The following is a 57,671-nucleotide window of genomic DNA, read 5'->3' on the forward strand; positions in this document are numbered from 1 at the left end:
TGATGTATGAGCCATAAATAATCATCACACTTGTACCCAAAGACAGTGAGAAAAATGCTTGTCCAAGTGCGCTAACCAAAAGTTGCGGATCTAATAAAGAGTTAAAATCTGGTACTAAATAAGCTTTTAAGCCTTCCATTGCGCCTTCTTGAGTCATTACATAGATAATGAGTAGTCCTAAAATACTCAGTAGGGCTGGCATTAGACGCTTTGACCACTTTTCAATACCGTTTTCAACGCCTTTACTGATGATGGCAATGGTTAGGATAATGAATAAGCTAGTAAATATAAGGTCGCGTGGAAATGACTGAGTGTTAAGCCAAGTTGATGTACTTTCTAGGCCTGTCACTGCAGCAATTGGCTCTGCGGTAGCACTGAACATCCAGCCTGCAACAATGGCGTAGAAGCTCAGGATCAAACCCGCACAAATAATACCGCCAAAACCGACGATGAACGCGAATTTTTTCTGCAATGGGGAGTTAGCTAACTTCTGTAGAGAAGACACGGCGTTCGCTTGGCCATGACGGCCAATAACAAGTTCGGCCATTAAAGCTGGGTATGCTAAGCAAAAGGCCAAAATAAGATATACAAGAACGAATGCAGCACCACCGTTGGAGGCGGTTTGAGTTGGAAAGCCCCAAATGTTTCCTAGTCCAACAGCCGATCCTGCGGCAGCCATAATAAAGCCAAAGCGAGAACTGAACTCGCCTCTAATACTACTCATATGTTGTTATTCTTTTATATTCTAAGGGATGGCTGACAATCTACTGCAAATGATGAAAAATAAAAAGCCCTTGTCTGAAATCAATACATCTTAAATGATGATCAGTTAGATTTTTTTGGCAGTTGAAGGGTGAATTTAGCACCACCTAAGCTCTCAGACTGAGAAACAGAGACTTTCCCATGGTGCCAATCTACCACTTTACTGACGATTGCAAGCCCAAGCCCATAGCTTTTCCCAGCTCGATTTCGGTGGTTTTCTTCCTGAAAGAACGGACTAAATACTTTGTGCCAGTTTTCTGGTGCGATCCCCGGACCATCGTCTTCTATTTCTATATATATGTATTGTGAGTCATAGTAACTAGAAATTTGAATGTGTTTGGTTGCAAAATCACAAGCATTACTGAGTAAGTTAGTAATGGCACGGGCTAACCAATGTAAGTCTGCGGTTATTTCGAATTTGGCATTTAATTCCTTAAGTAACGACAATTCAGCTTTTTGTAATTTAGGCTGTATTTGCAAGCTTACATCATGTAAATAATGAGAGGCTTGTGTTGTTTCAAAATTTAATAAATGAGATTTTTGCTCGAGCGTTGCAAAGGATAAATATGACTTTAGCATGTCTTCCATTTGATCTAAGTCTTTTTCCATTCTAAGCAGAATTTCATTCACCTTTTTATTGTCAGGCTCGTCTATGGCTGCATCTAAAGCGAAACGCATACAGGCAACAGGTGTTCTAATGTCATGAGATAAACTTGAAGCCATAAGTTTGTTTTCTGCCATCAGCTTTTCAATTTTGCTCGCCATGCCATTAAATGTAAGCTCTACGTCTTTAATATAAGTAAAATGGTTTGGCTCAATACGTGCGGAAAAATCACCGGCTGCAAACTGTTTCGCTTTACTCGTTAATACGTTTAACCTTTTTGCAAGCGGTGACAATATGAACCACATAAAAGTACAAACGCCGGAATAAAATAACAAGGTCAGTAATACATCACTGTTTTGCTCTTGTTCTGGTTTGGTTAAACGCAACTCGACATAATCTGGCATAAGATTTTTGGATGACTTAAGCAGGTAAAAGCCTATCTCGTCTTCAAGCAATAAACCTTGTGGGGTAAACATTTCGTCTTTTAACTCAGAGGGCAGAGCAAGACTTTGCCCATCTCTATAACTTACATCTAGTGAAAACTCTTGACTGATGGTGTTAGCAAATGAAGCTCGTAGCTTAGCAGGCTGTCTTTCTAACTGTTTGATAAACCCACCCGTGATATTACGTTGCCACATGAAGTTATCATCTGGTGAGAAAGCTTGCTGATTAAACGTATCGATTAACCATCCAAGAACCACAATAGACAATAGCGCACTAGCAAGTAAATAAAGGTAAAGTTTTTTCAAATTGGCAACACCAAATTATAGATAGAAAAAACCAACATGATTAAGCATGTTGGTTATAATGAATGCGGAAGAATTACCAAGCCGTAGGGACCATCAAGTAGCCTTTTCCCCAGACAGTTTTGAATTTTTCTGGATGCTGAGGGTCGTCATTAAACTTCTTCCTAAGTGCAGATATAAGAACATCGACACTTCTGTCTAAGCCATCATATTCTCGACCTTTAGTGGCTTTAAATACCGCATCTCGAGAAACGACTTCCCCCGCATTACTTGCTAAAAAGTGCAGCAATAAGTATTCAGCGCTAGAAATTGCAACTTCAGTTCCGTCAATCGTTACTTTTCGTGCGAGTGTATCTATGTGTAATGCACCTACTTGAATGTTGTCATCATCGACCTCAGTTGTGGAAGATGATTGTTCTGCAACTCTGAGTAGAGATTTGATCCTTGCAAGCAGCGCACGAGGTCTAACAGGTTTGATAACATAATCACTTGCACCTACTTCTAACCCAATGACTTCGTCCATCTCTTCATCTTTTGCGGTCATCATAACGATAGGTTTATTGTAGAATTGACGCAGATCACGACAAACGCTTATGCCATCTTGCCCTGGAAGCATAATATCAAGCAGTACAATATCTGGCGAGACGTCTTTTACCATAGCAACAGCTTTGTCGCCTCTGTGGCAAATATGTGTTGTATAGCCTTGGTTATCTAGGTATTCAGCAACCCATTGGGCCAAAGATTCATCATCTTCAACAAGTAAAATAGTGGCGTAGTTTTCCATGTTTCCCTCACTAAAACCAATCACTTAAAGATGTAGTATACATCTACAGTGAAGGTATTCAGGCAATTTTATTGTGGCTTAATTATAAGAATTATAAGCAATAAAACCGCTTGAATACTGTAAAAAAATGTTTAGCGCACTTTTAACTTGCCCATTAACTCGGCAATGAGGCGTGCTTCAATGTCATTTGTCACCGATGAAACCTCTTGATTCGTGCATAAACCAGACACTCTAGTTAAAGGAGAAGTTTGATACGCGACTTTGTAATTAGGCACAGAGACTTTTTGCTCAAACCGCTGTTTACGTGCAGCTTCCGTGTTGTGCAAGTTGATAAAATCGACAACGGCCTGTTCATTTGTAACTACCTGTTGCTGAGTAAACTTGTATATTACAGGCTTATTAATAAATGCATGGCTGGATATACTCGCTTGTGCAATCCAAACTACATCAGCACTTTGCTTGTGATTTAAGCGAAAGCTTACTTTGACTTCATAGTTGCTGCATTGTTTTGATTGATTACTTTCTATAACTGGTGCAGTGTGAGACATAATCTTTTTATTTGTTTCAAGCTGTAAGTCTATGTCATTGGTTCTCTCTACTGAAAGTTGCTGCACGTTTAAAATGTAATCGGCATCTTTACTATCGGCTACTACTAATCCAAGCTCAGATAGCTGATTTACTACAAGTTGGTATTGTAACTGCGTTAATTGAAGAGACTTAGGGTCAACCCAAACACGGTTGTTTTTGTAAATAGGGTGTGCTGGAAGCTGCACTGACTTAATTTTTACAGGGTTTTGTTTTGCGTTGTAGGTTAGGAAAACAACTTCTTTTTTTAATAAAGGCTTTTTAGGTAAAGTAAGTTCTGGCGCCAACTGAGGGGTAAAACTACATGCAGAACTAAGTAATAAACCAACTCCAAGTATCGATAACTTACGCATTAAAATTCCTCAGATTAATAATTTATGCCCAAACACAAGACAACAAACGACAAAATGTTAGAATGCCGTTATGAAAACAGGAGCAATTTTTATGAAGACCCTGATTTACGCAGTTATGGGGCTCTTCACCGTTGAATGTTTGGCATTAAATAAAAACAACAACGCCGAGCAACAACAGTGGCAGCAATTTGTAAATCGCTATTCTAAGCAAGTCGAAACAAAACTAAAAGAAAAATCCATTCCTGGTGCGGCATTAAGTATCGTTCAAGGTGATGATAGTTATTTTCAAAAAGGATTTGGTCGAACAAAAGTCAAAAAAGGCAGAAAAGTTGATGCGCATACACGATTTCGTTTGGCGTCAGTATCAAAGACGTTTGCAGGTTCGCTGACCGCTAAATTAGCTACTGAAGGGAAAATAGACCTAGACCGTGAAATCAGTCATTACCTACCACAAGCGCGTGATTCAAGGTTTGAAAATTTAAAAGTCTACAATTTATTAAGTCATTCTAGCGGCATAGTGCCTAATGCCTACGATAATCTGGTTGAATCTAGAATGAGTTACATCGATATCACAGATAAGCTTTTTGATATTCAACCAATATGTAAACCCAGTGTCTGTTACGGTTATCAAAATGTAATGTTTAGTCTTATAGATAGGGTAATACAAACCAAAACAGGGTTAGATTACAAAACCTGGGTTGAAGAATTTTTATTTGCGCCTTTAGGTATGCGTGATGGCGGTGTTGGTTTAAAAAATTTAACAAAAGATAAAAATTTTGCCGCGCCTCACGTTTTAGGCAGAAAACGTTGGCATACAGCTAGGTTAAAGAGCAATTATTACAAAGTACTGCCTGCTGCAGGGGTGAATGCGAGCGCGGCAGATATGGTCTTTTGGCTAAAAGCGCAACTGGGGCATTTTCCAGAAGTACTGTCATTGGATGCATTGACTGTGCAATCTCGGCCTTATGTACAAACTAAAAGAGAACTTAAAAGAAGAATTTGGCGTAAACATGTAAAAGAAGCACATTATGGCTTAGGTTGGCGCATATATGACTTTGAAGGCACATTGTTGTTCTATCATAGTGGCTGGGTTCAGGGTTACCGCACTGATATTGTGGTCATTCCTTCAATGAACATAGGCTATAGTATGCTACTTAATGCTGAAAGTGGTTTGATAAATGAATTAACAGTTGAGTTTATCAAGCAGGCGATTGAGTGGAAGAAGACGTCAACAGCAAATGCTGTTGACGAGGAAGCTTAGCGAGGCAGTTGAATTTTCTTATCTTCGCTTTGGCGATATAACACGATAACGTGACCAATAACTTGTACTTTATGTGCTTTTGTTTCTCTTACAATTGCGTCAAAAATGAGTTGTTTCGTTTCTCTGTCATTCGTCGGTACTTTCACTTTGATTAATTCGTGAATGTCTAAAGAATGATCAATTTCTAACATTACGCCTTCAGTTAGCCCATTTGCACCAAGTAAAACAACTGGTTTTAGTGGGTGAGCTAGACCTTTTAGGTACTGTTTCTGTTTATTTGATAATGTCATATTGGTAATATTTACTAATCTTAGGCTTGAATTATCGCTATTCTAACGCCATCTACAGAATATTACTAATGAGTTGCAGTTAATATGGCAAATAAAAAGCACTCAGCGAGCTCAAAACGCTGGTTAAAAGAACATGTTGATGACCCTTATGTTCATGAAGCACAAAAACGTGGTTTCCGTTCACGTGCGATTTTCAAATTAGAAGAAATACAGCAAAAAGATAAATTGCTCAGACCTGGTATGACTGTAGTGGATCTGGGAGCTGCACCTGGAAGTTGGTCGCAATATTTAGCTGAAGAAGTGAGTGATAAAGGGCAGGTTATTGCATGTGATATCTTACCAATGGACTCACTGGCAGGCGTAGACTTTTTACAAGGTGACTTTAGAGAAGAATCTGTACTCGATGCATTATTAGACCGTATTAACGGTAAAAATGTTGATGTTGTCTTTTCTGATATGGCACCGAATATGAGTGGCAACATGAGCACAGACCAAGCTGGCAGTATGTATTTAGTTGAGCTAGCGTTAGATATGTGCCATCAGGTCTTAAAAGCAAATGGTGCATTTGCAGTAAAAGTTTTCCAAGGTGAAGGTTTTGATCAATTTGTACAAGAAGTACGTAATTGTTTTAAAGTAGTCAAAATTCGTAAACCTAAAGCATCGCGTCCACGATCTAGGGAAGTATATATAGTGGCGACAGGCTACAAACTGTAGTACAGTTGAAGTGCATTATAGTTGAATTTAAATAATTTTTAGATACAAGAGGTTAACTCCTTGAGCGACATGGCAAAGAACTTAATACTCTGGTTGGTTATCGCAGTAGTGCTGATGACAGTGTTCCAGAGCTTCAATGGAAACGATCAAATCGATCGTCAAACGAGTTACACGCAGTTTGTAAAAGAAGTGCGTAGCGGTGCAATACGTGATGTCAATATCGACAGAAGTACTGGCACTATCTCAGGTGTAAAAGGAAACGGTGAACGCTTCCAGACGATCATGCCTATGTATGATGAGGATTTAATTAACGATTTGCTTAAAAACGATGTAAACGTAAAAGGCGTTGCACCTGAAGAGCAGTCATTCTTAGCAAACATCTTTATCTCATGGTTCCCAATGTTACTGCTTATTGGTGTGTGGATTTTCTTCATGCGTCAAATGCAAGGCGGTGGCGGCAAAGGCGCTATGTCATTTGGTAAGAGCAAGGCTCGTCTAATGGGCGAAGACCAAGTTAAGACCACATTTGCTGATGTTGCTGGCTGTGACGAAGCAAAAGAAGACGTCACTGAGCTTGTAGACTTCTTACGTGACCCTTCTAAGTTCCAAAAATTAGGTGGTAGCATTCCTAAGGGCGTATTGATGGTAGGTCCTCCAGGTACTGGTAAAACACTACTTGCAAAAGCCGTTGCTGGTGAAGCAAAAGTACCTTTCTTCACAATTTCTGGTTCTGATTTTGTGGAAATGTTCGTAGGTGTGGGTGCATCACGTGTTCGTGATATGTTCGAACAAGCGAAAAAAGCCGCTCCTTGTATTATCTTTATCGATGAAATCGATGCTGTTGGTCGTAAGCGTGGCGCTGGCATGGGTGGTGGTCATGATGAACGTGAGCAAACACTTAACCAAATGCTAGTTGAAATGGATGGTTTTGAGGGCAATGAAGGCATTATCGTGATTGCTGCGACTAACCGCCCAGACGTACTTGACCCTGCGCTACTTCGTCCTGGTCGTTTTGACCGCCAAGTTGTGGTTGGTCTACCAGACATCAGAGGCCGTGAGCAAATCCTTAATGTTCACATGCGCAAAGTACCTCTTGATGAGAATGTACAAGCATCAGTGATTGCACGTGGTACACCTGGTTTCTCAGGTGCAGACCTTGCAAACCTTGTGAATGAAGCTGCATTATTTGCTGCTCGTGGTAACAAGCGAAAAGTGAGCATGGCTGAGTTTGATGCAGCCAAAGATAAGATCATGATGGGTGCTGAGCGTAAGTCTATGGTGATGAGCGAGCACGAGAAAGAAATGACTGCTTATCACGAAGCAGGTCACGCCATTGTGGGTCGTCTAGTGCCAGAGCATGACCCAGTTTACAAAGTATCAATCATCCCTCGTGGCCGCGCACTGGGTGTGACAATGTACTTACCTGAGCAAGACCGTGTCAGCCACTCTAAAGAGCATTTAGAGTCAATGCTTTCAAGTTTATATGGTGGTCGAATTGCTGAAGCGCTTATTTATGGTGATGACAAAGTAACGACGGGTGCAAGTAATGATATCGAGCGTGCGACAGACATCGCAAAGAAAATGGTTACTCAGTGGGGCTTGAGTTCTAAACTTGGCCCTCAGATGTACTTAGAAGAGCAAGGCGAAATGTATATGGGCGGCGGCTCTCACCGCATGTCAGGCATGTCAGATGAAACAGCTAAATTGATTGACTCTGAAATCAAAGACTTTGTTACTCGCAACTACGATCGTGCTGAGCAAATCTTAAAAGATAACATGGATATCCTGCACACCATGAAAGATGCGTTGATGAAGTACGAAACCATCGATGCGGGTCAAATTGATGACTTGATGGAACGTAAAGAGGTTCGTCCTCCTCGTGATGCGCATGATCAAAAACCAGAGCCTAAAGCTAAGGTTGATACTAAGTCTGAGATTAAAGCTGAAACTGAATCAAATGATTCAGAACAGACATCGAGACCAACAAATGAGCTTGATGATAGCAAAGAGTAATTAATCTCAATAAGAGCCCCGATTTATCGGGGCTTTTTATTTTAATTTCTTCACTTACCATATAGAATTGCGTTTAGTAATTTTTACCTTTTATTTCGAAACTTATTTTGCGAATTAGGTGAAATAAATACGTTAAAGGACGCTTCTAAACCACATGACCCAATTATCTCTTCCAAGAAACAGAATACTTGATTTAAACAAACCGATTATCATGGGTATTGTTAATGTTACTCCTGATTCATTTTCAGATGGTGGCAATTACAATTCTGTTGAAGATGCGTTTAAACAAGCTATGCGTTTAATTGAGGAAGGTGCAGGAATTTTAGATATTGGTGGTGAGTCTACCCGACCAGGCGCACCAGACGTAGCCCTTCAAGAGGAGCTTCTACGTGTTATACCTGTAATCAAACGCATTCGAGAAGCCTCTGATTGTGTGATTTCAATAGATACCAGTAAAGCTGCTGTCATGGAAGCGGCCATTGAAGCCGGTGCAGACATTATTAATGATGTAAGAGCACTTCAAGAGCCGGGTGCATTACAAGTTGCAGCAAAATACTCCGATGTACCCGTTTGTTTTATGCATATGCAAGGTCAACCTCGCACGATGCAAACAAACCCAACGTATGAAAACCTTATTTCAGATATAAATCAGTTTTTTGAAGAGCGAGTTTTAACGTGCAGTAAAGCTGGCATTAATCAAAATAGGATCATACTAGATCCCGGTTTTGGTTTCGGTAAAACACTGAGTCATAACTTTGAAATCTTAGAAAAATTCAATGCATTCTCGACACTAGGCCTGCCACTGTTAGCAGGCTTATCTCGAAAATCTATGTTTGGACAACTTTTGAATAGAGAAACAAGTGAACGTGTTGCAGCCAGTTTAGCTGGTGCATTGTTATGTGCTCAAAAAGGCGCACATATAATCCGCGTTCATGATGTGAAAGAAACGGCTGATGTCATTGGTGTATGGCAGGCAGCAAGAAATGGAGTAACACCCTTATGACAACAAGAAAGTATTTCGGCACTGATGGTGTTCGAGGTCTAGTCGGCGAATTTCCAATTACGCCCGAGTTCGCACTTAAATTAGGCTGGGCCGCAGGTAAGGTTTTATCTAAATCTGGTACTAAAAAAGTAATTATTGGTAAAGATACCCGAATCTCAGGTTATCTTCTTGAAACATCTCTAGAAGCAGGGTTAATTGCTGCAGGCATTGATGTTGTTTTACTTGGCCCTATGCCAACGCCGGCTGTTGCGTATTTAACGCAAACATTTCGTGCCGAAGCGGGGATTGTGATCAGTGCATCTCACAACCCATACCATGACAATGGTATTAAGTTTTTCAATGGTAAAGGCTTAAAGCTTGGCGATGAAGTTGAGCTTGAAATCGAGGCTATGCTGGATGAAGAAATGACTTGTGTACCTTCTGAAAAGCTAGGTAAAGCCCGTCGTCTGGACAACGCAGATGGTCGTTATATCGAATTTTGTAAGGGTTTATTCCCAAATGAACTGTCTTTAGAGGGCTTAAAAGTCGTTCTTGATTGCGCAAACGGTGCAACTTACCACATCGCCCCTGATGTAATGCGTGAATTAGGCGCAGAAGTCATTTGTCATGCCTGTGAGCCAAACGGCACAAACATCAATCTAGAGTGCGGTGCAACGCATGTTGATAGTTTAAAGCAAAAAGTGTTAGAGCATAAAGCGGATGTTGGTATTGCATACGATGGTGATGGTGACCGTGTAATGATGGTTGACCACAATGGCCGAGTATTCGATGGTGATGACATCGTGTATATCATCGCTTGTCAGGCACACCAAGAAAATAACTTAGGCGGTGGTGTTGTTGGTACTGTGATGTCAAATATGGGCCTTGAAAATGCACTGAAAGCCAAAGGTATTGATTTTGAACGAAGTAAAGTTGGTGACCGTTACGTTATCGAACTTCTAAAAGAAAAAGGCTGGAAAATTGGTGGCGAGAGTTCAGGTCACGTTTTGAATCTCGACCTTATTTCTACTGGTGACGGTATTGTCTCAAGTTTGCAAGTATTGACAGCCATGGTCTCGCAAAACAAGACATTGAAAGACTTAGGTGCGGGTTTCCAGAAATATCCAATGAAAATGATCAATGTAAAGTATCAAGCTGGCACTGATCCAACACAAGCCGACGAAGTAAAAGCCGCAGTGAAAGAAGTAGAAACTGAGCTTGCTGGTAAAGGTCGAGTTCTTCTTCGAAAATCTGGTACAGAGCCTGTTGTACGCGTCATGGTTGAGGCGGAACAAGAGAAGCAAGTACTAGACTTCGCTCAAAAAATTGCCGAAGTTGTTGAAACTGTGAGCAATTAAACAAAATTTCAATTTTATTTCTTGTAACTTTGGGTGAGGCGAGTTAGTATCTCACCCGCTTTTGATGCGGAGTATCGTATGTCGCAACGTAAGCCAATTGTCGCTGGTAATTGGAAAATGAATGGTTCTGTAGAACTAGTCGAAGAGATTTCTTCAAAGGTACTAGGCCAAGTAGAAGAAAAAGCATCTCTTATTGTTTTTCCTCCAGCAATGCTTTTAAGCTCGGCAATTGAAAAAGGTTTTGTAACTGGTACGCAAACAGTATCTGAAAATAACTCAGGTGCGTTTACAGGCGAAACTAGTGCAGAACTAGCAAAGCAACTTGGTGCAGAGTTTACTCTTGTAGGACACTCAGAAAGACGTAGCCTTTTTGGTGAGTCAAACGAAGTTGTAGCAAAAAAATTTAGCAAAGCACAAGAAAATGCCTTAACACCGATTCTATGTGTAGGCGAAACAGAGTCTCAAAGAGAATCTGGAGAAACAGAACAAGTTGTTGCTGAGCAAATTAAAGCTGTAATTGAGCATTCAGGTATAGCATCACTGTCAAACTCTGTGATAGCATACGAGCCCGTTTGGGCAATTGGTACTGGTAAAACAGCATCACCTGAACAAGCGCAAGCAGTGCACAAATTTATTCGAGATATGATTGCCGAATATGATGGTCATATCGCAAATGAGCTTCGTATCCTTTATGGTGGAAGCGTTAATGATTCTAACAGTGATTTGTTATTTGCACAGCCAGATATAGATGGTGGCCTAATTGGTGGCGCTAGTCTTAAGGCAGATGCTTTTTTAAGTATTTACAAAAGTGCATTAGGGAACGTATAAAATGTACGAGATATTATTGGTTGTTTACCTAATTATTTCTTTATCTTTAGTTGGTATGATTTTAATCCAACAAGGTAAAGGCGCAGATATGGGCTCTTCATTCGGAGCTGGTGCTTCTGCAACAGTTTTCGGCTCATCGGGTGCAGGAAACTTCATGACGAAGACAACAACAATCCTAGCGACTGTCTTCTTCGTACTGAGCATCATTTTAGGTAACTTAACAGCTGGTCAAATTAAAAAGACTGATGAGTGGGAGAACCTTTCAGCACCTGTAGCAACAGAAGCTGCACCTACTGATTCAGACGTACCAGTTTCGAACGATAATAACTCGGACGTACCTAACTAAAGAATTTGCGGATGTGGTGGAATTGGTAGACACGCCATCTTGAGGGGGTGGTGGCTTCGGCCGTGGGGGTTCAAGTCCCCCCATCCGCACCAATTATTAAAACCAGCTTTTAGCTGGTTTTTTTATGCCTGAAATTTACTAATGCTGGAATCAATAAAAATACTTTGATTATTCAATAGCCTTGATTAACATAAGTCATCATTTTGTTCATTGAACTGTTATCTTGATCTTCCAAAACACAGCTGTATCACTTAGAAATAAGCTCAAGGCGATTGAGTTAAATGAAAGCCAACTTATTTTACAATTACATAACGATACGCTTGCTTACTCATGGCAGGCGTTACAGTGTGCGCCTCAATTACATAAAACTCCTTTTAGCCATGTGATTGAAATACAGCTCAATGCTGATGACACTCCTTACAAGCACCGTTTTGCAGCGCATGATGATTGCCAAAGTCAGCTAGACACCTTTTGGTGTAATGCCAATAAAACGGATTTAGTTAATGCAATTTTTAAAATTGAAGCACTGTTAAAGCAGTCATTTTTGTCACACCGAAAATGGTTAGCGATAAAAGATAAAGTCAAAGCCTTGGCTGTAAACTGGCTTTCTCGAGATCTAAAGTGCCATTTAACGCGTGATATACAAAAAGCACTGGCATCTTTAAAAGAACTACAGGGCTGGACAGAAACAGATATTGCAGAGTTTAAAAACAGCTTTATCAATTACAAAATGCGAGAGTATAAATCATTCTTTGATATGCTTGAGCAACACCCGCTGACTGAAGCACAGCAGCGAGCATGTATCATTCAAGATGATAGACAGTTGTTGTTGGCGGGCGCTGGGACAGGAAAAACCAGTGTGATTACAGCGAAATTTAAATACTTACTCTACACGAAACAAGCCAAAGCAGCAGACCTATTAGTATTAGCCTATGGCAGTGATGCCAGTGAAGAATTGCAAGCGAGACTTGAAGAAAAAGATCAAGTGATGACTTTTCATAGTTTGGGCAAGCAAATCATAGCCGATGTAGAAGGTAGCATGCCTAAGGTTTCTGAATTATCTACCAATTTACAGGCTAAAACTGCGTTTATACTCGATACTTTACAAGCGCTATCTTCTGACGACTCATTTAAGCAGCTGTTGGTTTCATTTTTACGAAATAACTTTGCCTACAAATTTGATGGTGAGCTAAGCTCATTTTTAAACTCCCCATTGAAAAACAAGTTTGTACAAACAATTTTCACGCTGATAAGTCTGTATAAACAAGCACATGCACTTGGCAAAATCTTAGAGCTAGAGACGACGTTTTCAGATGATTTAACCCTACTGAGACATTTTTTAGCTGAATATAATCTCTATTTATCAAATGAAAATAGCATCGATTTTGATGACATGATCATTCGTGCCAGACAATATACTCAAAGTGGTCAATATACCCCGCAATGGAAGTTTATTCTTGTTGATGAGTTTCAAGATGTTTCACCAATTCGTGCTGAATTGGTGAAAGACTTATTGGCTAATAAGTCCGGTAGCCAGCTATTTGCAGTGGGTGACGATTGGCAATCAATCTACCGATTTAATGGCGGCGATATTCGTTATACCACAGAGTTTGCAAAACACTTTGGCCATGCAACGACCACCCAGCTAGACAAAACATTTCGTTATTCGCAGTCCCTACTCGATTTATCTGCTGAGTTTGTCTGTGCTAACCCACAACAAATTACCAAATCAATACAAGCTTTCTCATCAAGCTCATTACCTGCTGTGAAAGAAGTGATTCACACAGATCAAATGCAAGGCATCTCAGAAGCTCTAGGGTTCATTGCAAATCAAGCCCCCACTAATGCCAGTGTTTTAATCTTAGCGAGAAGTCATGCTGCGCTACTTGATAAATCAACTTTACAAGCGATTGAGAGCCACTATCAGCAACTTTCTATAAAACAGATGACCTTCCATGCTGCAAAAGGAAAAGAGGCCGATTACGCGGTTTTAATTGGGTTAGACAATAAATCATTGCCTTCAAGAGTGAAATCAGCACCTTTAGTTGAAGCTTTACTGCCTCAAGTCGAGAGATTCAAAGATGCAGAAGAGAGAAGACTGTTCTATGTCGCATTAACACGCGCCAAAAAGCAATTGGTTTTGGTTGTACCTGAACAGTCTCCAAGTGAGTTTGTCGCTGAACTAAACTACTAATTACAAGTACTATAAATTGCTGATCTTTTTGTCGAGTTGATAGCCTTCATCCGTGACGATTTTTTCAAGTGTTTCAACACGGCTTTTTAGGGCAGCGAGTTCTTTACGCATTTGTTCGGAGTCACCCGAGTGCTTAAGTGCTTTTTCTTTGAATGCGAGATAGCGTTTTACCCACTCTCCAACCATCCCTAATCCGACACAAATGAAAACGATCATCACGATCATCGTTGTTCCTGACATAACTGACTCCTACTAATAATTCTAATCTTAGAATAGCAGTCTTATTGATTTCAGTTAGTGACAAAAGTCAGAGAAGGGAAGATGAGACTAAAATAAGGCTAACGGATTGTGCAACTGCAATAGGTGATTGCAATTGCACATGAACAAATTAGGCTTCGTAAGGAAGTGGGTCACTTGCATTATTTAATGAAAACGCCTCTAGACGCTCTTGGCATGCACCACATTTACCACAGGCTTTTTCACGACCGTTATAGCAAGTCCATGTGTTGCTATAATCTAAGCCCATTTTTAGACCATCTGTTAAAATTTCAATCTTTGAATTGTTTAAATATGGACAAACAATTTCAACTTCTTCGTAGTTAGCGATACGACATACGTCACTCATCTTTTCAACGAACTCAGGGCGGCAGTCAGGGTAAATGGCATGATCACCTGAGTGTGCGCCATAAAATACTTTGTTAGCTTTAAGTGATACCGCATAGCCAACAGCCAAAGACAGTAAGATCATATTACGGTTAGGCACAACCGTACTTTTCATGCTTTCTTCTTCGTAATGGCCTTCTGGCACTTCAATATCATCAGTAAGCGATGAGCCACCAATAAGCTGATTGATTGCAGAAATATCAACAACCTTATGGTGTACATTTAAATCAGCACAGACACTCGCAGCGACTTCTAGCTCTTTAACATGGCGCTGGCCATAGTTGAACGATAACGCATACACGTCAAAGCCTGATTTAATTGCTTTGTTTAACACTGTGTAAGAGTCCATTCCACCAGAATAGATTACGACGACTTTTTCACTCATAAGATTATTGCCTCGAATTTGATAGAGGTTTGCTTCAGGGCGCGATATACTACACGGCCGCTGAAAAAATAACAATTTTCACGGCCGATTTTTTGAGTTTGCTATGTTGTATTGGAGCTGCTTTGTACAAAGTTAATGAGATTTTTGAAACCATCCAGGGTGAAGCGAGTTTTACTGGTGTGCCGTCGATATTTTTGCGTTTGCAGGGCTGCCCAGTGGGTTGTGCTTGGTGTGATACCAAACAAACGTGGGAAACCAACGACACATATCTTGTAACTTTAGGCGAAACAGTCGAAAAGAAAGCGGATTCAGAAAAGTGGGCAAATGCGAGTATTGACGACATTATTAATTTGTTCAAAGAACGCGGCTATTTAGCAAAGCATGTGGTTATCACTGGTGGCGAACCCTGTATGTACGATTTAGTGCCTCTTTGCGAGCAACTTCATGAGGCCGGTTACACCACACAAATAGAAACCAGTGGCACCTTTGAAATATTAGCACCTGAATCAACCTGGGTAACTGTATCGCCAAAAATCAACATGCGCGGCGGCTATGATGTACTGACGTCAGCCATGCAAAGAGCAAATGAAATCAAACACCCAATCGCGATGCAAAAGCACGTTGATGAACTTGAAGCGCTATTCGAGCAAACAGGTGTGAGACCAGAACTGATTTACTTACAGCCAATCAGCCAAAAAGCCAAAGCAACTAAATTGGCTATTGAAACTTGTTTAAAGAAAAACTGGCGTTTATCGGTGCAAGTACACAAATACATTGGCATAAATTAATTATTATTTTTCTTAATGCTCAAAAAGAGAAAGCCCGTTTTTAACGGGCTTTTTTGTGTAAGATTTAAATTGAGTAAGCGCTTAGAGGCTTTGAGCATACATGTACAAAGATTTTAATATGCTCATTTTCTTTTCATTACCATCATGCTGATGCAATAAATTCTCCAGCGTTAACATAAAGTCTTCAGCGCCGATAGAAGGGTTATCTTCACCATGCATCAACTTGTTCTGACAATATTTACGCCATACATCTAATTCATGTGGTGTGAGCGTGTGCGGCCAGTTACGGGCTCTGTATCTAAATAACATAGTCGTAAATTTGACGTCATCAAACTCTAAATCAAATGAACCCAGTGACTCAGGTGCGGCGTCTCTGATCATCGCAAACTTGGCTTTATCTGCTTTTGACGTAAAGCCATTATAAAGCTGGTAATCAGGGTTAGTTGTGCTGCTAAAGTCAGCTTTATCGTTAAACACTTCTGCTACTTTGTCTCTTAATTCTGGGTGTGCTTTTAGCACTTTTAAATTCTCAAGACACTTTTCTCTGTCTATACCTAAACGTGCTGCATTTTCAGGAAGCAGAGTTTTAGCAGGCGCCAAAATAGGGCATTTGTTTAAATGCACCAACTTAAGACCAACTGGTAATTCATCTTCGCCTAAATCAGCATGCTTTGTATAAAGACGCTCACGTAATTGCTCAACGTCTAAATCAAGCAGCACTTGTGGGTCTTCAGTTAAGTTAAAACACACCACAGCATTTTTATTCACTGGGTGAAAGCTCATTGGTGCGATCCAGCTAGTACAGCCTTGAGTCGCAGGAATGCGCGAAGAGGTATGTACCAGTGGTTGCATGTTATAGACATCAACAAGATCAGCTAACGCCTTCTTGTTTCTTAACCCAAAGAAGAAGTTGAATAGTTTTGGCTGTTTTTCTTTGATTAACTTAGCCAGTGCAATCGTCGCGGTTACATCGCTCAGCGCGTCGTGCGCAGCGGCGTGTTCTATGCCATTGGCAACGGTTAGCTCTTCGAGTTTAAAACTTGGCGAACCATCTTCTTTTAATGGCCATTCAATACCCTCAGGTCTTAATGCGTAACAGGCACGCACTAAATCAATAATATCCCAGCGGCTGTTACCATTTTGCCATTCTCGCTCGTAGGGGTCATAAAAGTTTCTATACAATGAGTAACGCGTAACTTCATCATCAAAGCGAATACTGTTGTAGCCAGCCACACAGGTATTAGGGCGGCTAAATTCAGCATGGATCTTCGCCATAAATTCAGCTTCAACCAGGCCATGTTTAAGTGCATGTTGCGGTGTAATGCCAGTGATCAAACATGCTTCAGGGTGAGGTAAATAATCAGGGGCAGGTTTACAGTATTCTATTAAAGGCTCACCGATAATATTTAAGTTGTAATCGGTGCGAATACCTGCAAATTGACTCGGGCGGTCTTTTTGCGGGCTAGCCCCCCAAGTTTCATAGTCGTGCCAATAGATAGTAGGGATATCTTCAACGTTTTCTTGTGTGTGTAATTGATTGTTTTCTTGCATAAATCTTTAGCTATCTATGGTGCTTAATTGTTGGATTTTAACAAAAGCATAGTAACACATATGAAAAATAGCTTCGATTCTAAATGAGCCTGCCTTCTTGCATTAAACACAGCTTGTATTAAAGCAAATAGAGTAAAAGTGACTAGGCGGAAAATACCAAACTTTTTACCAAATAAGCTCGGGCCAGTTTATTGTTTTTGGCCCCAAGCCGAAATTAAAGAATAAAAAGCAAATACGGAGCATTTGGTGTATTCGCCGCCTAAAAACAAGCCGATGCTGAGCGGTACAAGGCACAACAAACAGCAAAAGCGAATTGGGACGTACTCACGGCAGAGCAAGAAAAAGCAATGCATGAGCATGGCCATGTGCTAGTTGAACGCCGGGTGTACCACATACAAGACGGCAAACTGACTTCGTTAAAAAAAGTTGAGTTTAACGACTTGGAACAATTTATAACAAATGAACCTACCAAAGCGCATTGGTCACACGCCAGAGAAGTGATAGAGTTAGCTTTTTCCTTTGCAGAACAAGAACAAAGGGAATCACCGATTAGTAATAAATTGAATAAAAACTTACTTCTCATTGGTGATCTTGAACTGGCTGAGTTGGTGCTACAAGGTAGAGCTTCAGCAATAGTCCAAGACGACTGGTGGGATGTGGGGATGATGGCTTGAGAGTATTATATTTCTACAAGCCACATTTTGTTTTAAAAATCTTCGAAAGCATCAATTAAAATGTCTTCATATGATGATTGAAGTTTTTTTAGTTTGTCTATTTCTTTCAAATGTTTATGAAATATTCCCAACAAAGCACTATCCAGAAACTGTGATAATTCAGGAGAAAGTTTAATTAAATTGATAACTGACACAATGTCTCGAGTTCCTTCATTACTAGGAACTAAACTTTTGTGATTGCTCCTTACCAATGATTCGGCTTCGCTTGCGGTCAACTTTTGAAGTTTATTCTTGTTTATTTTATTTAAATTAGCATCTAAATCAAAAGTTTTTATACCTATTAAAAAACCCGTTATTAATTTTTCTAACTTATCCGATAAGCTTTCCACTTTATATCCAGAGCCGAAAACAAAATCACTACGAAATATAATTGTACCGAATATTTCATTATTTTCGTTAATATGTAAAAAGAAGTTTAAAAAGATTTTTGAATAATTAAATGAGTCATGACTATCCATATTTTCTTGTAAAAAAGCTATATCTGATTCAAGAAGAGGGATTAAATAATGACTATTAAAATGAGTGTCATCAATATGGCTAAGATACTTTAATTGTTCATGAAAAAAATGGTTAGTTCTCTGATTTTTAAGGACTCTATTGTAGAGTCTTTCTTTGAAAGTAGTAGAGGATTCGTTTATGAATGCTGCCGAAAAGTACTCCATAATACTTTTATGAATGAAATGTATTTCTCCACTTTCTTCAAGCAGTAAACACGTATTATTTTTACAATCACTTAAAAATTTATATGAATCTACTGGTCTTATATTAAGATTATTGGAAACTTTATTTATATTTGATATTGCTTGATCAAGGGGAATACTTTTACCATTCACTTGTGCACACATAAATGAGTAAGCTTTAAAGAGCTTCTCAAGTTGATGAACATTTAGACCTGATTGGTATTTCCTAGTGAAGCCTGGTTTAGTAAAGTCATGTTCTTCAACTAGAACTGAAAATAGCCTTTTATAGAATTCATGAATCGAAGTTGGCAACTTAGGATAAGAATTATATGTAATACAAAGAAGGGTTAATAAAAGAGGCGTATCGATAAATTGATAGCTTTTTTTCTTTGAGACTAATGCTTTTTTTAATTGATTTGGTATTTCACTAGATAGGTCATCATCAATTGTTGAATATAGCTTGTCTATTACCTTGGGAAACTCATTTGCTTTTAACTTTGCAATTTGTACGACTTTAAATGAGTTCAAAAATTTTAGATTGTTAGAGGGGCGAGTAGTGATTATGATCTTTATATTAGGAAACTCATCAGCTAATTCAGCGATATAGTCGATAGTTTCAGCCATCTTACTTTCATGCACTTCGTCAAATGCATCAAGTAATAAAGTAAATTTTCCTGTTGATAGTAGCTCATTTAGATTAGCTTCAGAGGCACAAATTCCGTACTTACAAAGACTAGTTATAAGTAAACTTTTCAGGTTAGTATTAGATTTTACTTTCATTAGCTCGATAAAGATTGGAATCGTTATAGCTTCACGAAGGGCAGAACTCGCTAACTTTCTTAACATTATCGATTTACCCTGGCCAACTGTTCCTTCTATAATTAAGTGCTTAATTGAGCTAATATCTTTCAAGCTTGTTACAGGGACAGACTCAATTCCAGTATTAATTTTTGATGGGTAATAAAATTCAAGAAAGGAAATAGATGAGTGAGAGCGCCAAATAGTTTTTACCTTCTCCACCTTAAAAGCTTCATTAATGGCTATAGAAGCACTGACATTTATTTTTGTTATGTTTTGACTCTTTATTTGATTGAATGCTTCTTCAAAAAGTTTCGTTGTTATACTAGTTAATATAGGTTCAAGCATTATTGGATTTCCTTACTTTTATTTAAAAGTAAAAATAACATTTTAAGTATCATATACCTATTAATTTTCTATCAAATCAAACTGTTCATGCTTAGGCAGGGCTTTAACTAATGATATCGCAATTTTTGCTGTATCTTTTCTTGGTGGGTTTAAGAAATGTTTGAAAGCAATTGTAGTAACAAATGTTGCCCCACATTCTTTACTATTAGTACACGAACAATATAAATCAGCAACGCCCGTTGATTGATTCTCTCTCGATGTAATGATTGCTTTGCTTTCACAGTTAGGGCAATTCACTCTCATAACTCTGCACCAAATACCTAAATAAAGAACTGTGATTATATACAGTGGTTGGTGTGCTGGCAAACAACCGTCAGAACATCTAACAAGATACCAAAGTGCCAAAAAATTCACTCCTCCTCGCCTTCCGCTTTCGCACAAAAAATGCGTCAAATTGACAAAGCTAGTGACAGCCATATTAAAGCTAACCCAAGTAAATAAAGGATCTAGGTAATTGTTGAATAGGATCTGATTGTCAAAGTTGTGACACGCTTTGACATGAAAGTGACAACAAAACCCTAAAATTCATTGTAAAAATTGAAAATCTAAATATGCTTAAATAATTATTACTTAACTCATAACTATTTTATGAAATACTTATTTAAAGGAATGCAAACCCAAGAACGTTTTGAACTGCTTTTATCGTTAACTCGAATACAAAGTGAGAGTTTGATCAATGCGCTTAACGATTACTTAGTCAGAGGTATGGATAAAAAAGCGGCGGCACTTGCAAATGGTGTTGAAATGCCAAACTTCTCAGCGGCACTTAAAAAGTTAGAAGAAAAAGCACAAATTATCGAAAAAATAAAGGAACTTGATGCTTTTCAATAGATTAACAATCATTCTTAGGGTAGCTTTAATAAAGTTGTAACTATCTAAAACAAGGAATAGTAATGGAAGCAAGTGATAGAAAACTAAAATTCATGCTTTTTTGTTCTGCAGTAGCTCTAATTTTTACTGTGTTGAACCCAATTGAAGAAATGTTCTATTTACAACTAGCATGTTTTGTTATTCCTCTTACGTTACCGAAAGATTGGTTTGAGCCTTCCTATGAATTTGATGAACCAATAAAAGTTAAGAAAGAAATTACTCTAGAATATTATGATGAAGTCATAAGCATTTATGGCATTATTCCTGAGGATAGCTGGATAAAGCTTTTAAAATATCTCGATGAAGAAGAGTATAATGATTTTGATTACTACGACTTAATGTGTTTAATCGACTTCGAAATAATAGATAACTTTCAAAATGCTTATGAAGAAAGTACTTCTGATATAGATGATTTAAGTGAGGAAGGGTATCTGTATACAGAAAACCTAAGAAAAATTTGTGGGGAGCATTCTCTATTTAATATGCGCGATATAGTTTATAGATTAGAAAATGAATCACTTGAACGAGAAAGTTTGAATTGATTTGGTGAAAACTCCGAACATTTTTTTTCTCAAAAATGCACGAAACAACCTCATAAGCCCAAGTGTTGATACTGCAATACCAACTATCACAAACTCAAAGTACCAGTGCGCACCGTTATAGCCCATTGCTTTCCAGTCAGCAGCCATATATGGCTGCATTGGCTTAATCAGGTGGCAAAAAACAAAGTTAAAAAGAACAAAATAATAATCTCATCAATAAAAGTTTTGTCTCGGTTCTTTAGTGTCAGTAACTCATAATCAGCGTCGTTTTGTTCTGCTTGCTCACATCGATTGTCTTTGCATTAAATTGGGCAATCTTGAAATTTTTTTCTGCTTTGGAAGTTTCATCCGAAATGTGTGTTCTCCCTCAAGAGTCTCAAGATAATATTTATGTGCAGTTCCTTTTTTGGATAAAAATATGTTGACTGCATTAATTTTTTTCAATAAGAATAGATGTGGCGGCAACATTGTGAAGAAAACTAATGTTTCAAGGTTGGTTTTATCATTTGTTTACTTCTGCATGCAGTTTTGCTGTTTTTTTATTAAAGATATTAATAACAGGAAATTAATAATGTCACTAAAAATCAAATTAAATACTAAAACTCTTAAAAATTTATCAAGAGATTCTCGAGCTATACCTGGTGATTTAACCCCTCAAGTAGTAGGTGGAGGTCTTACTCCTAATACTACAAACTTTCAAACTTATTGGGGTTGTGGTGGAACTGGTACCGGTGGCGGCGGTGGTGGTGGTGACGCGACAAGACGCTGTATTTCTATGGAAGTTCCAAACTGTAAACATAAAGGTCATTAAACAAAGCGCTTTTTATGTTTTAACACTTTGATGAATTTCAATCATTAATTGTGGATGAATAATAGACATTAATAATCAAAATTAATGTCTATCTATAAAAAATTAATTTACTTACTCACGCCCTTCAGTTTCTCTACTGTACGCAACCCAGCAAGGCCGAGCATTGCAAGCGTAAGCTCAAGCATTACTGCAAGAGGTATTCCGGGCTTGCCCATGTCAGGAAAGAGCCAAGTGAGAAGGGGATTGTTCACAAAGGCAAATAAAAAGCCTAAGCCACACACCAACATTAAGAAAGGTCGAGCACCCGCAACAAAAATGCTGCGGTGTGCTGCCTGTACTTCATTCACTTTGGTTTGAGCCAGTTGTGGCCTTTGCGCTAGTCGTTGTTTTACTGTCTCAAGAGTTAACTCTTCTTCTTTTGAGGTAAACAATTCGTCGAGTACATCGCCAACTGCTTTAACAGGTTCTGCGGTACCAACATTAAATACTTTTGATAACCAGCCCATCACTTACCCCTAAATTTATTAATCATATTCATAGGATCTTTACTAAACCTTTGCCCCAAATTATTCAGGCCATTGAACAAGTGCGGGGCCAAATATGCCCCCACACCAATAAAGCCAGATCGGGCGCTTTCGGCTACTTGCCAAAAGTCACAAAAGCTAGATACCAAATAAGCCGCAAGTAATGCCATGAGCGCATTAAAAAAGTAACGGCCAAAAGTAAACGCATGGGGCGATAAGTAGAGCTGAACCGCAGCAGCGGCCATGCTGATAACAACAAACTGCACAATCTGTTTAAGGTGTATAAGGTCCATTATTCTGCGTCCTTGCTTGGGTTTAAGTCGGAATATTCAGGTACTGCAAAATCAATGTGCAACTAGCTTAGCAAGTAACGGTTAATACCTTGCATAGTTTTTTTCGCCAATTTTTTCAATTCAATCTTATCGTGAAGTAAATATCGACGCCCATCATTTTTCTGATGGGCTATTTAGGGGAGTCTTCTGTAAATAATTAGATTAATGACTCAGTAAAAAACGATTTAAGTTAGAAGAATGAACACTAGAACTAGTCTTTTTATATCTAAGATTAAGTTGATCAGATGCAATTTCCTCGTCTCCGATCACAATACTGAAATTACATTTTTTCTTGAATGCATCTCTAACTCGATAGCCAATGCTATTATTTGAGTCATCGATAAAGCAGGAAATATTGGCACACTTCAATTGAGATTTTAGTTGCTGACAATAATCAATATGTTCTTTTGAAACAGGCAACAGTACAATTGAATAAGGGTTTAAAGCTACAGGCAGACGACCATGGTAGTGTTCAAGCAAGACTGCGATAAAACGCTCAAGTGATCCCAGCACTGCTCTATGTAAAATAACAGGGTGCTCCTTTTCACCTGCTTCGTTAATAAATGCACAGTCGAATTTTTCTGCGAGAAAGTAGTCAAGTTGAAATGTTCCACATTGCCAGTCTCTCCCCAGTGAGTCTTTAAGAATAAATTCTATTTTTGCACCGTAAAAAGCACCTTCGCCTTCTACAAGTTCAAAAACAATATCTTGTTCAGCCAACCCTTCTTGTAAGAGCATTTCAGAACGATCCCATAATTTATCAGACCCTAGCTTATTATCGGGCCGTAATGAAACTTTAACTTTAATCAACTCTCTACTAAATCCGAAGAATTGGTACATCTCGAAAAGTAACTGGCAGTAGAGCTTTAATTCATTCTTAATCTGTGCTTCACGACAAAATATATGTCCATCATCTTGGTTAAATGCTCTGAGCCTAAAAAGACCGTTTAATGCACCTGAGGGTTCATTTCTGTGGCAAAGACCAAACTCAGCAACACGAAAAGGTAGCTCTTTGTAGGAGTGAACCATGTCGTTGAATATATTAATGTGAAAGGGGCAACTCATCGGTTTAACAGAAAGGTTATTTTGCGAGAGATGGAACATGTTGTCACTATACTTCTCACTATGTCCCGAGTTTTGCCAAAGAGAATCGTTTGCAAGGACTGGACTTTTTACTTCTCTGTACTCATATCTATCTAACATTGAGCGTATATAGCCCTCAATACGCCTATACAATTCATGTCCTTTAGGATACCAGTCAACCATACCTGCGGAGTTTTCGGAAATGTTGAAAAGCTGAAGCTGTTTACCAAGTTTGCGGTGCTCATTAATCATTGTTGTCTCACTTTAAGTTTCGTTAATGTGTGACATGAACTGAACATACTAAAAAGGCTGACAATTCATGTCAGCCTTTTTTAATCAAACAAGTGCTAACACGACAATTAGGTGGTTGTCGTGGTGGTTGTGTTTTTAAAAATTGAAAAGCTTGATTTCACAAAAATACACTATGTTTTGATATAACATATCAAGGTTATTTAAGAGTTGGTTTTAAGTCAATACTGAATCAAATCTTTTTATAAAAATGGCTGCTTACTGCTTCAATTTATCTGTTCAGACCAAGTAAGTGTTCTGAATCAAAGCTGTCTTGATCTTCTTTCTATTACAGCGTTTTAACCTAGCTTCCAAATTTGAGAGGTAAAAGTACATTTTTTTAGGTGTTCTTATAAATGAAATCTAATTTACATATTGAAAGGGACTTTTGCTCTATAAAGTTACAAAGTTATATAAAACAATGTGTTATTGGTTTTATCAAATAGTTTTGTAAAAAATAGCAGGGATGCAATTAACGACATTTTATATGTAACTGATTATTTTTAGCTGATTAATTTTATTTTTCTACTGCGTCATACACTAAAAAATGTCAAACCTAACTAATAATTTCGATTTTTATAATTTTTTTAGGTAGGCAGCCGAACCGAGAATTGAGGTTTTTATAATTGAATGCAAAAAATAAGTTGCTATGTTTTGCATCCACACATTTAGCAGAGAATTGTTATTTGATTATCTCGATATCTCTTTGATGATGTAGTGTGATTTGAAGTTCACCTCTGACTTCTTCTACAACACCTGAAGCACAGATAGTTTGCCCTTGTGTGTTTTTAAAGCCTTCCCACTTTTTTTGAAGCTTTTTAGCGATATTTGAATTAAAGGAAAAGCTAATATTAGAGTTTGGGTATTTTCCATCTACATCGAGTTTGATATTTGCTCTTAATTTTCTGACATCACTTAATTGTCCGCATACAGTGACAAGTGAATTTAGATGATTGTAAGCTTCATGAGAAGCAATTTTATCAGGAGATGAGAATGCAGAAAAAGAAATCAAAGATATGCAAATTAGAGTTAGCTTGTTCATTATAAATCCTTTATTTATATTGCCTTACAAAAATAAGTTTAGAGCTTACATTTTAAATTTCAAGCTGGTTTATTTTCAAACTACTAAAGTGTTCATGTAAATACATCTTCAAGTGTCAAATTTAATTTTTACGTAAAATTAGCAACTAGCATTTAGACACAAAAAAAGCGCCATTCGGCGCTTTGTACTTTAACTTACATTACTTTGGGATAATGGGTAAATCAAATCTCTGTGTGATGAAGTAGGGTATCTACAATGTCACTGAATTTATTTGCGCGCTTCACTGTGTACAAATTTAAGCCAACCACTTTTGCTAAATCAATCACCCCAAAATAGCCGATAAAATTTGTTTGTGTGTCATCAGTCACAAGCAAGAACTCTGAGCCAGTTTGTTCCATGGTTTTGGTTATACTGCCAACGGTTGACTGCTCAACTTGCTTCAGATTAGTTTGTTGTAGCGTATTGATTGGTAGCATAACATCGCCAATTGTAAGCTCTTTACGATGGCAATTTAATCTGTCTGCGGTCGCTAATATATGACGGCTACCTAGTCTGGCATTTGAAATTAGGCCAACTATTTTATCTTTGGTATCAATAACAAAACTCATTTTATGATGTGTTTTGTTAAGTATTAGCTCTACCTCATCAAGACGCGTATCTATTTCAATATGCTGAATTGGGTTAAGCACAAGGTTATGCATTAGCTGTAAAGCTGGTTCATTTTCATCAATTAATTGATTATATGTGTTAGCAAATTTAACAGGAGCAAAAGTTAAGTTAGATGCAGTTTGTGTTTCTAATGGTGTAAATGCGTTCATGAGTCACCTCTTTAAAAAATTAATAAGCACGAAAGTTCGATATTAATTTTTGATAGGTGGTGCTCTTATTGGTGAAAACTCAATTTGTACTGTAGTAGCAGAAATTGAAAGAACAAACTCAGAGTGGTTTATCGGGCCTTTGATTATATCTGCTGAAGAAATAATGGTGTCGTCTAGATCGTCGATGACATTAACATTATCTTGATCTATCGCTACAGAATTTACAGACAAAAGAGTGTCGTGCTCGGCAGCTTGCGCGGTCGAGACATTAACTAAGCTGAAAACGCAAAAAAGCGTAAATATCTTAATTATGTTCATACTTCACCGTATTTAACACTCTAATAAACCCATAACTTCAATTTATGGGTGACCCAAATAAAAAACAAGACTTAATATGTAACAACGTATAAATCTTAGGTGAGTATGATACGCCGTGAATCTGAACTGGTTATGAATCGAACAGGTTGTGAATTAAAAAAGGTTTTTGGTGGGGGTTATAAATTAAAAGGCAGTTGCTTGCCCAAAGGAGCTAAAAGCCCCAGCAATTAAAATACTGGGGCTTGCGAGGCTTAATCTAGTTTTTCTAAATTCTTAGCAGCGTTTGGGTCATTGAAAACATGTGTATCGAACTCGTTTTCAGACTTGGCAACAACACACGTTACCATACAGTCGCCCGTTACATTTACAGCTGTTCGTGTCATATCAAGCAGTCGGTCAACGCCCATAATGATAGCAATACCTTCAACTGGCAGACCTACTTGATTAAGTACCATTGCAAGCATGATAAGACCCACACCAGGCACACCAGCAGTGCCCACAGAAGCAAGTGTAGCGGTTAGAATAACCATTAGGTAATCACTAATTGTTAAATCAACAGCGAAAACTTGCGCGATAAATACAGTCGCAACACCTTGCATGATGGCAGTACCATCCATGTTAATTGTCGCCCCAAGAGGCACGGTGAAAGACGCAACAGAGTTGTGTGCACCAAGCTTTTTAGTGGCTGTTTCGAGGGTTACTGGCATAGTCGCACTTGAGCTTGATGTACTGAATGCGAACATACATGCGTCTTTCATTTTAGTTAGGAAGGTAACAGGGCTTAAACCCGTTAGAACTTTTAAAAGTGCAGAGTAGTTGATGAGTGCATGAATAAATAGAGCGGCCAATACAGTAAAGAAGTATTTTGCTAAACCTAGGATCAAACCCATTTCAATGGTTGTAAATAACTTAGCCATTAAACAGAAAACACCAATTGGCGCTAAGTTCATTAAAATAGTCACAAGTTTAAGCACAACCGTGTTCAAATCATCAAACACTTTTGCAATACGTTTACCCGGCTCACCACTCAGTGCCATTGCAATACCAAATAAAAGCGCAAATACGATAACTTGTAACATGTTACCTTCAGCCATCGCATTGATTGGGTTAGTAGGGAACATGTTGATGATAACTTGAGTCAGGGTTGGTGCTTGTTTGGCGTCAAATGCTGCTTCTGTAGGTACGTCATATCCCACACCTGGGCTAACTAATAATGCAAGTGAGATTGCGACGGTAATGGCCACTGCTGTTGTGGTTAAGTAAAGTGCGATTGATTTACCACCTAAACGACCTAACTTTTTTGGGTCGCTTAAGCTACATGTACCACATACCAAAGAAATAAAAACTAAAGGCACAACCAGCATTCTTAAGCTGGCAATGAAAATTTGCCCACCTATGTGAAATAAGCCGTCTACAAAAAAGCCTTTTAAAGCTAAATCGAATAGTCCTAGAGGGATAAAAACGTCTTCTTTTTCACCAAGAATAAATTGAAAAAGCAGGCCTAGAAAAACACCCGCAACCATGCCCAGCATGATGCGAGTGGTTAAACTCATCTTATTATTTTGTGTCATATCGATTGTTAGATTTTTTTAAATTCGTAATAGCCTACCAGCATGGTGCCCTGAGACCAAAAAAAAACGTTAAATAGTTAAGAAAAAGTTGTGATTTTTAATCACTTTATAAGGTAACATGAAGAGATAATAATTTTAATTCAGCTAGGGAGAGGGGGTAATGCCTTTGATGCGCTGGTTTAGCATTTTGTTGTTTTCCTTATTAGTCACAGCTTGTGGCGGCGGCGGAACAATAGATAAAACGAACAATAATACTGGAGATGGTGGTTCTTCAAGCGATTATCAACTTACGTTATCGATTTTAGAACAAACGACAGAGCTTTCTCTGCAAACCCCCCTCACAATTGAAGCCACACTGAATAATGACGGAGCGGCTGTAGCCAATACCCGTATTAATTTCACGGCTGACGAATATGCCCGTTTTGATGGTCCGGCATCAGTGTTGACCAATAGTGAAGGTAAAGCTACGGTCAAGCTACTACCAACAAATCAGGAAGGTGCTGGTGAAATAACAGCTTCTGCATCGGTGTCTGAAATTACAGTAGAACAAAGCATTGATTATTCAGGTATGGGCGATGGCGGGCTGCAGCTGACAACAGATATTGTTGATCTTTCAGGGAATCTAATAAGCGCGGAAAATCCGCTAAGCCAATCGAAAAGCGCTTTAGTGCGTACCACACTATTATTCGACGGCAATCCTCGAGTAGGCGAGACGATAGATTTTCAATTAGACTCACTTGCCTCTACAAATAGTAACGCTAAAGTTGAAACTAACTCTCAGGGTATTGCTGTTTTAGCAATACATGCAACGAAAGAAGTTGGAGTCGGTGAGGTTATCGCCACCTATCAAGAAGCGCAATCAGTGGCTAATTTTACGACTTCAGGAAATCCGTTTTTTGGTGAAGAAGTTTATGCAATCACTTTGAATGGTATAAATGCTTTGACGGGTGAATCTCTCTCTAATTTGAGTGTTGCAACCCCCATCACGTTAGAAGCAACGCTTTTATTAAACGGCCAAGCCTTAAGTAACCAAACAATAGAATTTTCGGGTGATAACACTTCTGAGTTGCAAAGAACATCTGGGCTAACAGATGCTGACGGAAAAACATCAACAGTTTTAAAAGCAAATACGGTTAAAGGCTCTGGTATTGTTAACGTTACTTTCACTCCTCAATCTGGCACACAGGTAACTGAAAGCTTTAATTTCACATCTTTAGGCGATGGCGGCATTCAAATGAGCCTTACAGTGCTTGACAGTGAAGGTAATGAGATTAATGAAACAAATCCTCTCAGTGTTGCAAAACCAGCGATTGTAACTGTTAAAGTAGTTGAAGATCAGGTTGAAAAGCCTGGTGCTATTGTGGAGGTGGATGCAGGAACTCAAGCTTCGTTAGATTTCTCAAGCCGATTAACGCAAACCAATGGCGAAGCTATGTTTATTCTCAAGCCCAATACAGAAAAAGGGCTTGGAGTTATTACTGCGACTTATAAAGGCACAAGTCAATCACCTTCTACAGACAATATTAATGTGCAAAACACGTACTTTTCAATGGGTTTTAGTACAGATAGTATTGCGATTGATATTACGATTACTGACTCAACCGGTAATTTAATAACAGATACGAATAGAATTGGTGAAAATAAAGATGCATTTGTAACTATTACTCTAACTGAAGGTAACACGCCACTTGCCAACAAATTCATTACTGTTGATGTAGGTCAAAAAGGTGTTACCGTCCCAAGTGATGGTCGAGTTGTGACCGACACAAATGGACAGGCCAGACTAGTATTACAAGCCAACACCCAAACTGGTGCAGAAGCACTAACCGCTACATACACGCATAATGATGATTCAGATGTTGTTGGTGTTGAACCGTATTATACTGATGGTAATCCTAAGTTTGATATTGACCCTTACAAATTTGTATTCGTAGCGAAAAACGAAAGTGACTCGAATGTTTCTAATCAGTTATCAGGTACTAACCCGCTAATTTTAGAAGCTCAGCTTCTCTTCAATAACTCACCAGTAGCAAATAGTCGAGTGAGATTCGCGGTTGATGAATTTGCAACGCTGGATCACAAATCAGGCTCAATTTTGACCGACAGCCAAGGTATAGCATCAGTTCGTTTACTTGATAATGACCTCGAGGGGGCAGGTCGAGCAACTGTGACTTTCGAAAAAGAAGATGGTGATTTGGAGGCAAGGCTTGATTTCAACAGTGCTGGCACTGGTGGTATTACATTAACTGTCGGGCAAGTATTAGACGAAAATGGGCAACCAATTACGTCTGAAAACCCAGTTTCAGCCATTACTAATGGTTATGTTACAGTCAGTCTGACAGAAAACAACCAGCCTATAAATAATGCACTAATCCTAGTTCAAGGTGATGCTATTGCAACTACCCGTCCAAGTAACGGTAAAATTGCAACTGACTCAAATGGTCAGGCAACCTTTGAGCTTATACCAACAACTGAAGCCGGGTTAGGTGAATTCACTGTAACCTATCAGCAAACCGAAAATCTTAGTTTTACAGAAGAAGCATTTTTTCATTCTTCTGGTAACCCAAGGGATGAAACCAGCACTTACGACATAGATATTAGAATATTGACTGGGTGTAATGACGATTGGGATGCAAATCGTGAAACAGCAGAGCTGGACCCAAATGACGTAAATACTGGCTGTACTGACTCTAGTCGTATTAGTTCAAATGAATTGGCAGAAGTTTTTGTTAAGCTATCATCTAAGCAAAGTGGTACAGCTTTAACTCGTGAAATTGTCAATGTATCAACAACCATTGGTCAGATTTTACCAAGTAGTGGTACAGCATTGACTGATGAATTTGGTGTTGCCTTATTAAAGCTTCAGCCAGGTGATAGTGGTGGTGCAGGTACTGTGTCTGCAACTTATGATGGAGAGACAAATACCAGTAACTTCTCAGTTGGTGTTGTTGATCTAGAGATCAGCCTTGATAATGGCCTAGATGAGGGCGTTACTGAACTCAAAGCGGGTGGTAGTACAGTTATTACAGCAACGCTTCGTGATGAAGAGGGTAATTTATATCTAACACCTGCCGACGTAAACTTCTCTTCAGTGTGTGCTGCGAATGAAGAAGCACAACTTGATGCGCAAGTTAAATCATCCAATGGAGAGGCCACAGCAACTTACCGAGCGAATGGTTGTAGTATTACAGATACAATTACAGCAACTGTTGAAGCGGGCGGTAATAACTTTGTTAACTCTATCGAATTGACAGTCAGCGAGTCGCCAGCACAAGCTCTCAAGTTTTTAACAACCAATGAAAATTTTGAGCAGTTTATTGCACTACCACCTGGTGAAGGTGGCGCGCCCACATTATCCGTTGTTGAATTTCAACTTTTAGACGAAGACACAAATCCGATCAAACAAAAGCGTATCGACTTCAGACTTACTGATGGAATTGGTGCAGCAAGTTTAACCCAATCATCTAGCAGTACTGATAACGAGGGTAAGGCACAAACCACAGTGACTTCAGGTATAGTACCAAGTCCTCTAGTAGTTGAAGCATGTTATGTTCCAGACGACTTAATTGAGCAAGTTGAGAACACTGATAAACAGGTAACCTGTTGGCCAGATGACTTTGACCGCTGTAATGTTGACCCTCGCCCTGATGATTGCCCTGCCGGAGGTTATGTACTTGTACCAATTTCTGAGCAAATCACAGGTGTGTCATCACGTATTCTTTTGAGTTCTGGTGTAACTGATCAAGATAGCTTTGATGCTGAGTTAGTAACAAAAAATATTAATGCGTTAGATTATGTGGGCGCGACTGTGGACATTAATATTTTCTTTGGTGATCAATTTAATCAACTCAGTGGTGATGGAGTTACTGCAACTGTAGAAGCAAACTCAGGAGTAGTTGGAACCTTTGATGGAGAAGAGTTCACGCCTCTGTATAACTGTTCTAGTGTTGATGCAACTTGTACGTTGACATGGAGAAGGCAAGGTGATGTTCCTTTCTCTGACAGCGCTTGGGGCAACCAAATCGGTGAGGTATGTGATACATATTTTGGAAAATCAGCGCCATGTATTGGTGCTTACCCAACTACTGATGGCAGTGTTACAGACGATGATGGCAATATCATCAACAATATTGTACAAGGTGGGAGAGTTAACTTTTTAGTTGTTGCTAAAGGACAAGAAAGTTTTATTGACAGGCCAAGTTCAGACGGAATTGATAGACGAAATGGCCGTTTTGATGAAGGTGAATTTTATTATAGTTTTGATAGACCCGAAGCATTTATAGATTTTAATGGAAATGGTCAATTTGATGGTGCAAATCTTTGCTCTCAAAGCTCTGAAGATGATGTTGACCCAAATACTGATGCGTGTGAACCTAAACAATCTGACGGTGGGGTATTTGAAACCTTTAGAGACTTAAATAATGATGGTTTATATACAGATGCCAATGGTGTATATGACGGTTTACTTTGCGGAGAAGTAGCCCAAGCGTCTGGAAAGTGTAATAAAGGTCTTATTGAGGTAAGGCGAAATTTAGAGCTTATTCTTTCTGACGATGAACCGTTTGTTCGTTTTGCCGTACCATCTACGTATGGTGGTGTTAATTGCGCGTCTCAAAACGGCCTTACTCTTGAAACTTCTGATAACTCAACTTACTGTGATATCTCTTCTGTTACATTGGGCGACGCTGGTGTTGAAAGTGTGCCGATTTATATATTTTATTCAGATGTTAATGGCAATCCATTGCCCGCAGGTACTGAAATCGAGGTAACAACCACCAATGGTAAACTTGATTTATTCGCTGGTGATGCTGTTGTTCCAAATAAGCTAAGTAATGAAACAAGTTTTTCAATTGCAAACTTGAGCCGTGAAGTAGAGTCAAACGGTCAAGAAGTAGGTCTTCTGTCTATTCAGTTTACCTTCACTAAACCTGATGGCAATAACGAGGTAATATCCTACTCACTAAGCGTGGATGACGCCAATCCATAACCCTACTTGAAAAAATGCCAACCTAACGGTTGGCATTTTTGCATTGTTTCCATTATATTGCGCAGCTTACTTATTGCTTGATACATTTTTGCTTAAAATTGCAACAAAAACTGTGTAATTAATCATTAATCAGCTAAAACTTTGTATTAAAAGCTTGTAACAATAGGTGTTTGTAGATATACCTATAAATATTCACGCCCGATGGGCATACACCAAGATGAGTCAGAATAGGCAGCTATGGGCAAATCGTTAGTAATTGTAGAGTCACCTGCAAAGGCGAAAACAATTAATAAATACTTAGGCAAAGACTACATTGTTAAATCAAGTGTAGGTCATGTGCGCGACCTTCCGACCTCAGGTGCGGGTAAAACAAAAGGGCTAGCGACCAAATCTCCGGCAGAAGTAAGAAAAATGTCGCCGGAAGAAAAAGCCACATATAAGAAGAACAAAGATTACGCAAATCTAGTCGCTCGTATGGGGATCGATCCTGAAAAAGGGTGGGAGCCACATTACGAAGTACTTCCAGGCAAAGAAAAAGTCGTACAAGAACTTAAAAAACTCGCAGAAAATGCTGACCACATCTATCTAGCAACCGATTTAGATAGAGAGGGAGAGGCAATTGCTTGGCACCTTGAAGAAATCATTGGTGGTGAGCCAGAAAAGTATAAGCGCGTTGTTTTCAACGAAATCACCAAAAATGCGATTCAGCAAGCATTCGAAGCGCCAGGTCAATTAAATACTGATATGGTTTACGCGCAACAGGCGCGCCGTTTCTTGGACCGTGTTGTTGGCTTCATGGTTTCGCCTTTATTGTGGCAGAAAGTCGCTCGTGGTTTGTCCGCGGGTCGTGTACAGTCAGTTGCAGTAAGACTGCTGGTAGAACGTGAACGTGAAATCAAAGCGTTTATTCCTGAAGAGTATTGGGATATTCACGCAGACACAAAAACCAAAGCTGAAGATGTTCGCTTTGCGGTCACCAAGTTCCAAGGCCAAGCGTTTAAGCCTGTGAACGAAGCTCAAGCTATGGCGGCGGTTAATACTATTGAGTCTTCTTCATTAAGCGTTGTTAAAGTAGAAGAAAAGCCAAGTAAGAGTAAGCCAAGCGCCCCATTCATCACATCGACGATGCAGCAGGCTGCAAGCACTCGCTTGGGTTATGGTGTTAAGAAGACCATGATGTTGGCTCAGCGTCTTTATGAAGCTGGTTACATTACGTATATGCGTACTGACTCAACCAACCTTTCGAATGACGCGGTTGCAATGTGTCGTGACTACATTACAGATAACTTTGGTAATAAGTATTTGCCAGAGAATCCGATTAAATACAGTGCAAAAGGCAATGCGCAAGAGGCGCACGAAGCAATTCGTCCATCTGATGTAAACGTATTATCAGGCCATGTAGAAGGCGTTGATGCTGATGCTAAAAAGCTATATGAGCTTATTTGGCGTCAATTCGTTGCGTGTCAAATGACACCGGCAGAATACGACTTAACAACCATTACGGTTGGTGCGGGTGATTACACGCTAAAAGCCCGTGGTCGAGTACTACGTTTTGATGGTTGGACTAAAGTACAGCCTTCAGTTCGTAAGAAAAATGAAGAAGACCAATCACTACCAGCGGTAGCGGTGGGCGATATTGTTGACCTAGTGGCTTTAGACCCTAAGCAGCACTTTACTAAGCCACCTGCACGTTACTCTGAAGCCAGTTTAGTAAAAGAACTTGAAAAGCGTGGTATCGGTCGTCCTTCAACATACGCAGCAATTATTTCAACCATTCAAGACCGTGGTTATGTACGGGTTGAAAACCGTCGCTTCTTTGCTGAAAAAATGGGTGAGATCGTTACTGACCGATTAGTAGAGAACTTCAACGATCTAATGAACTTCGACTTCACCGCGAAGATGGAAGGGCGCTTAGATGACATCGCTGAAGGCGAGCGTATTTGGACTCAGGTACTTGATAAATTTTACGCTGATTTCAAAGAGCAGTTAGAAGTTGCTGGTGGTGATGAAGAAAATGGCGGTATGCGTCAGAACGTCATGGTTGAGACGGATATTGATTGTCCGACCTGTAATCGCAAGATGGGTATTCGCACGGCTTCTACAGGGGTTTTCTTAGGCTGCACAGGTTATAATTTACCGCCGAAAGAGCGCTGTACGACAACGATGAACTTAGTTTCTGGTGATGAAGCGGTTGCTGCAGATGTAGAAGACGTTGAAACTGAAACCCTGATGCAGATGAAACGTTGCCCAATTTGTGAAACGGCTATGGACTCTTATCTAATTGATGAAACCCGTAAGCTTCATGTTTGTGGTAACAACCCAGGTTGTAGCGGTTATATCGTTGAACAAGGCACGTTTAAGATCAAAGGCTATGACGGTCCAGTTATTGACTGTGATAAGTGTGGTTCAGAGATGCAGCTTAAATCCGGTCGATTTGGCAAGTATTTCGGTTGTACCAACGAAGACTGTAAAAACACGCGTAAACTTCTAAAGAGCGGTGAGCCAGCGCCACCGAAAGAAGATCCCGTGCATTTACCAGAATTACCTTGTGAAAAGTCTGAAGCGTATTTTGTATTACGTGATGGTGCCTCGGGTATCTTCTTAGCGGCACACACATTCCCTAAATCTAGGGAGACACGTGCGCCTAAAGTTGCAGAGCTAAAACAGTTCAGAGATAGAATTTCACCTAAGTTCTATTACCTTGCGGATGCACCTGAAAAAGATTCAGATGGTAATTTAGCCGTTGTACGCTACTCGCGCAAAACTAAGACTCAGTATGTAATGACTGAAGTCGAAGGTAAAGCGACAGGCTGGAAAGCAACGTATGAAAACGGTAAATGGGTTGAAGAAGATAAGCCAAAAAAGAAAAAGGCTGCTAAGTAATACTCTTTAGCTTTTTATTGTGAAAACCCGAGCTCAGCTCGGGTTTTTTATATGTGTTTTTTAATTCATTTTATTTTTTAAGCGGAAATACGAAAATTACTGTAGTGATCTAGTCGAATACTCGACAAAAAGCGTATGTTTCTACATGTATATCAATGTCCTAAAGTTGCTGGAGTTTGAAAAGCTTGTTTATTTATGAATCTTGTTCTGAAGCGATAAGTAAGCGCTCATATAGAGCGCTTACTTAAAAGAAAAATATAGTTTAGAGGTTGGTATATAGTTGTTTAGACGAATTGCGATTGGCAAAACAGGCAACGATAAAATAGCAGCAAGCTAAAGCAAGACTCCCTGTTGAGACCTCTTCTGTCTCAACAACAACACCAGTAATTGCCAGTACAAAGCCCAATGTAAAGACCAGAGCAATACTAAAGAAAGCTGTCTTTTTACAATAGTTACCCACTGAAAAACATAAGAGTACGCCTGCGGTATTTACCAATGCATAAGCAGCAGTAAATCTGAAATTCGGCTCATCGAATCTGAGAAACTCTATGGTTCCAGCCAGTGACAAAGAGCAAACCAGTATACAAAGCGCATACTTTTCACATGCTTTTGCATAGGCTGTTTTCGCTTCATTGACACTGCTGTAAATGGGTAAAGTGATCAATGTTCCCCATGCTTGTTGCCTCTGTATTCTTGTCCATAAGATCATAAAAGCAAGAATGCACACAAGATTAGAAAATATAAACAAGCTAGGTCTGCCCGCTACATAAAAGTAATTTAAGGTAAGTAAGGCAACAAATATTATTAGCAAGAGTACAGTGTATTGTATGAGCGAGCGGCCCATAAAATAGCTCAATGGGAAAAAGAATTTATTTAATCCTTGTCCATATCCCTTTAAAAAACCTTTAGGGATAGGAGACCAACCAGACTGAAGTGCATGTTTATAATCAACTAGCGCTTGAGCTTGCCATTTGAACGCTGTACCAAAGTGCTTTCTAAACAGCACTAAATTAATGTTTAAGATCACAGCTAAAGCGGCTACCCAAGTAGGTACTTCTTTGAAAACAATAGTAAACCCGATAATTGCAAAGAAAAAATAGGCACTTGAGTTAAACATTTTGCTAGTAACTCGGCATTTTAAATAAAACAAAGTGCCTATTAAAACTGAGACACTGAGCAATTTAAGTACGTCATATTGTTCAAAAATAATAGCACTTGTGATCAAAATCACATGTGGTGCAACAATAATGATGTTGCCTTGTTTGACTATGTGCTCTGTGTAACCTGGTACCAAACTATGCCACTCTGTGGCTTGCAGACGAATGCTTTGCCAAGAGACTGAAGCGAAAGCACAAATACTGGTAAAACAGATTGTAAATGGCAGCGCCTCGCTTACCCCTTTCGCCATAACAAGAACACTGATAATGACAAAAATAAACATGGGTAGCAGGTAGTTTAAGCTGCCGCACTCTTTGAACCAATAGGCATAAAATCCTTTATGCCAAGTGCGGTTTAGCGTATTACTCATGCGTGTAACTCCACAAATAATTGCTCAAGAGATAATGTCGAAACATGATTTACACCAGCAATATCTTGGTCTAGGTAACCCGAGATGATTGCTGCGTTATTCTGTTTGTTAAGAATATCAAAGTCACTTAAATTGACCGACGTTTCGTTGGTGAAGCTGATTTTCCGCACTGATGTCTTGAGTTCATCTAATTCGTTAAAGAGTTTGATTTCACCGTCTTTAACAAGTGCAACATGGGTCGCGACTCGTTCAATATCTGAAGTGATATGTGTTGAGAAGATAACTCCAGAGCCTGATTCGAGCGATAGGTCAAAAAGATCAAGCATAAACTCTCGACGCGCGATAGGGTCTAAGCTGGCCACAGGTTCATCTAAAATAAGTAGTTTAGGCCGATATGCCATGGCCATGATTAAAGCAAGTGCTTGCCGTTGGCCAATTGATAGGTTTTCAACCATATCATCAGGATTTAATTCAAAACGTTTTAGCCAATCTAGCTCGAGTGTATTATCCCACTCGCTATAAAAACTTGAGTGTAAATCTAATGCTTCTCTAATCGAAAAACCTTCATATCCAAAAGCTTGTTGGGGCACATAGCCAACTTGTGACTTTAATTCCGTATTTAATTGAGTCGGGTTTTCCCCGAGTGTAAATACTTCGCCCGTATCTACCTCAATGAGGCCAAGGGCACTGCGCAAAAGGGTGGTTTTACCAGCGCCATTTTTACCAAGTAAACCCACAACCATGCCAGGCTCTATGATTAGATCGATATTTTTTAACACCATCTTTTGATTAAATATCTTGTGTACGTTTTTATATTCTAAAAGGGCGGTTGTCATTATTATTGCTCCCATCTTTGTGAGATTATGTCATTTAGTTCGTTCACTGTTACACCAAGCTGTTTTGCCTGCTGTATTAGTTGATCTACCCCTTCATAAAGAAGTGTTTGACCTTGTTCTGTTGATTGAGGTTGCTGCTCTGCAACTCGTGTAGGTTGGCCTCTTCGCCTTTCTAACCAACCTTGATCTACAAGCATGCCAATAGCCCGCGATACAGTCATCGGGTTCACGGTGAAATATTCAGCAATTTTTCTAACGGATGGCAACTCTTCTCCAGCTTGTATTTGACCACCAACAATTAAACGCACGATTTGTTCGTGTAACTGCTTATAAATTGGATCGCCACTACTGGGGTTGACATTAATAAATTCTAGCATTAATCTAAACTCACTGTATTAATACAATAATACACCAATACACTAAGTTAAAAGTATCATAGTGTGTGTAAAAAGCAACAAGGAACTCAATGATGAGCAGAAGTAACATGACAAAAACAGGTCTTTTTAAGTTAGCGGCTCTGCCGTTAATGATGGGGCTTTCATCTTCAGCTATTGCAGAGCAAGATAACAAAGTAAAACCAGAACTTACTCCATGTTATGCAAAGGGTTTAGATGACAGATTATTATGCGGCAGCATTAAGCAGCCAGTTTCAGACAACCCTGCGGACGGTGAAATAGATATTCATTTTGCAATCATTCCTGCAATCAAGCCGAGTAAACCTGATGAAGCCGTACTTGGTTTTGCTGGTGGTCCAGGCCAATCAGCCACAGAGTTAGCGGCTATTTTTGATAGAAACTTGCGTTTTGCACGTGAATCTAGAGATATATTATTAGTTGATCAACGTGGCACAGGTAAATCTAATAAACTGCAATGCGATGGAGCAGACTTAATATCTCAATTTGAGTTTAATGATTTAACCGAAGATATGGTTGCTTTTGGTAAAGAAGACACACAAAAGTGTAAAGACAAACTGAATACTGATTTATCTCATTATTCAACTGTTGCGGCGGCAAAAGACTTCGAAGCAGTTAAAGAAGCGTTAGGTTATAAAGGCCTTCATCTATACGGCGTGTCGTATGGTACACGTATAGCGCAAGAATACACTCGTCAATTCCCGGGTTCAGTGCTTACCAGTACGCTAGATGGGGTTGTGCCTATGCAGCAAAGCCTAACAGCAATAGGTAAGGCGATTGATGATTCGATGAATGCTTTACTTGATAGATGTGAAGCAGATGCAAATTGCTCAAAAAGTTACCCGAATCTTAAAGCGAACTTCTACAAGTTACTTGATAAATTAGATGAACAAGCCATTGAAACAACCGTTCGTCATCCAAGAACACATAAGAAGATAAACTTAGTACTGACCAAAATGAAGGTATTTAGCACTGTCCGTATGGCCTTATATAGTCACACCACGCGTGCATTAGTACCTTTAGCAATTAGTGAAGCCTTGAATGGTGATTATTCACCGATTGTTGGGTTACTTTCATCAACAGATATGATGGATAGTATGGCGATGGGCATGCACAGTGCAATAGTTTGCTCTGAAGATTGGCCAAGCTTAACCGATGCATCTCGCGCAGATCATGGTCAAGCCTATACGGGACGAATGATGATTGAAGGGTTTGATTTAGCTTGTCCTATTTGGGATGCCAAACCGGTAGATAAATCTTTCTATGAACCAGTTAAAACAGATATTCCTACGCTCTTATTATCAGGTGGTTTAGATCCGGCTACACCGGTAAGTTGGGCTGAAATGGCAATGGTTGAAATGAGTAATGCTAAACACCTGATTGCTGAGAGCGCAACTCACGGTGTGGTATCACAAACCTGTGCTGCGAGTATCGTCGGTAAATTCATTGACTCGAATGGGACTGAAGAATTAGACGCGACTTGTTTAGAAAAAGACAATCGCAAACAGTTTTTTATGAACTTAAATGGTGTTGCATTTCATGCAGACAGTGATTCTGAATCGAATGAAAAGGAGTAAGAGATGATTTCTGTAAATAACCTAGAAAAGAAAATCGGTTCAGTAAAAGCCATGAATAACCTGAGCTTTACTGCACAAAATGGCAAAATTACAGGCTTGCTGGGACCAAATGGTGCAGGCAAAACCACCTGTTTACGTACCGTATTTGGTTTATTAAAAGCTGACAGTGGCAATGCGGAGATTGACGGCATTGATGTCGCAAAAGAGCCGATGGCTGCAAAACAAAAATTGGGCTTGTTTCCAGATCCATGTGGTTTATACGAGCGTTTAACACCGCGCGAGTACATTCAATTCTATGCTGAACTAAGTGGCATGGAAACGGGTGTTGCAAAAGCTGCAACCCAAGATGTTTTAAGTAAATTAAAAATGGACGACATTGCTGACAGACGTTGCCAAGGCTTTTCACAAGGTCAGCATATGAAAACGGCGCTGGCACAAGCAATCGTACATAAACCAACCAATATTATTCTTGATGAGCCAACTCGAGGTCTTGACGTAATGAGCACGCGTATTCTTCGTGAGTTATTACTAATGCTGAAAGAGCAGGGGCACTGCGTGCTGTTTTCAAGCCATGTAATGCAAGAAGTGGCAGCACTGTGTGATCATGTTGTGGTAATGGCTAAAGGGCAAGTTGTGGCTGAAGGCTCGCCAGCTGAATTATGCGAGCGAACCGGCAAAGAAAGCCTAGAAGAAGCGTTTATTGAATTAATCGGTAGTGATGAAGGAATTGCAGCATGATGAAGTTACTGTCAGTTTTATTTAAAAAAGAAGTATTGGATGCGAGCCGTGACAAGCGTTCGGTAATGGCAGGTTTATACTATGCTATTGGTTCACCCATCCTTATGTGTTTACTATTTTCAGTGATGTTAAAGCAAATTGCCTCACCAGAAGATTTAAAAATTACTATTAAAAACGCAGAGCAGGCTCCTAACCTAGTTCAATATCTTGAAAGTAAAGAAATTGTGCATGGTACAGGCGACGACGTTAAAGATATCGTACTAGAGATTAGCGATGATTTTGCTGTAAAGATGTCTGAAGGCCGCCCTGCAACAGTTACTGTTATTGCAGATAAGTCTAATGATAAGTTACGTAAGTCAATTTCACGATTAGAGCGCTCACTCGCACGTTATAACTCTGAAGCGGCAGGTTTACGTCTATTGGCAAGAGGTGTTGACCCAACGCTTATGAGAGCCGTTGATGTACAAGTGCATGATCAAGCAACACCTGATTCTAAAGGCGGTATCTTCTTAGGTGTTGCGACGTTATCGATTGTATTGACGCTGTTTTATGCGGCAATGAACCTAGCTATTGATACCAGTGCCGGTGAACGTGAGCGTAATTCAATCGCGCTTCTTTTAAGTCACCCAATTAGTACATTACAAATTGTAATGGCTAAGTCTGGCGCGATTGCAACATTCTCGATGCTAGGTCTTGCACTTATCTTAGTGGTTTCAAAATTTGCATATGGCATGGTGCCTTGGGAACAGCTTGGTTTCAGTGTTAACTTAAGCATTGAATTTATGTTGTTCTGCTTTGTGATTGGTTTACCAATTGCGTTGATGTCAGCAAGCTTACAAGTATTTGTGTCTTTCATGGCTAAGTCGTTCAAAGAAGCGCAAACCTATGTAACCATGGTTTTATTCGTACCTATGGGTCTAAGCATGATAACTACCTATGATGTCGCCATAGACGTTGTACAGTGGCTACCAATCGCGGCACAGCAATACGCTATGATTGAATTTATCAAAGGTAATGATATTCCTGTCGCACAGCTGGCATTATCAACATTGGTTACTTTAGGACTATTCGGTGTATTTAGTTACCTAAGTAGCCGCATGCTGAAAAGTGAAAAAGTGGTATTCGGTTTATAGTCAATTAAAAACTCTCCCAACCAGCCCCGTGTTTTACGGGGCTTTTTTATAAGCTCGATTAATTGGTTATATAAACCTTAACTTTCCTAGTGTTAACCCTTTTCGAATACTGTCATAATATGCGTGGTTTTATTTGTTTTTGGATTTATTAAATGTGTGAACTTCTTGGCATGACCCAAAATTACATAAAACTATTTCTAACCTAGTCATAACCCTACAAAAATCTATTCTTATCAATTAAATTTCTGTCAATATTGTCTCTGTAGTTTAATATTATCTCTATCCAATATGTGACCAAAACTGTGACCCATGTTGCGGTCACAGTTTCAAATAGGGTGGTTGTATGAAATTTACGGACAAATCAATCAAAGCGCTCAAAGCTAAAGAAAAGCGATATGTTTTAACTGAAGAAGGTAATTATGGTGCTGGCCGCTTACAAATCAGAGTAAGTGAAACAGGAGCAAAAACCTTTAGAGTGCAATATCATTTCGAAGGTAAAAGGAAAGTAATTGGTTTAGGTGCATACCCATTGGTTGACCTAAAGGAAGCCAGAGCAAAACATGCTGAAATCACTACTCAACTCAATGACGGAATTGATCCCCAGTTAGCAAAAGCTGAGCAAGAAAAAAAAGAACAAGAGATAAATGCAAAACGAACGTTTCATGAAATGCTTCAAGATTTCGAGCATTTCATCGAAAACAATTGGGCAGAAAGCACAATAAAAAGAACAACCAAGCTAATTGCTCGAAACGTTACGCCATTTATAGAGGATGATTTAATGCCACCTCAATTTGATATTGATATGGCAAGAGAAATTATCTATCGAGTTTATAATCGAGGTGCAAAAGAACAAGCTCGCTTAGTACGAAGTACATTAATGAGTATTCTTAAATTTGCTATCGACTTCGATAATTCACCCGAACAATATAAAAAGTCAAATCTTTACGACATCAAGACAAATTTTATCAGAGACATTAATTTTGAAACCCCAAAAAATGCAGGGGAACGTTGGCTAACAGAACAAGAAATAAAACAAGTTTGGCTAGCAGACGACTTACCATTTTATACTCAACAATATGTAAAGCTGGCGCTTATGTTAGGTGGGCAACGTATAAACGAAATTTACGGATCTTTTATTCATGAATACGACTTTGAACAAAAGCTCTTAACAATTCCTAAAAAAAGAATAAAGGTAAAAGCACGAGGCGATCATATTGTGCCGTTGAGTGAAACCGCAATACAAATAGTAAAAGAACTAGCGCAGCTAAAAGGTAAAAACGGTCAGTTATTCCCCCACCGTGACCACCCAGACCAAGTTGCGCATGTATCAACAATAAGAATGGCATTGCTTCGTTGGTGTGATAAACACAGCATGGAAAGATTTGCGCCTAGAGATTTAAGACGAACATGTAAAACATTAATGGGCAAAGCAGGCATTACAAAGATTGATAGAGACATTATTCAACAACATAGTCAGTTTGATGTATCGAGTGTTCACTATGACAGATATGATTATTTAAACGAAAAAAGAGCGTCACTTGAAAAGTGGGAGAGTTATCTTTTAAGCTTGGGACTTAATTGATTTTTTAATGCTTAAGCTATCTATTTTGTAAAAGCCTTGTAGCTGTCAGTTTTGGGCAGCTACAAAGCGAGTTTAAGAACAATTATTCTTTGGCTTTCTCATTTTCGTAAGATGCGTCAATTCGCTCATTAGATTTAGACAGAATGTGAGTTTTACGTTTAAAAAGCCAGCTCCATCCACATCCATATAGGAATGTAACTAACCCGGCAAGAGTTGTCACAATAACAATTTTATGGACCTGTATTGACTCATCTGGGTTTAAATGAATATACAAAGCCATAGCATAAACACTTCCGGTAATGCCAGCTCCGAATGTATATATAGTTTTTGCAATATCCCATAAAATCCTGTTTATAAAATATTCAAGTCTTTTGTTGTCAATAGCCTGTTTGATTGCTGAAAAGAATCCAAGTACTAAAAAGAAAGAAAGGAAGGTAAGTCCTAGCTCTTTCTTAGTATTATCATTAATTTTTTGTTCTGCGAATGCCAACAGTCTAGTTTCATTTTCCAAAAAACCAGACATAAATACTGCAACTAAGAAAAAAACAGCAACCTGAGAGATAAATACTATAAACTCACTAAATAAAAATTGATTTATAGTTTGTTTGTAATCATCGATCTTTTCCAAGTGTTCACCTAAAAACTTTTATTAAATTAAATGTAGTTTGACTCCAAGCTAGATAACTTGGAGTCAAAGTTTTAACATGTCACTTTTCGATGACTTACAACTCGGGCTTTAATTTTTTTAAGCCAAATTGCATTTTGAATTACTTTATCATGCATGAGTATATGCCTTTTCAAAATGTGAAGAGTTGAATAGCAAAGCACAGTTGATTGCACAAAACAGTGCAATCAAAAGCGTGGCGGAGGACAACTCACCACTCCCACCAATGAGGTTAATTAACCTCTTGGTAAGCTTCTTTTGTGCTTACAAACGTCTTCCCATTGGCCGTTTTTGTAACGGCGGTAGGCACGAACGTCTACAACTTTTAATCTTGAAGTCATAATAAGACCCTCAAAAAAATTACGAGTTGAATAGCAATTCACAAAATTTCCGCATATACTCTCAATTCCTACATATCAAATATTTGCTGAAACTTGTGTGGAAAGAGGACAACTCACCACTCATTTTCCAATTTATTTGTGGAAAGTTAAGCTCTTTGCTTTTCTTTCCGAACCTTTTCAAATCTTACCTTTGCAGCTTTCGCTGAAACTTTAAATTTTTCTTGTATTTCTGCAGGGCTTTTTAAATTAGCAACTTCATAAAATGGCATAATTAGCTCAGCAGCAAATTGATCTGCTTGCCATTCGGAATCTTCAAATCTACGGTGGTTTGTATCAGAGGTAGTTTTGGCGAGTGCCACTTCATCAGAATGAAGAATCATGTGCCCAATTTCGTGAGCGATGGTAAATTTGTCTTGCCCATTGCCTGAACAAGCGCCATCGTAGACAGATTCTTTTAACTCCATTTTCATTTCAGTTGGATAATATAAACCAGCGTAGTCACCCATTTCTTGATCAGGTACTACTTCATAATGAAAACCGTCGAGCTTTTTCGGGATGTCGATATCAATTAATGAAATAACATCAATTGATTCATTAGTATTTAGTGAAAAGACTTCATGCAATGTACTTGCAACTTTCCTTACTTGTTTTGTGTTCCTTGGCTTTACTTTAAAGCCAGCCGTTCGAATACTCACTTACATAACCTTATTTACCTTCTAAGATTTCAAGAATTGATTTAGCTTGCTGTTCACTCAAGTTTGAAGATTCAATCTTTCGTGCGAATGCACCAGCTGCATTTCTTAACAGAGCGCTGTCATCATCTTTCATCTTAATACTAAATTCTTCTTGAGAAGCATAAGCAGCTTCAAGCATGCTTATTTTCTCGCCACTTTCTAACCCTAAAAAAGTAATTACTTTTTCTGCAAATTCTGTTGTTAACTTTTTCTTTCCATTTTCAACGGCTGATAGATATGCAGAAGTAACTTGCAGGCCATCAGCCATTTCAGCAAGTTTCATACTTTTATCTATGCGCTTCTTGCGCACTTCCATTCCAAATTTCGTTAACATAATAGTCTGACCTGCTTGCGTAATTTATAGTTTAAATAGTCGGTTGTTTTAATTTTATTTCCAACTTAACTTAATTATCACATAAGTTTTCTACATTGTCAACTAGTTAACCTTTTTGGTTAATTGATTTCTTTTTGATGATGTTTTATCTGGGTAGTGTAATGGCTGTGCGTAACAAACATGACTACATTAATGATCAGAGAGAAAAATATGAGTTATATTGGTTAGAGATAGTTAAATATATAAATAATAATAGTAAATCTTATTGAGGAGGGTACATGGAAAGTTTAAATAATGTTGTCAGAAATAAAATATCAAATCAGCTTACGATTGATTTCTTTGACGCAACCAAAACATCAAAATTGAAGAAGGTAGCGATGCTTTAGCTTTATAAATTTCGATTAATGTACTTCACAACTAAAAATAAATTAAAGAGATAAGTAATGTTAACTGATCAAACCGAGCAAGATCTAAAGTTGGAAGAATTTCCAACTCAACAAGAGCTAAGGGCACTCTTTAAAGGAGCACTTTATAAACTTACCAAAAAATTGCCTGAGACAAGTTATAAAAAGCTATATGCTGATGAACGTGATGATTTTTTGTGTGATAAAAATTATTCAACTAATCAACTGGCTTCTTCTGAATTATTAATAAAGTTTGAAGAACCAATGTTTATCGTAACTGTTGAATTTGATGATGAGAAAGTTAAGTATCTAAAAATAGTATCTTTAGAAGGGAAACCTCAAGAAACTCTAATTTTGGATAAGACGGGTGTCATCGAAGTAAATAGTCTAGTTTATGGTCTAATCATTCCTAATCCTTTTTCAGATATTCATATTTACGGAAGAAGTTTAGACTTTTTTTCCGACAATGACTCATTTAAAGAATTTTCAAGTGCATTATTTGAGTCACAGGAAAAAGTTCGCGAAATTATTCAAGATCTAAAAAGAGCCACATTTAACAATAATCTTGTTTATGAAAATGCTGTAAAGAGTTTAGATTTCGTAAAGAAAGAAATTCAAAACCTCGAGGAAGAAAAAAGAATAATCGTAGGTGACATAAAGTCATCTAATGCACATGCAAATGATTTGGACAAAAAAGTAAATGATAAAGCAGTTGAATATGAGGAACTGGTCAAAGAATTTGAAAAAGTGTCAAACAACTATTCGTCAATAAGTCGCTATCACTCTGAACTTAAAGTCGAAATAGAGAATGATAAGGGAAGACTTGAAGAGTCTGATAATGCAATAAAGAAAAAGCAAAAAGAGCTTATCTCTTTAAATAAAGAGCTAAATGACTTAAAAAATAACAAAGATGTCATTTCCTTAGATACAGAGGGTTTCAACAAAGCTAGCAGAAATGTTTTGAATAAATACTATTTCGCTTTAGCTTCTGTCTTCATTGCATTTATTGCTCTTGCGGTTTATATGTTTTCGAGTGCTTTTGATTACATCGATATTAGCCAAAGTTATAATAGACTATCCGCATTTGATCTCTTCATAAGCCGTCTACCGATGACAGCTGCGACAATGGTTATTTTGGGGGGATTTTCGGCATTAGTAATAATCCTCATGAAAAACATAATTCAAATAAACAGAGAACGAATTAACATTTTAAAAGCTTCAATAATGGCAAGACATATTGGTGATTCATTACCGGCAGAAATATCTAGAGAAGATAGAGAAACACTAGTTACAAGTACTAAATTAGACCTCATAATGCGGTTACTTCAAGAGAATACAAATCAAAACTCTACTTCGAGTGCTGATCAAGTTATTGAAATTTTGAAGGCCACACAATCGAACAACCAATAAAACTTTAGAGCAGCCTCTTACGGGCTGTTCAAACATTAAATCTACCCACCTAAACCCCTTTAATGTTAAAACTACTCAGGTGTTGAGCGTATGAGTACTGGCTATTTATACAGCTTTTCGCTTGAGGCCTGCGCATTTGTTGCGCTACAATGCAATTGCTTGTTGTGAGCTAATTGTGATTGTATTAACATGCTCGCAACAAGTGCAACGGAATGAATAAATTCAAACAAGGAAAAACGATGAATTTTAAGGCACTTAATAAATCCGAATTAACAAAAGTTTCTGCTGGCGGTAACGGTGGTAGTGACGGGGGCGGTGGTACTGCGCCGGCTCAAGTTCAACTATCATCAAGAAACGGTGGTGGCGGCGGTGGAGTAGAGCCTCCAAAAGTAAGTTACACACTTACTCGTGCAGAAATGGCTAAAGTTGCAGGTGGCAACGGCGGCGGCGGCGGTGGTATTCAACCACCAAAAACAGAAGTAAAAAATGGCGGTGGAGGTGGTGGAGTTCAGCCTCCAACAGTTGTTAGCTATTCAACTGACAGCCAAAAGAATGGTGGCGGTGGTGATGGTGTAATACCACCTGCGCCTTAATTGATAATCTCAGGGTTTGAAGGTACAAGCTCTGAGCTTTTAAAGTAGTTTAAGGAAAAGCATGAATAATTTTTTTGAGGCCACAGACTGGCTGATAAGAGGGTTTGAAGTATTCGTTGTTCTCTATTTACTAATTAAATTTAAAGACCGAAGGTGGTCGTTATTTTTTGGCGGTAAAAGAGACTTAAAAACTATAGACGATCACGAACTTCATTCATGCTTTTTAGCTGCATTCACTGTAATGGTATTTCACTTCGCAAGCTCTGGTTTTGCTCAATACATAATTACAATGGATATGGAGCGCATGGCACTTCGCCAGTTCTTCTACTTTTCTATGTTTTGTTTCTCAATTGCGTTTGGCTTAACGTTATTTGCACTGCACCTAATTAGAGGTTGCTCTTTCTCGCCAACAGCGCGGTTTTGTTTGTATGTCACCTTCTTAATGATGATGCTGCAAATGGCGCAGTTTATTATAAGGGGCATGTTAGATAGCAATGTCTTATTCGATGTTTATCAATATGGTGTTGTTTGCTTAAATCTTCTAACACTAAGCATTGTCGCTAAACACCCTGTAGGCCGTTTATATCTGTTTGCACGTAAAAAGGGGGCTTAAATGACACTAGTAATAGCAATGTTGGTTTTAAGCTCGGTATTTATGTATGTGATGGCGCATTCTTTAATCCAAGGTCATAACTCAGTAGCTTTTGAATTTTCAATTAAATTAAAGCTCTCTGATTTTTATGCTCAAAGTGAAGATGACCAAGTTGAAAAGTATGGCAAAGCCCACGCTATTGTAATGGACTTAGCTGAAGCAATTTCAGAGCAAGATCAAATACTTCAATATGAGCAAACTCAGGTAGCCTTTCAAAGAGCTGAATCATACAGTCATCAAGTTAAATCAAACCGTATTGACTTACCAATAGTTAGGCAGCATAAAGCACTTTTAAAAGTGGTGAAGTAAAAGCACTGAGTGTTTTTACTCACACCAGTTTTTACGTTTACCACCATCGTATTTTACTGCTAAACCTTCCTTTAATAGTTCTTCGCCTAAGTTTTGTCCGTCAACATAAACTTCGGCGATAACTCTAAAGTATTTACCACGTTCAGGGTTCTTCAATATTATAGATTTACTTTTTCTGAGCCGACCAGCAGTGAATTGTTTCGCTTTTCTAGCTAAGATTTTTTCTTGGTCACACTTACCTCTCAATTCTGGTGTATCAATTTTAGCGATTCTAATTGATAAGTTTTCGCCAAAGATAGCAGGCACTTCTTTTAAGTTAACTTTGAAAGTATCGCCATCATAAATCGATGTAACAGATAAGGCGATTAGCTTGTTTTCCAAACCTATTAGAAGTGCGCTTGCTATAAAAAGAAAAGTTATTTTCATATTGATTGACTAAATAAAGAATGTACTTATAAAAAGTAAAAGATATAATAATTTCTAACTTATCAATATCTTATGCTGAAAGGTTCTATTTAGCATAAAACTAAAAAGTTAATTTGGTGAACATGTTTTGAAAGTAACAAATTTATTCTTTTTTATTTTAGTTTGTTTTCTAAATTCTTCGCATGTTAATGCCGAAGAAAAAACAAATAATGAAGACCACATTAAGCATTTAACATCACTGTATGCGAAGGTAAGAGCTTTAGAAGCTGAAATAAAGGCCCTAGAAAAACCATCGAAAGTAAACGTTCAGGTAACACCAAGCAATAATACTTCGAGTGATACCAACACTGAGAAAGATAAAACTCAGTTAAAGTTTGAAGGGACTTTTGTTACTCAAAGTGAATTGAATATGGTAAGCAGTGCATTATTATCGAGAGTTGACTCGACAGATGAAAGTGTCAGCACTTTCATTGCTCACATTTCCATGATTGCAGGTATTCTTGCTGGGATTCTTAGCTTATTAGTAATAATAATAACTTTAATAAACCTAAGTGTTGTAAGGGAGCTCAAAGCTGAGTCAAAGGAAAATAACAAGCAAATAAAAGATGAAGCACAAAATAATCTTCAAGATATACTCACAAGGGCTGAAAAGCAAAATCAGGATATTGAGAAGAAAATGGAACTTATTCAAACCTTAATTAACATTGAAACAACGAAAACTATTGAAAATTTCAATGTTGAACTCAATGAATATTTAGAGAAAGCCAAGTCAGAAATTACAAAAGTAAAAAATGAATGGGTCGAGCATAAAAAACTAATTGATGAAGAAAGAAAAACAGTTAAAAAGCTAGGTCTATATCAGCTAAATGTTGATGAGCAATTGCACCTAAATACAAGTGAAAAATTGCATGTAAATGCAGGAGAGAGTTTAGACAAAAAAGAATTCAAGTTTACAGAAAAGAAACGACTCTTAAAGGGTGCATACAACAACGCAGAGTTGGAAAGGGCTAAAGTATTAGCTCAAGAACTATTAGATCGGGAACTGAGTTTCAAGGATAAATGCGATATCTTGCAAATATATGTGAACACACTTTATTTTCTTAAAGATGAAAATGCAGAATTATTTAATGGTAAATTATTAGAAACTATTGCGCTAAACTCCAACAAAATTACTAAGCTTGAATATGCTACCGTCCTCTTTAGTTATGCAGTTAATATATACCCTGTAGATAGGCAGATGGGACATAATAATGCTTTAAATGCCTTGAGAAGTATAGAGAGTAAATTTAGCTCTTCAAAAGATGTAGGTATTCTTAGGATATTAGCTAAAGCAATGATGCTAAAAGGTATAATTTACGAAGATTTCACAAATATTGATGAGGCTAAGAGTGTCTACGCATCGATAATAACCTTATTCCAAGACAACGATGATGATGAAATAAAAGATGTTTTAGTCAGAGTAAGAAAAATCTTGGAAGAACTTAACGGTGACGATTAAGAAAAGCCCGCAATAGCGGGCTTTTTTTATGCGCTTTTAATATCTGTTTTATTTGAATATTTCGCAGCAATTACAGGCTTTAAATCTTTCAACAGAAGCTTTCCGCAATCATCAAAATCTACAGACTTGTCAGGGTTAGGTCTAAACCAATCTAAGTGGCAGAACATCAGTAATGATTTTGCTGCTACATCTACAAACTGTTCTTCGAACTCTTCATCTGTTAATGAGCCTGAAGTGATCACTCTATCTGATGGAGCATATTGACCTGCGGATGGGTTTGTTTCGCCCGTTACCAGCCATAATGCATACTTTTTGAAGTCGGGGTGGTTAGCAATTGCAAGAATTGCAGGTGCGCCGACTTCCATATGACCAGACTCATACTTCTTGTAAGAACTTATATTTATATCAACAAGTTCGGCAAATTTAATTTGATTTAGACCTGTTGTCGCACGGATTAATTTAATTTTCTCGCCAACATTTATTGACATGGTTCACCATACTGATCTACATTGTTTCAAGGGTCAGTAAACTGAACTGTAATTTCAGTGTACTGAATTTTCTTATTCTTAAAGGCATTTCAAATTAAAAGATTAGCACATGCCGGTTCATTAAAGGAACCTAATAAGGCGCTTTTGCTGGTCGGGAGGTAAAGAATGGAAGGTTTACGCAAAAACATTGATGGTGAAGTCGTCAATGAATCTGAAAAGTTTATGAAGCTTAAGGAAGTATTAGAGCTTTGTAGTTTATGTAGAGCTCAGCTTTATAACATGATGGAGAAGGGGCTTTTTCCACCTAATCACAGAATAAGCTCGGGCCGTGTTGTTTGGTTGAGATCAGACATTAGCATTTGGCGTTCTTTAACTTTAGAAGCGTTCGAACTTAAGTATGCATCTAAACTTGTTCAGGAGCGTGCAGCATGAGCGCTCAATTAGCTGAACAAAACTACCGCAGAAATTTACGCGGTGAATTAGTTACCATTAATGACCGTTACTTAAGAGCGAAAGATGTTGTCGAAAAGTGCGGTGTATCACGCGCCCAAATCTATCGCCTAATGGGCGAACTTAAGTTCCCTAAAAGCTTCAACATCAGCACGAGCATAGTTGTTTGGCTAGAAGCAGACATTGAAGAGTTTATGCGCCTTGGTGCTGAAAAGTTCCGCGAAGTGTACGGCCAAACAGTCGAGGTGCAGTAATGAGCGTTCAAAAAGCACCTATATCCAACACTAAACCGCAATTACAAGTACATGAAAATCCAGCTCCAGCGGGTTTACTAGAGATTCGCAAAATGTTTGGTGACGCCAAGCACATGCCAGAATTTGTTTACTCAAACCTAAGCGAAAAAGAGCGCACAGCGTTATGTTTTAGCGCTGGTTTTAAACGCATTGATTTAGGTAAAGATTGGGGCGAGTTTACAGCCGACCAACGACAAGCGTTACGCAAAAGCCTGATGTTACTTAATAGCGTTGTTATGGCGTTTATGAAAGCTAATGCGCTTGAGCCTTACAAATGGCTGCAAGGCGCAAAACCAAACGAACCCAAATACCACGACGGCAATGTAGTAGCGCCAATTGCACAACTTCATAGTTAATTAAGGACAAAACATGAGCTCTACAGCCCGCAAAGCCGACCGCAACCCCGACGACTACTATGTAACCCCACATTGGATAGTCGAGCAGTTTTTAGCGGCAACCATGGCCGATGCACATAAACCAAAGTGCCCGCTAATATTTGGCGATAAAATTTTAGACCCAAGTGCAGGTGGCTGCGACAAATACCCAATGTCTTACCCAACGGTATTAAAACTAATGGGCCTTGGTGAAGTCGAAACTTGGGATATTAGAGAAGACAGCCGAGCAAACAAAACAGGCATCGACTTTTTGCAAACCCAAGGTAATGGCGAATATTCAACGGTGATCACAAACCCGCCGTTTAGTTTATCTGAGCAGTTTGTTTATAAAGCCTTAGAGCATGTTGACGACTTTGGTTTAGTTATCATGCTACAGCGCCTTAACTGGTTGGGGACTAAAAAGCGTTTTAGTATGTGGCATACCTTACCGTTACATTCTGTATTTGTTCACCACAAACGCCCAGGTTTTAACCCTGAAAAACCAAGCAAAAAAGACTCAATTGAATACGCCCATTTTGTGTTTTGTAAAAACCAACACAAGCATACCATTCCAAATTTATTCGTAATTTAACCCCACTCATAAAGGACTAAAACCATGACAATCAAAGACCAAGATCTGTCTAAAAAACACGATTTAGCAACAAGAATACTCATTCAAGCGATTGAGTCGGCCAACGAGTCTATTAGCATTTTTAAAAAGCGCTCGACGATTGCCATGCTCATTAGCTGCGAAGAAACGCTTTTAGAACTGATTCCTATGGTTGAAATTGTTGCCAACGAAAACCCGCGTTATAGAGGCAAGTTAATTAGGTTTAAAAAGACACTAGAAGCAGTGCAATTAGGTAGCGATGTTGAGCTTATTTGCCCTGCGCTATGAACATAGAGCCTGTAGATTTAAATAGCTTAAACATTAGTAAGCTGGCGGTTGGTGTTTTATGTTCGCTTACTGATGTTGACGACTTTAATTATTTAGCCCGTGGCCTTGCTACTTTACCTATTCCTCTTCAGGGCAGAATGGCCCGCAAATACATTGACCGCTATAACAGTAAAGACCAAAAAAGCCGATACAAAGCAAACCAATGGATTGGCCGCACAATTAACCGTTTAAAACCTCGTTTTGGTGTGCTGTTTAGTATTACTCAAAGTATGCCGCTGCCTTGGCATATTTTGAGTAGTGCTGAAAAAACCAAAGAGCATGCAAGCAATATTGCTGCTAATGCCGCTCAAATCATGACTGACCTTGCCGACGAACATCCCCAAGCCACTTACGAAGAGCTTATATACATTATCTTTTATCAGCTTATTGAGTTTGCCGACGGTTATAAGGTGCAAGCTCCACATAAGAATGTGCCTCGTAATAATTTAACGGCTGACCTAGTTGAAATTGCTTTGTTAAAAATGAAGTGCGAAAAGTGGTGGGCCCGAAAGCTTAAAGGTGTAAGAAGGCAATATATTGAACTGTTAGAAATTGCAACGGGCCAAGTGGGTAAAGACCTATTTTACGACTACAAAAACGGTAAACCCAAGCGCCGTGGCATTTCGCCTTATTCGAGTAAAAGTGCACAACGAGAATATGCAACAGCACAAGAGTCGGGCATTGAGTTTTTAAAAATGATGGAGCTTGAGGGCAGCGATGGCTCGGTTATTGATTTAATTAAAGCTGTAAAAAAAGGTATGGCAAACCCAGTTAATCGCCGTAACGAATTAATGATGCGCATACGCGAAACCGAAGAGCTGGCCGACGAAATGGGTTTTGTTGGTATGTTTTATACTTTAACTGCACCGGCTAAGTATCATGCAAATAGTAAGAACTGGTACGGCAGCACACCAAAGCAAACCCAGCAGTATTTTAACGAAACATGGGCAAAGGCTAGAGCCAAACTAAACAGGCTTGGCATTACCTATTTTGGTGTTCGGGTAGCAGAACCACATGCCGACGGCACACCGCACTGGCACATGATGTTGTTTATGCCTAAGCACCAAATGCAAACTCTTAACGCTATTTTGCGTTGGTACTTTATTCAAGAAGATAAACACGAACTTTACGAGCGCCGAACTCGCAGAACTGAGTTATTTAAGCTTTATAAGCAAAAGCGTAAAGAATATGGCTTTTTAAAAAGTAAGGGTAAAAAACCTAAAGAGCCTAATAAGTTTTTTAGAACATTTAGCCCACGCTTTGAAGCGGTTCTCATAGATAAACGCAAGGGCAGTGCAGCCAGTTATATTGCTAAATATATTTCTAAGAATATCGACGGCTATAAGCTGTTAGACCATCTTGACGACGAAACGGGCGAGGGCTTCGCTAAGTTTGACGAAAATGGCAAAGTCATCAAAAACAACATTAACCCTGTTTTGGCTTGGGCGAGTACCTGGCGAATTAGACAGTTTCAGTTTTTGGGCTCGCCAAGCGTAACCGTTTACCGTGAATTACGCCGTATTCGTACCCAAACCAATAATGAACATATAGAACCCATACGCCAAGCCGCCGACGAAGCCCGATGGAAAGATTACGTAAAACTACAAGGCGGCATGTGTATTGGCCGCGACGCTAATTTTAAAACCCATTACGAAATAACCAAGCTGGGTAATGACTATGCCGAAACCGTTAAACACATAAAAGGGGTAGTGCATGTACTTAGCAACAGCACACTCAAAACCCGTTTAGTCGAATGGCAAAGACAACTGAAAGGTACCTCAGCAAAAACCGCACAGGCAGACACCACCCATGTCGGCTCCGCCGACCTATCTTGGACTAGTGGGAATAACTGTACGCCCTTAGCTGTAAGGGATAGAGACGAGTTATTACTAGATATGATCGGTTTTACTGAGCAAGAGCTAAAAGAAGTTAAAAAGGATCTGTTATCAGGCAAAAAGATCAAACGAAACGACCTTATTTACCAAATACGGGAGGGCCAGTTAATCGTTTTCGACCATCAAGCCCAAGTTAAAGAGCGAAAAAGAGAATACACCGAGCATTTGGCGCATTCGCTCGCCCAAAAACAAGCCGATGCTGAGCGGTACCAGGCACAACAAACAGCAAAAGCGAATTGGGACGTGCTCACACCAGAGCAAGAAAAAACAATGCATGAGCATGGCCATGTGCTTGTTGGCCGCAGGGTTTATCACATGCAAGACGGTAAGCTCACTTCATTCAAAAAAGTTGAGTTTAATGACCTAGAGCAATTTATTCCTGCTCAACCAACAACAGAGCATTGGTCACACGCAAGAGAAGTGATAGAGTTGGCTTTTTCCTTTGCAGAACAAGAACAAAGGGAATCACCAATTAGTAATAAATTTAATAAAAACTTACTTCTCATTGGTGATCTTGAACTGGCTGAGTTGGTACTACAAGGTAGAGCTTCAGCAATAGGTCAAGACGACTGGTGGGATGTGGGGTTAATGGCTTAACTGGGCCAAAACTTTAATAATCAAATAAGGATTAGATTATGATAATTAAAAAAACAGTTCTAGCAGTCTCTGCATTACTATCTTCAATTACTTATGCAAACATTGTTGTCGAAGCGTCCTCCGATAACCCAACACCAGTTGTGGTTGAAACTGGCGGTAAAGTTAATTTTGACAGAACTATAAAGAATACAGGTTCATCGCCTGTCGAAATTCGTTATTACGACAACCTAATTTTCCCTAACGGTCAGCTTTATTCTCGCTCGAAACCAAAGAACTTAACTTTAGAAGCTAATGGTGTGTTTGAGCAAACTAGGCCAGTAATTAATGTTCCAGATAAATTCCCTGCCGGTGATTATCAGTATGTATTTTCTGCTTACAACAAATCTACAGGTGAAATCACGTCAGCAAGTTTTCAGTTTAATAAAAAGTTTTCTGATTCAGATTACAGTAACTGCAATGAAATCTTAATTAATGGGTTAAGTCGAGGTAATGGAGTTTATACAATCAAACCTCAAGATGCTTCTCAGCCTTATCAGGTTTATTGCGATATGGAATCCAACGGTGGTGGCTGGACTCTGGTTGGTGTCAAACATAAAACAAATACCAATGTACAGGTTGAAGAACTCATATCAGAGAGCTCGGAAGCAAACGTTTTATCTGATGAAAAGTGGGGTCACTTTAAGCATTCTACTCAGGAATTATTAGTTAAAATCGATGATTCTGCTTCAGCAATCCTTGATATGGCAGTTTTAAACAATGCAAACTGTGTCCCACTAGCTAGCTCATTATCTGAGAATGTTTTAGCTTGGGCTGAAACTGAGGGCTGTACTGGAGCTGGACAAGATTACTCATTCTTAGGTTCAAATTTATTTGTCGTGTCAGTTTATGATTACTCTAATACTAGGTTCATAATAGAAAGAAGTGACAGGGGCTGGGGTGGTGTATCTAATAACAGAAACAAGCCTTATAATAATACTGGAACAATTATGAAAATTTACGTCAGATAGCTTTTAAATATTCAGTAATTCTAACTGTTTATTTTTAGGTAACTGCCTAATTAGTGATGCAGCTAAGCGAGCTGTATCACTTGATGGTGGATTTAAGTAATGTTTGAAGGCTATTGTGGTTACAAATGTTGCTCCACACTCTTTAGTATTAGTACATGTACAATATAAATCAGCAACACCCGCTGATTGATTCTCCCTCGATGTAATGATTGCTTTGCTTTCACAGTTAGGGCAATTCACTCTCATAACTCTGCACCAAATACCAAAATAAAGAACTGTGATTATATACAGTGGCTGTTGTGCTGGCAAACAACCGCAAGAATTGCTAGTAAGAAACCAAAGAGCCAAAAAAATCACTCCTCCTCGCCTTCCGCTTTCGCACAAAAAATGCGTCAAATTGACAAGCCTAGTGACAGCAATATTAAAGCTAAGCCAAGTAAATAAAGGATCTGACAACAAAAACAATAAGATCAGAATGTCAAAGTTGTGACATGTTTTGACATGAAAGGGACAACAAAGCCTTAAAAATCATTGTAAAAACTGAAAACTCAAATAAACTAAA

Annotated in this window: 57 protein-coding genes and 1 tRNA gene (1 of these 58 only partly in view); 32 read left to right on the forward strand and 26 right to left on the reverse strand. The window is 38.7% G+C overall.

The window, feature by feature from the left end; genetic code table 11:
* The 4 genes from ABMY35_RS09645 to ABMY35_RS09660 all read right to left on the reverse strand — a co-directional run.
* On the reverse strand, positions 1-724 hold the 5' portion of the coding sequence (locus ABMY35_RS09645; protein WP_349286010.1) for a sodium-dependent transporter. Its footprint begins 623 nt before the window's first position; 724 of the gene's 1,347 nt are visible here — the first part of the coding sequence; its start codon is at positions 722-724; its stop codon lies off the left edge, out of view.
* A gap of 101 nt (positions 725-825) precedes the next feature.
* Positions 826-2,115 (reverse strand): ATP-binding protein, encoded by a 1,290-nt coding sequence (locus tag ABMY35_RS09650; RefSeq protein ID WP_349286011.1) that lies wholly within the window; start codon positions 2,113-2,115, stop codon positions 826-828.
* Positions 2,116-2,188: 73 nt separating this feature from the next.
* Complete coding sequence (locus ABMY35_RS09655; RefSeq protein ID WP_349286012.1) at positions 2,189-2,896, reverse strand: response regulator; 708 nt, start codon at positions 2,894-2,896, stop codon at positions 2,189-2,191.
* A 131-nt stretch (positions 2,897-3,027) separates the two neighbouring features.
* A complete protein-coding gene (locus ABMY35_RS09660) occupies positions 3,028-3,834 on the reverse strand; it encodes a hypothetical protein (RefSeq protein ID WP_349286013.1) in 807 nt (268 codons plus the stop codon).
* Positions 3,835-3,925: 91 nt separating this feature from the next.
* On the opposite strand from ABMY35_RS09660, the gene ABMY35_RS09665 reads away from it, so the two are divergent.
* The gene (locus tag ABMY35_RS09665) at positions 3,926-5,095 is read left to right on the forward strand and encodes a serine hydrolase domain-containing protein (RefSeq protein WP_349286014.1); all 1,170 of its coding nucleotides are present in this window, start codon (positions 3,926-3,928) and stop codon (positions 5,093-5,095) included.
* Here ABMY35_RS09665 and yhbY read toward each other — a convergent pair.
* Positions 5,092-5,385: a ribosome assembly RNA-binding protein YhbY gene (gene yhbY, locus ABMY35_RS09670; protein ID WP_058029553.1), complete on the reverse strand. Its 294-nt coding sequence runs from the start codon at positions 5,383-5,385 to the stop codon at positions 5,092-5,094. The genes ABMY35_RS09665 and yhbY overlap by 4 nt on opposite strands.
* 84 nt (positions 5,386-5,469) lie before the next feature.
* Between yhbY and rlmE the strand changes: the two genes are divergently transcribed.
* The 8 genes from rlmE (at position 5,470) to ABMY35_RS09710 (ending at position 13,820) form a co-directional block, all read left to right on the forward strand.
* On the forward strand, positions 5,470-6,099 hold the full coding sequence (rlmE, locus tag ABMY35_RS09675; protein WP_138568681.1) for a 23S rRNA (uridine(2552)-2'-O)-methyltransferase RlmE: 630 nt from the start codon (positions 5,470-5,472) through the stop codon (positions 6,097-6,099).
* Between the two features lie 69 nt (positions 6,100-6,168).
* Positions 6,169-8,112 (forward strand): ATP-dependent zinc metalloprotease FtsH, encoded by a 1,944-nt coding sequence (ftsH, locus tag ABMY35_RS09680; RefSeq protein WP_349286015.1) that lies wholly within the window; start codon positions 6,169-6,171, stop codon positions 8,110-8,112.
* A gap of 154 nt (positions 8,113-8,266) precedes the next feature.
* Positions 8,267-9,115: a dihydropteroate synthase gene (folP, locus tag ABMY35_RS09685; protein WP_349286016.1), complete on the forward strand. Its 849-nt coding sequence runs from the start codon at positions 8,267-8,269 to the stop codon at positions 9,113-9,115.
* On the forward strand, positions 9,112-10,452 hold the full coding sequence (gene glmM / locus ABMY35_RS09690; RefSeq protein WP_349286017.1) for a phosphoglucosamine mutase: 1,341 nt from the start codon (positions 9,112-9,114) through the stop codon (positions 10,450-10,452). The genes folP and glmM overlap by 4 nt, the downstream gene beginning before the upstream one ends.
* Before the next feature lie 78 nt (positions 10,453-10,530).
* A complete protein-coding gene (tpiA, locus tag ABMY35_RS09695; RefSeq protein WP_349286018.1) occupies positions 10,531-11,280 on the forward strand; it encodes a triose-phosphate isomerase in 750 nt (249 codons plus the stop codon).
* A 1-nt stretch (position 11,281) separates the two neighbouring features.
* Entirely contained in the window at positions 11,282-11,626 is a 345-nt protein-coding gene (gene secG, locus ABMY35_RS09700; protein ID WP_349286019.1) for a preprotein translocase subunit SecG, read from the forward strand.
* Between the two features lie 7 nt (positions 11,627-11,633).
* Positions 11,634-11,718, forward strand: a tRNA-Leu gene (locus ABMY35_RS09705).
* A 131-nt stretch (positions 11,719-11,849) separates the two neighbouring features.
* Complete coding sequence (locus ABMY35_RS09710) at positions 11,850-13,820, forward strand: UvrD-helicase domain-containing protein (RefSeq protein WP_349286020.1); 1,971 nt, start codon at positions 11,850-11,852, stop codon at positions 13,818-13,820.
* Between the two features lie 9 nt (positions 13,821-13,829).
* Here the strand turns inward: ABMY35_RS09710 and ABMY35_RS09715 are convergent, their stop codons facing one another.
* Both ABMY35_RS09715 and queC read right to left on the reverse strand, forming a co-directional pair.
* Entirely contained in the window at positions 13,830-14,060 is a 231-nt protein-coding gene (locus ABMY35_RS09715; RefSeq protein WP_058029561.1) for a hypothetical protein, read from the reverse strand.
* A gap of 148 nt (positions 14,061-14,208) precedes the next feature.
* On the reverse strand, positions 14,209-14,868 hold the full coding sequence (gene queC, locus ABMY35_RS09720) for a 7-cyano-7-deazaguanine synthase QueC (RefSeq protein ID WP_138631017.1): 660 nt from the start codon (positions 14,866-14,868) through the stop codon (positions 14,209-14,211).
* Between the two features lie 122 nt (positions 14,869-14,990).
* Here queC and queE point away from each other — a divergent pair, with 122 nt between their 5' ends.
* Positions 14,991-15,656: a 7-carboxy-7-deazaguanine synthase QueE gene (queE, locus tag ABMY35_RS09725; RefSeq protein WP_349286021.1), complete on the forward strand. Its 666-nt coding sequence runs from the start codon at positions 14,991-14,993 to the stop codon at positions 15,654-15,656.
* 81 nt (positions 15,657-15,737) lie between these two features.
* Here the strand turns inward: queE and sbcB are convergent, their stop codons facing one another.
* Complete coding sequence (gene sbcB / locus ABMY35_RS09730; protein WP_349286022.1) at positions 15,738-17,207, reverse strand: exodeoxyribonuclease I; 1,470 nt, start codon at positions 17,205-17,207, stop codon at positions 15,738-15,740.
* A gap of 347 nt (positions 17,208-17,554) precedes the next feature.
* On the opposite strand from sbcB, the gene ABMY35_RS09735 reads away from it, so the two are divergent.
* Positions 17,555-17,881, forward strand: coding sequence for a hypothetical protein (locus ABMY35_RS09735; protein WP_349286023.1), 327 nt, complete (start codon positions 17,555-17,557; stop codon positions 17,879-17,881).
* A 32-nt stretch (positions 17,882-17,913) separates the two neighbouring features.
* Here ABMY35_RS09735 and ABMY35_RS09740 read toward each other — a convergent pair whose 3' ends face one another.
* The gene (locus ABMY35_RS09740; RefSeq protein WP_349286024.1) at positions 17,914-19,767 is read right to left on the reverse strand and encodes an NACHT domain-containing protein; all 1,854 of its coding nucleotides are present in this window, start codon (positions 19,765-19,767) and stop codon (positions 17,914-17,916) included.
* Positions 19,768-19,827: 60 nt separating this feature from the next.
* Positions 19,828-20,172: an ogr/Delta-like zinc finger family protein gene (locus tag ABMY35_RS09745; RefSeq protein WP_349286025.1), complete on the reverse strand. Its 345-nt coding sequence runs from the start codon at positions 20,170-20,172 to the stop codon at positions 19,828-19,830.
* Between the two features lie 243 nt (positions 20,173-20,415).
* Between ABMY35_RS09745 and ABMY35_RS09750 the strand changes: the two genes are divergently transcribed.
* The 3 genes from ABMY35_RS09750 to ABMY35_RS09760 all read left to right on the forward strand — a co-directional run bounded on the left by ABMY35_RS09750 (position 20,416) and on the right by ABMY35_RS09760 (position 22,050).
* Positions 20,416-20,658, forward strand: a complete 243-nt coding sequence (locus ABMY35_RS09750) for a PapB/FocB family fimbrial expression transcriptional regulator (RefSeq protein WP_349286026.1) — start codon at positions 20,416-20,418, stop codon at positions 20,656-20,658.
* A gap of 62 nt (positions 20,659-20,720) precedes the next feature.
* Positions 20,721-21,239, forward strand: a complete 519-nt coding sequence (locus tag ABMY35_RS09755; protein ID WP_349286027.1) for a hypothetical protein — start codon at positions 20,721-20,723, stop codon at positions 21,237-21,239.
* A 418-nt stretch (positions 21,240-21,657) separates the two neighbouring features.
* On the forward strand, positions 21,658-22,050 hold the full coding sequence (locus ABMY35_RS09760) for a hypothetical protein (protein WP_349286028.1): 393 nt from the start codon (positions 21,658-21,660) through the stop codon (positions 22,048-22,050).
* Between the two features lie 107 nt (positions 22,051-22,157).
* Here ABMY35_RS09760 and ABMY35_RS09765 read toward each other — a convergent pair whose 3' ends face one another.
* The 7 genes from ABMY35_RS09765 to ABMY35_RS09795 all read right to left on the reverse strand — a co-directional run bounded on the left by ABMY35_RS09765 (position 22,158) and on the right by ABMY35_RS09795 (position 28,026).
* Positions 22,158-22,556, reverse strand: a complete 399-nt coding sequence (locus ABMY35_RS09765; RefSeq protein ID WP_349286029.1) for a 3TM-type holin — start codon at positions 22,554-22,556, stop codon at positions 22,158-22,160.
* Positions 22,556-22,867 carry a hypothetical protein gene (locus ABMY35_RS09770; RefSeq protein ID WP_349286030.1) on the reverse strand — a complete coding sequence of 104 codons (312 nt, stop codon included), beginning with the start codon at positions 22,865-22,867 and terminating at the stop codon, positions 22,556-22,558. Before ABMY35_RS09770 ends, ABMY35_RS09765 begins: the two co-directional genes overlap by 1 nt.
* A gap of 201 nt (positions 22,868-23,068) precedes the next feature.
* Positions 23,069-24,241 carry a threonine--tRNA ligase gene (gene thrS / locus ABMY35_RS09775; RefSeq protein ID WP_349286031.1) on the reverse strand — a complete coding sequence of 391 codons (1,173 nt, stop codon included), beginning with the start codon at positions 24,239-24,241 and terminating at the stop codon, positions 23,069-23,071.
* A 718-nt stretch (positions 24,242-24,959) separates the two neighbouring features.
* Complete coding sequence (locus ABMY35_RS09780) at positions 24,960-25,319, reverse strand: hypothetical protein (protein WP_349286032.1); 360 nt, start codon at positions 25,317-25,319, stop codon at positions 24,960-24,962.
* Positions 25,320-25,540: 221 nt separating this feature from the next.
* Positions 25,541-26,137, reverse strand: coding sequence for a hypothetical protein (locus ABMY35_RS09785; protein WP_349286033.1), 597 nt, complete (start codon positions 26,135-26,137; stop codon positions 25,541-25,543).
* A 42-nt stretch (positions 26,138-26,179) separates the two neighbouring features.
* A complete protein-coding gene (locus tag ABMY35_RS09790; protein WP_349286034.1) occupies positions 26,180-26,455 on the reverse strand; it encodes a hypothetical protein in 276 nt (91 codons plus the stop codon).
* 251 nt (positions 26,456-26,706) lie between these two features.
* Positions 26,707-28,026, reverse strand: coding sequence for a dicarboxylate/amino acid:cation symporter (locus ABMY35_RS09795; RefSeq protein WP_349286035.1), 1,320 nt, complete (start codon positions 28,024-28,026; stop codon positions 26,707-26,709).
* A gap of 160 nt (positions 28,027-28,186) precedes the next feature.
* Here ABMY35_RS09795 and ABMY35_RS09800 point away from each other — a divergent pair, with 160 nt between their 5' ends.
* Together ABMY35_RS09800 and topA are read left to right on the forward strand one after the other, a co-directional pair.
* On the forward strand, positions 28,187-33,013 hold the full coding sequence (locus ABMY35_RS09800) for a hypothetical protein (protein ID WP_349286036.1): 4,827 nt from the start codon (positions 28,187-28,189) through the stop codon (positions 33,011-33,013).
* 237 nt (positions 33,014-33,250) lie between these two features.
* Positions 33,251-35,896, forward strand: coding sequence for a type I DNA topoisomerase (gene topA / locus ABMY35_RS09805; protein ID WP_349286037.1), 2,646 nt, complete (start codon positions 33,251-33,253; stop codon positions 35,894-35,896).
* A 262-nt stretch (positions 35,897-36,158) separates the two neighbouring features.
* Here topA and ABMY35_RS09810 read toward each other — a convergent pair whose 3' ends face one another.
* From ABMY35_RS09810 to ABMY35_RS09820, 3 genes are read right to left on the reverse strand one after another with little or no spacing between them, the layout of a single operon-like run.
* Positions 36,159-37,424: a hypothetical protein gene (locus tag ABMY35_RS09810; RefSeq protein WP_349286038.1), complete on the reverse strand. Its 1,266-nt coding sequence runs from the start codon at positions 37,422-37,424 to the stop codon at positions 36,159-36,161.
* Complete coding sequence (locus ABMY35_RS09815) at positions 37,421-38,260, reverse strand: ABC transporter ATP-binding protein (RefSeq protein ID WP_349286039.1); 840 nt, start codon at positions 38,258-38,260, stop codon at positions 37,421-37,423. Before ABMY35_RS09815 ends, ABMY35_RS09810 begins: the two co-directional genes overlap by 4 nt.
* Positions 38,261-38,262: 2 nt before the next feature.
* Entirely contained in the window at positions 38,263-38,637 is a 375-nt protein-coding gene (locus ABMY35_RS09820) for a GntR family transcriptional regulator (protein WP_349286040.1), read from the reverse strand.
* Positions 38,638-38,726: 89 nt separating this feature from the next.
* On the opposite strand from ABMY35_RS09820, the gene ABMY35_RS09825 reads away from it, so the two are divergent.
* From ABMY35_RS09825 to ABMY35_RS09840, 4 genes are all read left to right on the forward strand, one after another.
* Positions 38,727-40,250, forward strand: coding sequence for an alpha/beta hydrolase (locus tag ABMY35_RS09825; protein WP_349286041.1), 1,524 nt, complete (start codon positions 38,727-38,729; stop codon positions 40,248-40,250).
* Between the two features lie 3 nt (positions 40,251-40,253).
* Complete coding sequence (locus ABMY35_RS09830; RefSeq protein ID WP_349286042.1) at positions 40,254-40,988, forward strand: ATP-binding cassette domain-containing protein; 735 nt, start codon at positions 40,254-40,256, stop codon at positions 40,986-40,988.
* Positions 40,985-42,121 (forward strand): ABC transporter permease, encoded by a 1,137-nt coding sequence (locus ABMY35_RS09835; RefSeq protein ID WP_349286043.1) that lies wholly within the window; start codon positions 40,985-40,987, stop codon positions 42,119-42,121. Before ABMY35_RS09830 ends, ABMY35_RS09835 begins: the two co-directional genes overlap by 4 nt.
* 343 nt (positions 42,122-42,464) lie before the next feature.
* A complete protein-coding gene (locus ABMY35_RS09840; RefSeq protein WP_349286044.1) occupies positions 42,465-43,703 on the forward strand; it encodes an integrase arm-type DNA-binding domain-containing protein in 1,239 nt (412 codons plus the stop codon).
* 82 nt (positions 43,704-43,785) lie between these two features.
* On the opposite strand, the gene ABMY35_RS09845 is transcribed toward ABMY35_RS09840, so the two are convergent.
* From ABMY35_RS09845 to ABMY35_RS09855, 3 genes are all read right to left on the reverse strand, one after another.
* The gene (locus ABMY35_RS09845; protein ID WP_349286045.1) at positions 43,786-44,331 is read right to left on the reverse strand and encodes a hypothetical protein; all 546 of its coding nucleotides are present in this window, start codon (positions 44,329-44,331) and stop codon (positions 43,786-43,788) included.
* 523 nt (positions 44,332-44,854) lie between these two features.
* Positions 44,855-45,403 carry an ImmA/IrrE family metallo-endopeptidase gene (locus tag ABMY35_RS09850; RefSeq protein ID WP_349286046.1) on the reverse strand — a complete coding sequence of 183 codons (549 nt, stop codon included), beginning with the start codon at positions 45,401-45,403 and terminating at the stop codon, positions 44,855-44,857.
* Between the two features lie 10 nt (positions 45,404-45,413).
* Complete coding sequence (locus ABMY35_RS09855; protein ID WP_349286047.1) at positions 45,414-45,776, reverse strand: helix-turn-helix transcriptional regulator; 363 nt, start codon at positions 45,774-45,776, stop codon at positions 45,414-45,416.
* Positions 45,777-46,219: 443 nt separating this feature from the next.
* Between ABMY35_RS09855 and ABMY35_RS09860 the strand changes: the two genes are divergently transcribed.
* The 4 genes from ABMY35_RS09860 to ABMY35_RS09875 all read left to right on the forward strand — a co-directional run bounded on the left by ABMY35_RS09860 (position 46,220) and on the right by ABMY35_RS09875 (position 49,144).
* Positions 46,220-47,590 (forward strand): hypothetical protein, encoded by a 1,371-nt coding sequence (locus ABMY35_RS09860; protein WP_349286048.1) that lies wholly within the window; start codon positions 46,220-46,222, stop codon positions 47,588-47,590.
* Between the two features lie 239 nt (positions 47,591-47,829).
* Entirely contained in the window at positions 47,830-48,183 is a 354-nt protein-coding gene (locus ABMY35_RS09865) for a hypothetical protein (RefSeq protein ID WP_349286049.1), read from the forward strand.
* A gap of 61 nt (positions 48,184-48,244) precedes the next feature.
* Positions 48,245-48,796, forward strand: a complete 552-nt coding sequence (locus tag ABMY35_RS09870; protein WP_349286050.1) for a hypothetical protein — start codon at positions 48,245-48,247, stop codon at positions 48,794-48,796.
* The gene (locus ABMY35_RS09875) at positions 48,797-49,144 is read left to right on the forward strand and encodes a hypothetical protein (protein ID WP_349286051.1); all 348 of its coding nucleotides are present in this window, start codon (positions 48,797-48,799) and stop codon (positions 49,142-49,144) included. It begins immediately after the preceding gene.
* A gap of 15 nt (positions 49,145-49,159) precedes the next feature.
* Here the strand turns inward: ABMY35_RS09875 and ABMY35_RS09880 are convergent, their stop codons facing one another.
* Positions 49,160-49,570 carry a thermonuclease family protein gene (locus ABMY35_RS09880; RefSeq protein ID WP_349286052.1) on the reverse strand — a complete coding sequence of 137 codons (411 nt, stop codon included), beginning with the start codon at positions 49,568-49,570 and terminating at the stop codon, positions 49,160-49,162.
* Between the two features lie 127 nt (positions 49,571-49,697).
* Between ABMY35_RS09880 and ABMY35_RS09885 the strand changes: the two genes are divergently transcribed.
* Positions 49,698-51,068 (forward strand): hypothetical protein, encoded by a 1,371-nt coding sequence (locus tag ABMY35_RS09885; protein ID WP_349286053.1) that lies wholly within the window; start codon positions 49,698-49,700, stop codon positions 51,066-51,068.
* A gap of 26 nt (positions 51,069-51,094) precedes the next feature.
* Here the strand turns inward: ABMY35_RS09885 and ABMY35_RS09890 are convergent, their stop codons facing one another.
* Positions 51,095-51,556: a helix-turn-helix transcriptional regulator gene (locus tag ABMY35_RS09890; RefSeq protein ID WP_349286054.1), complete on the reverse strand. Its 462-nt coding sequence runs from the start codon at positions 51,554-51,556 to the stop codon at positions 51,095-51,097.
* A 165-nt stretch (positions 51,557-51,721) separates the two neighbouring features.
* Here ABMY35_RS09890 and ABMY35_RS09895 point away from each other — a divergent pair, with 165 nt between their 5' ends.
* From ABMY35_RS09895 to ABMY35_RS09925, 7 genes are read left to right on the forward strand one after another with little or no spacing between them, the layout of a single operon-like run.
* On the forward strand, positions 51,722-51,988 hold the full coding sequence (locus ABMY35_RS09895) for an AlpA family phage regulatory protein (protein ID WP_349286055.1): 267 nt from the start codon (positions 51,722-51,724) through the stop codon (positions 51,986-51,988).
* Positions 51,985-52,260 (forward strand): AlpA family phage regulatory protein, encoded by a 276-nt coding sequence (locus ABMY35_RS09900; protein ID WP_349286056.1) that lies wholly within the window; start codon positions 51,985-51,987, stop codon positions 52,258-52,260. The genes ABMY35_RS09895 and ABMY35_RS09900 overlap by 4 nt, the downstream gene beginning before the upstream one ends.
* Positions 52,260-52,655: a hypothetical protein gene (locus ABMY35_RS09905; RefSeq protein ID WP_349286057.1), complete on the forward strand. Its 396-nt coding sequence runs from the start codon at positions 52,260-52,262 to the stop codon at positions 52,653-52,655. The genes ABMY35_RS09900 and ABMY35_RS09905 overlap by 1 nt, the downstream gene beginning before the upstream one ends.
* Positions 52,656-52,668: 13 nt before the next feature.
* Positions 52,669-53,265: an SAM-dependent methyltransferase gene (locus tag ABMY35_RS09910; protein WP_349286058.1), complete on the forward strand. Its 597-nt coding sequence runs from the start codon at positions 52,669-52,671 to the stop codon at positions 53,263-53,265.
* Between the two features lie 24 nt (positions 53,266-53,289).
* Entirely contained in the window at positions 53,290-53,571 is a 282-nt protein-coding gene (locus tag ABMY35_RS09915; protein ID WP_349286059.1) for a hypothetical protein, read from the forward strand.
* Complete coding sequence (locus ABMY35_RS09920) at positions 53,568-56,102, forward strand: replication endonuclease (RefSeq protein WP_349286060.1); 2,535 nt, start codon at positions 53,568-53,570, stop codon at positions 56,100-56,102. Before ABMY35_RS09915 ends, ABMY35_RS09920 begins: the two co-directional genes overlap by 4 nt.
* Before the next feature lie 38 nt (positions 56,103-56,140).
* Positions 56,141-57,109 (forward strand): fibrinogen-like YCDxxxxGGGW domain-containing protein, encoded by a 969-nt coding sequence (locus ABMY35_RS09925; protein WP_349286061.1) that lies wholly within the window; start codon positions 56,141-56,143, stop codon positions 57,107-57,109.
* A 3-nt stretch (positions 57,110-57,112) separates the two neighbouring features.
* Here the strand turns inward: ABMY35_RS09925 and ABMY35_RS09930 are convergent, their stop codons facing one another.
* The gene (locus tag ABMY35_RS09930) at positions 57,113-57,355 is read right to left on the reverse strand and encodes an ogr/Delta-like zinc finger family protein (RefSeq protein WP_349286062.1); all 243 of its coding nucleotides are present in this window, start codon (positions 57,353-57,355) and stop codon (positions 57,113-57,115) included.
* Positions 57,356-57,671 lie beyond the last annotated feature (316 nt).

It is taken from the genome of Pseudoalteromonas sp. BZB3, assembly GCF_040104455.1.
Lineage (GTDB): Bacteria > Pseudomonadota > Gammaproteobacteria > Enterobacterales > Alteromonadaceae > Pseudoalteromonas.

Excerpts from the sequence above, each read along its gene's own strand:
- ABMY35_RS09655 (WP_349286012.1), bottom strand. The coding sequence starts at position 2,896 with ATGGAAAACTACGCCACTATTTTACTTGTTGAAGATGATGAATCTTTG.
- ABMY35_RS09660 (WP_349286013.1), bottom strand. The coding sequence starts at position 3,834 with ATGCGTAAGTTATCGATACTTGGAGTTGGTTTATTACTTAGTTCTGCA.
- ABMY35_RS09665 (WP_349286014.1), top strand. The coding sequence starts at position 3,926 with ATGAAGACCCTGATTTACGCAGTTATGGGGCTCTTCACCGTTGAATGT.
- yhbY (WP_058029553.1), bottom strand. The coding sequence starts at position 5,385 with ATGACATTATCAAATAAACAGAAACAGTACCTAAAAGGTCTAGCTCAC.
- rlmE (WP_138568681.1), top strand. The coding sequence starts at position 5,470 with ATGGCAAATAAAAAGCACTCAGCGAGCTCAAAACGCTGGTTAAAAGAA.
- ftsH (WP_349286015.1), top strand. The coding sequence starts at position 6,169 with ATGGCAAAGAACTTAATACTCTGGTTGGTTATCGCAGTAGTGCTGATG.
- folP (WP_349286016.1), top strand. The coding sequence starts at position 8,267 with ATGACCCAATTATCTCTTCCAAGAAACAGAATACTTGATTTAAACAAA.
- glmM (WP_349286017.1), top strand. The coding sequence starts at position 9,112 with ATGACAACAAGAAAGTATTTCGGCACTGATGGTGTTCGAGGTCTAGTC.
- tpiA (WP_349286018.1), top strand. The coding sequence starts at position 10,531 with ATGTCGCAACGTAAGCCAATTGTCGCTGGTAATTGGAAAATGAATGGT.
- secG (WP_349286019.1), top strand. The coding sequence starts at position 11,282 with ATGTACGAGATATTATTGGTTGTTTACCTAATTATTTCTTTATCTTTA.
- ABMY35_RS09715 (WP_058029561.1), bottom strand. The coding sequence starts at position 14,060 with ATGTCAGGAACAACGATGATCGTGATGATCGTTTTCATTTGTGTCGGA.
- queC (WP_138631017.1), bottom strand. The coding sequence starts at position 14,868 with ATGAGTGAAAAAGTCGTCGTAATCTATTCTGGTGGAATGGACTCTTAC.
- sbcB (WP_349286022.1), bottom strand. The coding sequence starts at position 17,207 with ATGCAAGAAAACAATCAATTACACACACAAGAAAACGTTGAAGATATC.
- ABMY35_RS09735 (WP_349286023.1), top strand. The coding sequence starts at position 17,555 with ATGCATGAGCATGGCCATGTGCTAGTTGAACGCCGGGTGTACCACATA.
- ABMY35_RS09740 (WP_349286024.1), bottom strand. The coding sequence starts at position 19,767 with ATGCTTGAACCTATATTAACTAGTATAACAACGAAACTTTTTGAAGAA.
- ABMY35_RS09750 (WP_349286026.1), top strand. The coding sequence starts at position 20,416 with ATGAAATACTTATTTAAAGGAATGCAAACCCAAGAACGTTTTGAACTG.
- ABMY35_RS09755 (WP_349286027.1), top strand. The coding sequence starts at position 20,721 with ATGGAAGCAAGTGATAGAAAACTAAAATTCATGCTTTTTTGTTCTGCA.
- ABMY35_RS09760 (WP_349286028.1), top strand. The coding sequence starts at position 21,658 with ATGTTGACTGCATTAATTTTTTTCAATAAGAATAGATGTGGCGGCAAC.
- ABMY35_RS09765 (WP_349286029.1), bottom strand. The coding sequence starts at position 22,556 with ATGGGCTGGTTATCAAAAGTATTTAATGTTGGTACCGCAGAACCTGTT.
- ABMY35_RS09770 (WP_349286030.1), bottom strand. The coding sequence starts at position 22,867 with ATGGACCTTATACACCTTAAACAGATTGTGCAGTTTGTTGTTATCAGC.
- thrS (WP_349286031.1), bottom strand. The coding sequence starts at position 24,241 with ATGATTAATGAGCACCGCAAACTTGGTAAACAGCTTCAGCTTTTCAAC.
- ABMY35_RS09780 (WP_349286032.1), bottom strand. The coding sequence starts at position 25,319 with ATGAACAAGCTAACTCTAATTTGCATATCTTTGATTTCTTTTTCTGCA.
- ABMY35_RS09785 (WP_349286033.1), bottom strand. The coding sequence starts at position 26,137 with ATGAACGCATTTACACCATTAGAAACACAAACTGCATCTAACTTAACT.
- ABMY35_RS09790 (WP_349286034.1), bottom strand. The coding sequence starts at position 26,455 with ATGAACATAATTAAGATATTTACGCTTTTTTGCGTTTTCAGCTTAGTT.
- ABMY35_RS09795 (WP_349286035.1), bottom strand. The coding sequence starts at position 28,026 with ATGACACAAAATAATAAGATGAGTTTAACCACTCGCATCATGCTGGGC.
- ABMY35_RS09800 (WP_349286036.1), top strand. The coding sequence starts at position 28,187 with ATGCCTTTGATGCGCTGGTTTAGCATTTTGTTGTTTTCCTTATTAGTC.
- topA (WP_349286037.1), top strand. The coding sequence starts at position 33,251 with ATGGGCAAATCGTTAGTAATTGTAGAGTCACCTGCAAAGGCGAAAACA.
- ABMY35_RS09810 (WP_349286038.1), bottom strand. The coding sequence starts at position 37,424 with ATGAGTAATACGCTAAACCGCACTTGGCATAAAGGATTTTATGCCTAT.
- ABMY35_RS09815 (WP_349286039.1), bottom strand. The coding sequence starts at position 38,260 with ATGACAACCGCCCTTTTAGAATATAAAAACGTACACAAGATATTTAAT.
- ABMY35_RS09820 (WP_349286040.1), bottom strand. The coding sequence starts at position 38,637 with ATGCTAGAATTTATTAATGTCAACCCCAGTAGTGGCGATCCAATTTAT.
- ABMY35_RS09825 (WP_349286041.1), top strand. The coding sequence starts at position 38,727 with ATGATGAGCAGAAGTAACATGACAAAAACAGGTCTTTTTAAGTTAGCG.
- ABMY35_RS09830 (WP_349286042.1), top strand. The coding sequence starts at position 40,254 with ATGATTTCTGTAAATAACCTAGAAAAGAAAATCGGTTCAGTAAAAGCC.
- ABMY35_RS09835 (WP_349286043.1), top strand. The coding sequence starts at position 40,985 with ATGATGAAGTTACTGTCAGTTTTATTTAAAAAAGAAGTATTGGATGCG.
- ABMY35_RS09840 (WP_349286044.1), top strand. The coding sequence starts at position 42,465 with ATGAAATTTACGGACAAATCAATCAAAGCGCTCAAAGCTAAAGAAAAG.
- ABMY35_RS09855 (WP_349286047.1), bottom strand. The coding sequence starts at position 45,776 with ATGTTAACGAAATTTGGAATGGAAGTGCGCAAGAAGCGCATAGATAAA.
- ABMY35_RS09860 (WP_349286048.1), top strand. The coding sequence starts at position 46,220 with ATGTTAACTGATCAAACCGAGCAAGATCTAAAGTTGGAAGAATTTCCA.
- ABMY35_RS09865 (WP_349286049.1), top strand. The coding sequence starts at position 47,830 with ATGAATTTTAAGGCACTTAATAAATCCGAATTAACAAAAGTTTCTGCT.
- ABMY35_RS09870 (WP_349286050.1), top strand. The coding sequence starts at position 48,245 with ATGAATAATTTTTTTGAGGCCACAGACTGGCTGATAAGAGGGTTTGAA.
- ABMY35_RS09875 (WP_349286051.1), top strand. The coding sequence starts at position 48,797 with ATGACACTAGTAATAGCAATGTTGGTTTTAAGCTCGGTATTTATGTAT.
- ABMY35_RS09880 (WP_349286052.1), bottom strand. The coding sequence starts at position 49,570 with ATGAAAATAACTTTTCTTTTTATAGCAAGCGCACTTCTAATAGGTTTG.
- ABMY35_RS09890 (WP_349286054.1), bottom strand. The coding sequence starts at position 51,556 with ATGTCAATAAATGTTGGCGAGAAAATTAAATTAATCCGTGCGACAACA.
- ABMY35_RS09895 (WP_349286055.1), top strand. The coding sequence starts at position 51,722 with ATGGAAGGTTTACGCAAAAACATTGATGGTGAAGTCGTCAATGAATCT.
- ABMY35_RS09900 (WP_349286056.1), top strand. The coding sequence starts at position 51,985 with ATGAGCGCTCAATTAGCTGAACAAAACTACCGCAGAAATTTACGCGGT.
- ABMY35_RS09905 (WP_349286057.1), top strand. The coding sequence starts at position 52,260 with ATGAGCGTTCAAAAAGCACCTATATCCAACACTAAACCGCAATTACAA.
- ABMY35_RS09910 (WP_349286058.1), top strand. The coding sequence starts at position 52,669 with ATGAGCTCTACAGCCCGCAAAGCCGACCGCAACCCCGACGACTACTAT.
- ABMY35_RS09915 (WP_349286059.1), top strand. The coding sequence starts at position 53,290 with ATGACAATCAAAGACCAAGATCTGTCTAAAAAACACGATTTAGCAACA.
- ABMY35_RS09920 (WP_349286060.1), top strand. The coding sequence starts at position 53,568 with ATGAACATAGAGCCTGTAGATTTAAATAGCTTAAACATTAGTAAGCTG.
- ABMY35_RS09925 (WP_349286061.1), top strand. The coding sequence starts at position 56,141 with ATGATAATTAAAAAAACAGTTCTAGCAGTCTCTGCATTACTATCTTCA.
- ABMY35_RS09930 (WP_349286062.1), bottom strand. The coding sequence starts at position 57,355 with ATGAGAGTGAATTGCCCTAACTGTGAAAGCAAAGCAATCATTACATCG.